Source organism: Streptomyces sp. NPDC096132 (assembly GCF_044763345.1).
Classification (GTDB): Bacteria; Actinomycetota; Actinomycetes; order Streptomycetales; family Streptomycetaceae; genus Streptomyces.
The window spans coordinates 393,540-450,938 of sequence record NZ_JBIWGA010000002.1 but is presented as its reverse complement, the minus strand read 5'-3'; the positions used below and the strand labels follow the sequence as shown (position 1 = coordinate 450,938).

General features: G+C 71.5%; 51 protein-coding genes and 1 riboswitch (2 of these 52 running past the window's edge). Of the genes, 33 read left to right on the top strand and 18 right to left on the bottom strand.

Features of this window, described 5'->3' with window-relative positions; translation table 11 throughout:
* A protein-coding gene (locus ACIRF9_RS06415; protein ID WP_403817210.1) for a sulfite oxidase-like oxidoreductase crosses the window boundary here: on the top strand, positions 1–454 show its 3' portion. It extends 179 nt beyond the left edge of the window; the window shows 454 of its 633 coding nt (coding positions 180–633); its start codon lies beyond the left edge, outside the window; the stop codon is at positions 452–454.
* A gap of 19 nt (positions 455–473) precedes the next feature.
* Here the strand turns inward: ACIRF9_RS06415 and ACIRF9_RS06410 are convergent, their stop codons facing one another.
* The 6 genes from ACIRF9_RS06410 to thiO all read right to left on the bottom strand — a co-directional run bounded on the left by ACIRF9_RS06410 (position 474) and on the right by thiO (position 6,219).
* Positions 474–965, bottom strand: coding sequence for a DUF4396 domain-containing protein (locus tag ACIRF9_RS06410; RefSeq protein WP_403817207.1), 492 nt, complete (start codon positions 963–965; stop codon positions 474–476).
* Positions 966–1,020: 55 nt separating this feature from the next.
* Positions 1,021–1,920, bottom strand: coding sequence for a deoxyribonuclease IV (locus ACIRF9_RS06405; protein WP_403817204.1), 900 nt, complete (start codon positions 1,918–1,920; stop codon positions 1,021–1,023).
* Positions 1,921–1,954: 34 nt separating this feature from the next.
* Complete coding sequence (pknB, locus tag ACIRF9_RS06400; RefSeq protein WP_403817202.1) at positions 1,955–3,889, bottom strand: Stk1 family PASTA domain-containing Ser/Thr kinase; 1,935 nt, start codon at positions 3,887–3,889, stop codon at positions 1,955–1,957.
* Positions 3,890–4,055: 166 nt separating this feature from the next.
* Positions 4,056–4,850, bottom strand: coding sequence for a thiazole synthase (locus ACIRF9_RS06395; protein ID WP_403817199.1), 795 nt, complete (start codon positions 4,848–4,850; stop codon positions 4,056–4,058).
* 5 nt (positions 4,851–4,855) lie between these two features.
* A complete protein-coding gene (gene thiS, locus ACIRF9_RS06390; protein WP_403817196.1) occupies positions 4,856–5,056 on the bottom strand; it encodes a sulfur carrier protein ThiS in 201 nt (66 codons plus the stop codon).
* The gene (gene thiO / locus ACIRF9_RS06385; RefSeq protein ID WP_403817193.1) at positions 5,053–6,219 is read right to left on the bottom strand and encodes a glycine oxidase ThiO; all 1,167 of its coding nucleotides are present in this window, start codon (positions 6,217–6,219) and stop codon (positions 5,053–5,055) included. The genes thiS and thiO overlap by 4 nt, the downstream gene beginning before the upstream one ends.
* Positions 6,217–6,329, bottom strand: a riboswitch (TPP riboswitch). (Overlaps the previous gene by 3 nt.)
* A 55-nt stretch (positions 6,330–6,384) precedes the next feature.
* Here thiO and ACIRF9_RS06380 point away from each other — a divergent pair.
* From ACIRF9_RS06380 to ACIRF9_RS06355, 6 genes are all read left to right on the top strand, one after another.
* Complete coding sequence (locus tag ACIRF9_RS06380) at positions 6,385–6,765, top strand: hypothetical protein (RefSeq protein WP_403817191.1); 381 nt, start codon at positions 6,385–6,387, stop codon at positions 6,763–6,765.
* A gap of 32 nt (positions 6,766–6,797) precedes the next feature.
* Positions 6,798–8,045, top strand: a complete 1,248-nt coding sequence (locus tag ACIRF9_RS06375; protein ID WP_403817190.1) for an NAD(P)/FAD-dependent oxidoreductase — start codon at positions 6,798–6,800, stop codon at positions 8,043–8,045.
* Positions 8,046–8,162: 117 nt separating this feature from the next.
* Positions 8,163–8,528: an Rv2175c family DNA-binding protein gene (locus ACIRF9_RS06370; RefSeq protein ID WP_403817187.1), complete on the top strand. Its 366-nt coding sequence runs from the start codon at positions 8,163–8,165 to the stop codon at positions 8,526–8,528.
* 32 nt (positions 8,529–8,560) lie between these two features.
* Positions 8,561–9,208 carry a thiamine phosphate synthase gene (gene thiE / locus ACIRF9_RS06365; RefSeq protein WP_403817184.1) on the top strand — a complete coding sequence of 216 codons (648 nt, stop codon included), beginning with the start codon at positions 8,561–8,563 and terminating at the stop codon, positions 9,206–9,208.
* A gap of 126 nt (positions 9,209–9,334) precedes the next feature.
* Positions 9,335–10,258: a methylenetetrahydrofolate reductase [NAD(P)H] gene (metF, locus tag ACIRF9_RS06360; protein WP_403817181.1), complete on the top strand. Its 924-nt coding sequence runs from the start codon at positions 9,335–9,337 to the stop codon at positions 10,256–10,258.
* Between the two features lie 56 nt (positions 10,259–10,314).
* Complete coding sequence (locus ACIRF9_RS06355; protein ID WP_403817178.1) at positions 10,315–11,325, top strand: hypothetical protein; 1,011 nt, start codon at positions 10,315–10,317, stop codon at positions 11,323–11,325.
* A 44-nt stretch (positions 11,326–11,369) separates the two neighbouring features.
* Here the strand turns inward: ACIRF9_RS06355 and ACIRF9_RS06350 are convergent, their stop codons facing one another.
* From ACIRF9_RS06350 to ACIRF9_RS06335, 4 genes are all read right to left on the bottom strand, one after another.
* Complete coding sequence (locus ACIRF9_RS06350) at positions 11,370–12,842, bottom strand: phytoene desaturase family protein (RefSeq protein WP_403817176.1); 1,473 nt, start codon at positions 12,840–12,842, stop codon at positions 11,370–11,372.
* A gap of 469 nt (positions 12,843–13,311) precedes the next feature.
* Positions 13,312–13,938 (bottom strand): TetR/AcrR family transcriptional regulator, encoded by a 627-nt coding sequence (locus ACIRF9_RS06345; protein ID WP_403817173.1) that lies wholly within the window; start codon positions 13,936–13,938, stop codon positions 13,312–13,314.
* 44 nt (positions 13,939–13,982) lie between these two features.
* A complete protein-coding gene (locus tag ACIRF9_RS06340) occupies positions 13,983–16,067 on the bottom strand; it encodes a YhgE/Pip family protein (RefSeq protein WP_403817170.1) in 2,085 nt (694 codons plus the stop codon).
* Positions 16,039–16,806 carry an ATP-binding cassette domain-containing protein gene (locus ACIRF9_RS06335; RefSeq protein WP_403817167.1) on the bottom strand — a complete coding sequence of 256 codons (768 nt, stop codon included), beginning with the start codon at positions 16,804–16,806 and terminating at the stop codon, positions 16,039–16,041. Before ACIRF9_RS06335 ends, ACIRF9_RS06340 begins: the two co-directional genes overlap by 29 nt.
* 204 nt (positions 16,807–17,010) lie before the next feature.
* On the opposite strand from ACIRF9_RS06335, the gene ACIRF9_RS06330 reads away from it, so the two are divergent.
* From ACIRF9_RS06330 to ACIRF9_RS06320, 3 genes are all read left to right on the top strand, one after another.
* Positions 17,011–17,574, top strand: coding sequence for an SAV_6107 family HEPN domain-containing protein (locus ACIRF9_RS06330; protein WP_403817164.1), 564 nt, complete (start codon positions 17,011–17,013; stop codon positions 17,572–17,574).
* Between the two features lie 269 nt (positions 17,575–17,843).
* Positions 17,844–18,614, top strand: coding sequence for a methyltransferase (locus ACIRF9_RS06325; protein ID WP_403817162.1), 771 nt, complete (start codon positions 17,844–17,846; stop codon positions 18,612–18,614).
* A gap of 276 nt (positions 18,615–18,890) precedes the next feature.
* Positions 18,891–19,286 carry a DUF3040 domain-containing protein gene (locus ACIRF9_RS06320; RefSeq protein ID WP_403817159.1) on the top strand — a complete coding sequence of 132 codons (396 nt, stop codon included), beginning with the start codon at positions 18,891–18,893 and terminating at the stop codon, positions 19,284–19,286.
* Between the two features lie 78 nt (positions 19,287–19,364).
* Here the strand turns inward: ACIRF9_RS06320 and ACIRF9_RS06315 are convergent, their stop codons facing one another.
* The 4 genes from ACIRF9_RS06315 to ACIRF9_RS06300 all read right to left on the bottom strand — a co-directional run bounded on the left by ACIRF9_RS06315 (position 19,365) and on the right by ACIRF9_RS06300 (position 25,143).
* On the bottom strand, positions 19,365–21,869 hold the full coding sequence (locus tag ACIRF9_RS06315) for a DUF3488 and DUF4129 domain-containing transglutaminase family protein (RefSeq protein ID WP_403817156.1): 2,505 nt from the start codon (positions 21,867–21,869) through the stop codon (positions 19,365–19,367).
* A complete protein-coding gene (locus ACIRF9_RS06310) occupies positions 21,866–23,248 on the bottom strand; it encodes a DUF58 domain-containing protein (protein WP_403817153.1) in 1,383 nt (460 codons plus the stop codon). Before ACIRF9_RS06310 ends, ACIRF9_RS06315 begins: the two co-directional genes overlap by 4 nt.
* On the bottom strand, positions 23,248–24,285 hold the full coding sequence (locus ACIRF9_RS06305; RefSeq protein WP_403817151.1) for an AAA family ATPase: 1,038 nt from the start codon (positions 24,283–24,285) through the stop codon (positions 23,248–23,250). Before ACIRF9_RS06305 ends, ACIRF9_RS06310 begins: the two co-directional genes overlap by 1 nt.
* A 249-nt stretch (positions 24,286–24,534) precedes the next feature.
* A complete protein-coding gene (locus tag ACIRF9_RS06300) occupies positions 24,535–25,143 on the bottom strand; it encodes a beta-class carbonic anhydrase (protein ID WP_403817148.1) in 609 nt (202 codons plus the stop codon).
* A 294-nt stretch (positions 25,144–25,437) separates the two neighbouring features.
* Here ACIRF9_RS06300 and rsmH point away from each other — a divergent pair, with 294 nt between their 5' ends.
* The 16 genes from rsmH to ACIRF9_RS06220 all read left to right on the top strand — a co-directional run bounded on the left by rsmH (position 25,438) and on the right by ACIRF9_RS06220 (position 43,329).
* On the top strand, positions 25,438–26,367 hold the full coding sequence (gene rsmH, locus ACIRF9_RS06295) for a 16S rRNA (cytosine(1402)-N(4))-methyltransferase RsmH (RefSeq protein ID WP_403817950.1): 930 nt from the start codon (positions 25,438–25,440) through the stop codon (positions 26,365–26,367).
* A gap of 49 nt (positions 26,368–26,416) precedes the next feature.
* Positions 26,417–26,953: a septum formation initiator family protein gene (locus ACIRF9_RS06290; protein ID WP_403817145.1), complete on the top strand. Its 537-nt coding sequence runs from the start codon at positions 26,417–26,419 to the stop codon at positions 26,951–26,953.
* Between the two features lie 5 nt (positions 26,954–26,958).
* Positions 26,959–28,923: a peptidoglycan D,D-transpeptidase FtsI family protein gene (locus ACIRF9_RS06285; RefSeq protein ID WP_403817142.1), complete on the top strand. Its 1,965-nt coding sequence runs from the start codon at positions 26,959–26,961 to the stop codon at positions 28,921–28,923.
* 48 nt (positions 28,924–28,971) lie between these two features.
* Positions 28,972–30,627, top strand: a complete 1,656-nt coding sequence (locus ACIRF9_RS06280; protein ID WP_403817139.1) for a UDP-N-acetylmuramoyl-L-alanyl-D-glutamate--2,6-diaminopimelate ligase — start codon at positions 28,972–28,974, stop codon at positions 30,625–30,627.
* Positions 30,628–30,631: 4 nt separating this feature from the next.
* Positions 30,632–32,047, top strand: a complete 1,416-nt coding sequence (gene murF / locus ACIRF9_RS06275; protein ID WP_403817136.1) for a UDP-N-acetylmuramoyl-tripeptide--D-alanyl-D-alanine ligase — start codon at positions 30,632–30,634, stop codon at positions 32,045–32,047.
* Positions 32,044–33,117 (top strand): phospho-N-acetylmuramoyl-pentapeptide-transferase, encoded by a 1,074-nt coding sequence (gene mraY, locus ACIRF9_RS06270; RefSeq protein ID WP_403817133.1) that lies wholly within the window; start codon positions 32,044–32,046, stop codon positions 33,115–33,117. The genes murF and mraY overlap by 4 nt, the downstream gene beginning before the upstream one ends.
* Positions 33,099–34,529: a UDP-N-acetylmuramoyl-L-alanine--D-glutamate ligase gene (gene murD, locus ACIRF9_RS06265; protein WP_403817131.1), complete on the top strand. Its 1,431-nt coding sequence runs from the start codon at positions 33,099–33,101 to the stop codon at positions 34,527–34,529. The genes mraY and murD overlap by 19 nt, the downstream gene beginning before the upstream one ends.
* 149 nt (positions 34,530–34,678) lie before the next feature.
* Positions 34,679–36,043, top strand: coding sequence for a putative lipid II flippase FtsW (ftsW, locus tag ACIRF9_RS06260; RefSeq protein ID WP_403817128.1), 1,365 nt, complete (start codon positions 34,679–34,681; stop codon positions 36,041–36,043).
* A gap of 6 nt (positions 36,044–36,049) precedes the next feature.
* Complete coding sequence (gene murG / locus ACIRF9_RS06255; protein WP_403817125.1) at positions 36,050–37,147, top strand: undecaprenyldiphospho-muramoylpentapeptide beta-N-acetylglucosaminyltransferase; 1,098 nt, start codon at positions 36,050–36,052, stop codon at positions 37,145–37,147.
* Between the two features lie 36 nt (positions 37,148–37,183).
* Entirely contained in the window at positions 37,184–37,987 is an 804-nt protein-coding gene (locus ACIRF9_RS06250) for a cell division protein FtsQ/DivIB (RefSeq protein WP_403817122.1), read from the top strand.
* Positions 37,988–38,264: 277 nt separating this feature from the next.
* A complete protein-coding gene (gene ftsZ, locus ACIRF9_RS06245) occupies positions 38,265–39,461 on the top strand; it encodes a cell division protein FtsZ (RefSeq protein ID WP_403817119.1) in 1,197 nt (398 codons plus the stop codon).
* Positions 39,458–40,186, top strand: coding sequence for a peptidoglycan editing factor PgeF (gene pgeF / locus ACIRF9_RS06240; RefSeq protein WP_403817116.1), 729 nt, complete (start codon positions 39,458–39,460; stop codon positions 40,184–40,186). Before ftsZ ends, pgeF begins: the two co-directional genes overlap by 4 nt.
* 5 nt (positions 40,187–40,191) lie before the next feature.
* Positions 40,192–40,911, top strand: a complete 720-nt coding sequence (locus tag ACIRF9_RS06235) for a YggS family pyridoxal phosphate-dependent enzyme (RefSeq protein ID WP_403817113.1) — start codon at positions 40,192–40,194, stop codon at positions 40,909–40,911.
* A gap of 128 nt (positions 40,912–41,039) precedes the next feature.
* Positions 41,040–41,681 (top strand): cell division protein SepF, encoded by a 642-nt coding sequence (locus ACIRF9_RS06230; RefSeq protein WP_403817110.1) that lies wholly within the window; start codon positions 41,040–41,042, stop codon positions 41,679–41,681.
* Positions 41,682–41,744: 63 nt separating this feature from the next.
* Positions 41,745–42,029: a YggT family protein gene (locus tag ACIRF9_RS06225; protein ID WP_020129925.1), complete on the top strand. Its 285-nt coding sequence runs from the start codon at positions 41,745–41,747 to the stop codon at positions 42,027–42,029.
* A 52-nt stretch (positions 42,030–42,081) separates the two neighbouring features.
* Entirely contained in the window at positions 42,082–43,329 is a 1,248-nt protein-coding gene (locus tag ACIRF9_RS06220) for a DivIVA domain-containing protein (RefSeq protein ID WP_403817107.1), read from the top strand.
* A 163-nt stretch (positions 43,330–43,492) separates the two neighbouring features.
* Here ACIRF9_RS06220 and ileS read toward each other — a convergent pair whose 3' ends face one another.
* Complete coding sequence (gene ileS, locus ACIRF9_RS06215; protein WP_403817104.1) at positions 43,493–46,663, bottom strand: isoleucine--tRNA ligase; 3,171 nt, start codon at positions 46,661–46,663, stop codon at positions 43,493–43,495.
* Positions 46,664–47,266: 603 nt separating this feature from the next.
* Between ileS and ACIRF9_RS06210 the strand changes: the two genes are divergently transcribed.
* From ACIRF9_RS06210 to ACIRF9_RS06185, 6 genes are all read left to right on the top strand, one after another.
* Positions 47,267–48,997 carry a histone H1-like repetitive region-containing protein gene (locus ACIRF9_RS06210; protein WP_403817101.1) on the top strand — a complete coding sequence of 577 codons (1,731 nt, stop codon included), beginning with the start codon at positions 47,267–47,269 and terminating at the stop codon, positions 48,995–48,997.
* A 67-nt stretch (positions 48,998–49,064) separates the two neighbouring features.
* Complete coding sequence (gene lspA / locus ACIRF9_RS06205; RefSeq protein ID WP_403817098.1) at positions 49,065–49,673, top strand: signal peptidase II; 609 nt, start codon at positions 49,065–49,067, stop codon at positions 49,671–49,673.
* Between the two features lie 90 nt (positions 49,674–49,763).
* Positions 49,764–50,708 carry an RluA family pseudouridine synthase gene (locus tag ACIRF9_RS06200; RefSeq protein ID WP_403817095.1) on the top strand — a complete coding sequence of 315 codons (945 nt, stop codon included), beginning with the start codon at positions 49,764–49,766 and terminating at the stop codon, positions 50,706–50,708.
* Positions 50,705–51,178, top strand: coding sequence for a GNAT family N-acetyltransferase (locus ACIRF9_RS06195; RefSeq protein ID WP_403817092.1), 474 nt, complete (start codon positions 50,705–50,707; stop codon positions 51,176–51,178). Before ACIRF9_RS06200 ends, ACIRF9_RS06195 begins: the two co-directional genes overlap by 4 nt.
* A gap of 69 nt (positions 51,179–51,247) precedes the next feature.
* A complete protein-coding gene (locus ACIRF9_RS06190) occupies positions 51,248–52,834 on the top strand; it encodes a Na+/H+ antiporter (protein ID WP_403817088.1) in 1,587 nt (528 codons plus the stop codon).
* A 101-nt stretch (positions 52,835–52,935) separates the two neighbouring features.
* Positions 52,936–53,676 carry an SDR family NAD(P)-dependent oxidoreductase gene (locus ACIRF9_RS06185; RefSeq protein ID WP_403817085.1) on the top strand — a complete coding sequence of 247 codons (741 nt, stop codon included), beginning with the start codon at positions 52,936–52,938 and terminating at the stop codon, positions 53,674–53,676.
* Positions 53,677–53,688: 12 nt separating this feature from the next.
* Here the strand turns inward: ACIRF9_RS06185 and ACIRF9_RS06180 are convergent, their stop codons facing one another.
* Complete coding sequence (locus ACIRF9_RS06180; protein WP_403817082.1) at positions 53,689–54,777, bottom strand: mechanosensitive ion channel family protein; 1,089 nt, start codon at positions 54,775–54,777, stop codon at positions 53,689–53,691.
* A 98-nt stretch (positions 54,778–54,875) separates the two neighbouring features.
* Between ACIRF9_RS06180 and ACIRF9_RS06175 the strand changes: the two genes are divergently transcribed.
* Positions 54,876–55,445 carry a dienelactone hydrolase family protein gene (locus tag ACIRF9_RS06175; protein ID WP_403817079.1) on the top strand — a complete coding sequence of 190 codons (570 nt, stop codon included), beginning with the start codon at positions 54,876–54,878 and terminating at the stop codon, positions 55,443–55,445.
* A gap of 15 nt (positions 55,446–55,460) precedes the next feature.
* On the opposite strand, the gene ACIRF9_RS06170 is transcribed toward ACIRF9_RS06175, so the two are convergent.
* Positions 55,461–57,140: an alkaline phosphatase D family protein gene (locus tag ACIRF9_RS06170; RefSeq protein ID WP_403817076.1), complete on the bottom strand. Its 1,680-nt coding sequence runs from the start codon at positions 57,138–57,140 to the stop codon at positions 55,461–55,463.
* A gap of 81 nt (positions 57,141–57,221) precedes the next feature.
* Positions 57,222–57,399: the end of a DsbA family protein gene (locus ACIRF9_RS06165; RefSeq protein WP_403817073.1), read on the bottom strand. It continues 635 nt past the right edge of the window; the window shows 178 of its 813 coding nt (coding positions 636–813); its start codon lies off the right edge, out of view; the stop codon is at positions 57,222–57,224.

The following is a 57,399-nucleotide window of genomic DNA, read 5'->3' as shown; positions in this document are numbered from 1 at the left end:
CCACGAGGAGTTCACGGCCCTGCCGTACACCACCGTCGTGGCCGACCTGCACTGCGTGACGAAGTTCAGCATGCTCGGCGCCGAGTGGGGCGGGGTCCCCGCCCGGACCATCCTGGAGATCGCCCCGCCCGCCGCCGACGTCACCCATGTGATGGTGTGGGCGGAGTACGGCTTCAGCTCCAATCTGCGCCTCGCGGACTTCGCCTCCGAGCGCACGATCTTCGCCACCCACAAGGACGGCGAGCTCCTCACCGCCGAGCACGGCTTCCCGGTCCGCCTGGTCGTCCCCCACCTCTACGCCTGGAAGGGGCCCAAGTGGGTCCGCGGCGTCGAGTACATGACCGCCGACCGCCGGGGCTTCTGGGAGGAGCGCGGCTACCACAACATCGGCGACCCCTGGCGGGAGCAGCGGTACTCCTACCAGGAGGAGCCCGGGGACGGCCCCGAGCTCTGAGTCCCGGTGCCCGCGCCGGTCAGTGGTGGTACTGGTGCACCACCGCGTGGCCCTTGCCGCGCCCGATCATCCACTTGTTGACCGGCGTGGTGAGAACGAAGGCGATGGCGAGGGAGATCACCAGCGCGCCCCAGAACAGCGCGTCGCCCAGTCCCGCGTCCATCGCGCCCGGCCAGAGCACGATCACCCCGTTGTCGACCAGTTCCATCACGGCGATCGACAGCGTGTCCGCGGCCAGTGCCACCCGGACGCCCGCCCGCAGGCCCACGCCCGCCCGCAGGACACCGCGCAGGGTGAGCGCGTAACCGAAGAAGAAGGCCAGGACGATCGCCAGCACCAGCGTCGGCGTGTTGCCCCAGCCGAACGCGGTGCCGACGACCATGCCGAGCACCTCGCCGATGGCGCAGCCGGTGAGGCAGTGCAGGGTGGCCTGGACTGCCGTGGCCCAGCTGCTGCCGGCGGCCGCCTCGTGGTGGTGGTGAGCGTGTGCCGCGTGCGCCTCGTGCTGCATGGGTGCCCCCAATGTCGGATGACGGTTCCTGCATCCACCAGGAACCGTATACCCCCTAGGGGTATTCCGGAACGGGCTGCATCTCGCGAAGTTTCTTCAGCCGCTCCACGTCGGCCGCGTGGCCCTCCTTGCCGCCGGGCGTCTCGATGATCAGCGGTACACCGTCCGTCGCCGGGTGGGTCATCAGCGCGCGGAACGGGTCCTCGCCTATGTGACCGGCGCCGATGTTGGCGTGCCGGTCCTTGTGGGCGCCGACCACGTCCTTGGAGTCGTTGGCGTGGATCAGCTTCAGCCGGCCCTCGCCGACGGTGTCCACCAGCAGATCGAGCGTCTGGTGCATGCCGGACGGGCCGGTCAGGTCGTGCCCGGCGGCGAAGACATGGCAGGTGTCGAGACAGACGCCGAGCTTCGGATGGGCGTCCAGCGCCTCGAAGTACGGCCCGAAGTCCCAGGTCCGGGAACAGAGGGAGGACCCCTGCCCGGCGGTCGACTCGAGCAGCAGGAACGGGTCGTCGTCGTGGGTCAGCTCGTCCAGCAGCGGCAACAGGTGCTCCCGCACCTGCCGCAGCGCCACCGACCGCTCCCGCCCGCCCGTCGCGCTCCCCGTGTGCACGACCACACCCAGCGCGCCGATCGCCCGTCCCCGGCGCAGCGAGTGCCGCAGGGACTCCACCGACTTCTCCACCGTCGCCTCGGTGTGCGACCCGAAGTTGATCAGGTACGGCGCATGGACGTACGCCGGGATCGACTCCGCCGCACAGGTCTCCCGGAAGGCCTCGTCCTGCGCCGGATTGCCGGCCGGGGTGGCCCAGCCGCGCGGGTTGGCGACGAACACCTGGACCGTCTCGGCGTTGAGGTCATGGGCGTACGACAAGCCCACGGAGTGCAGTCCGCCGGCCACGGGGACATGGCCGCCGACGGGGTTGCGGGAGGGGAAGGGGCGATTCTGACTCACCCGTTCAGGGTGTCATGCCCCGAGCCCCTCCCGGTCACCGGATGGTGATCGTGATCGTCGACCCCTTGGGCGCGGTCTCGCCGCCGTCCACCGACTGCTTCTTCACCGTGTCGCCGAACAGCCCGAGAATCCCTCGGTCCTCCTCGACCTCGAAGCCGGCCTGTTCGAGCGCGGCCTTGGCGTCGTCGACGCTGTCGCCGACCACGTCCGGGACCTCGACCATCTCCGGCCCCTTGGACAGGGTCAGCGTCACCGTGTCGCCGTCGGCGGCCTGGCTGTCCGCCTCCGGGGTCTGCGCCGCGACCTGGCCCTTGTCGAACTCGGAGTTGACCTGCTCGGCGGAGACCTGCACCTTCAGACCGGCCTCCTCCAGCTCGGCCTTGGCGTCCTCCAGGTCCTCGCCGGTGACGTCCGGCACGTCGATCGGGCTGCCCTTGCTGACGACGATCGAGACCGCCGCGCCCGCCCGCCGCTCGGTGCCCGCCTCGGGGGAGGTGCTGATCACGAAGCCCTTGATGACGTCGTCGCTGAACTCCTCGGTGACCAGCCCCGGCTCCAGGCTGTCCGACTTCAGCAGCTCCTTGGCCTTGTCCAGCCGGGAGCCCGTCACGTCCGGGACCTTCACGGTCTGCGGGCCGTCGGAGACGGTGAGCGTGACCGAGTCGTGCTTGCGGATCTTCGCGCCCGGCTCCGGGTCCGTACCGATGACGTTCCCGCGCTTGATCGTGTCACTGTAGGCGTGCTCGATCTTGCCCACTTCGAGGCCGGCCGCCTCCAGCCGCTGCTCCGCCTGGGCCTGGGACTGCGTCAGCACCGCCGGGACCTTGGTGAACTGCCCGGAGTTGATGTACCAGACGCCGGCGCCGACGCCGATCACCAGCAGGACGACGGTGACGAGGGCGAGCAGCCCGCGCGGGGGCCGTCCGGAGCGGCGCCGGGGCGGCGGGGGCGGGGGGCTCTGGAACCGGGAGGTGCGGTTGAGGGGGTCGTCGCCGGGCTCGTCCTCGTTGACCGGCAGCGGTCTGGGCACGGTCAGCGAGCGGGGGATGACGCTGGTGCGGTCCTCGGCGTTGTCGTGCGCCGCGGACACGGCCTGCGGCGGCAGGGCGTCCAGCTGCGCCTCGGTCAGCGCCCCGCGCGCGTCCCGTACCTGCCCGAGCAGCGCGACGGCGTCGTGCGGCCGGACGTCCCGGGTGCGGGCGGTGGCCGACGCGACGAGCTCGTCCAGCCCGAAGGCCAGCCCCGGCACAGCGGCGGAGGGCGGCGGAACGTCCTCGTGGAGATGCTTGTAGAGCACGATCGCCGGGGAGTCGCCGTCGTGCGGCTTCTCGCCGGTGAGCATCTCGTAGAGCACGACACCGCACGCGTACACGTCGACCCGGGGGTCGGCGGCGCCGGGCTGCTCGATCTGCTCCGGCGCGAGATACGCGACCGTCCCGAGGACGGCCCCGGTGGTGCTGGTCACGGTGTCCACCGACCGCACCAGCCCGAAATCCGCGACCTTGACCCGGCCGTCGTCCCCTATCAGCACGTTCTCGGGCTTCATGTCGCGGTGCACGAACCCGGCCCGGTGCGCGGCGCCGAGCGCGGCGAGCACGGGCTCCAGGATGTCGAGCGCGGCCCTCGGCTGCAGCGCCCCGCGCTCGCGCAGCACGTCCCGCAGCGTGCACCCGGCGACGTACTCCATCGCGAGATACACATACGACCCGTCCGCCCCCTGGTCGAACACCTGCACGACATTGGGGTGCGCGAGCCGCGCCACGGACTTGGCCTCACGGATGAACCGCTCGACGAACGCCCCGTCGGCCGCGAGCGCCGGATGCATCACCTTGAGCGCGAGCACACGGTCGAGGCGGGTGTCCACGGCCCGATAGACCGTGGCCATCCCGCCCACCGCGATCCGCGCCTCGACGCGATACCGACCGTCGAGCACCTGCCCGACCAGAGGGTCCTGAAGGGTCGTGTCCACGCAGCGAGTCTACGAGCCACGACTGACACCACCCCGACTTCCACCCCTTCGGAGCAGGACTGCAGCCGACCTGTGACGCGAACCACGCCCCGAGGGACGGGGGCGCGCAGGCCCGGGGCGCGCCCCTCGGGGCGTGGTTCGCGGCGGGGCGGGAGTGGGCCGGCGGTCAGAAGGCGGGGCGCTCGGGGTCGAGTGCCGCCAGGCCCTCCGCGGGAGACGACGCCTCGGCGAAGTAGCGGCGGGGGATCCGGCCTGCCAGGCGGGCCAGCCGACCCGCCTCGACACCGGCCCGCATGGCCGACGCCATCCGCTCGGGATCCGCCGCCCGCGTCACCGCCGACGCCAGCATCACCCCCGCACACCCCAGCTCCATCGCCAACGCCACGTCCGACGCCGTACCGGCCCCCGCGTCCAGAATCACCGGCACCCGCGCGTGCTCCACGATCAGCTGGAAGTTGTGGGGGTTGCGGATCCCGAGGCCGGACCCGATCGGCGACCCCAGCGGCATCACCGCCGCGCACCCCACGTCCTCCAGCTTCCGCGCCAGCACGGGGTCGTCGTTCGTGTACGGCAACACCGTGAACCCGTCGTCCACCAGCGTCTCCGCCGCCTCCAGCAACTCCACCGGATCCGGCAGCAGCGTCCGCTCGTCGGCGATGACCTCCAGCTTGACCAGATCGGTCCCGAGCGCCTCCCGCGCCAGCCGGGCGGTCAGCACCGCCTCCCCGGCCGTGAAGCACCCCGCCGTGTTCGGCAGCACCCGGATGCCCAGCCGCTCGAGCACCGACAGCACCGAACCCCGGACAGTGGGGTTCACCCGCCGCATCGCGACCGTCGTCAGCTCGGTCCCGGACGCCACCAGCGCCCGCTCCAGCACCTCCAGGCTGGGCGCACCCCCCGTACCCATGATCAGACGGGACGAGAAGGACGTACCCCCGAGGACGAAGGGATCGTCGGCCACGGCGCTCAGCCTCCCTGCACGGCGGTGAGGACTTCCACGCGGTCACCCTCGGAGAGGGCCGTGGCGGACCACTCCGCGCGCGGGACGACCGTCTCGTTCAGCGCGGCGGCCACCCCGGTGGGCGCCGGCGTCAGGGAGCGTACGACGCTGTCGAGGGCCGTACCGGGAGCGACCGCCCGCCGCTCCCCGTTCACCGAGATGTTCATGCGGGCTGCTCCAGGAGGGACGCGGCACCGAAGCGCCGGGGCGTGAAGGGACGGGCCTCGTCGGGAAGTTCACCGGTGGCCAGGGCGTGCGCCAGCGCGTCGCCGGTCACCGGTGTCAGCAGCACCCCGTTGCGGTAGTGCCCGGTGGCCAGCAGCAGCCCGTCCAGCTCCGTCGGCCCGAGCAGCGGCGCGTTGTCGGGGGAGCCCGGCCGCAGTCCCGCGTGCGTCTCCGTCAACGGCAGTTCCGTGATCCCGGGCACCAGCTCGTGGGCGTCGCGCAGCAGCTCGTACACGCCCCCCGCCGTCACCGTCGTGTCCCAGCCCAGCTCCTCGCTCGTCGCGCCCACGACCAGCTCGCCGTTCTCCCGCGGCACCAGGTACACCTGGCTGCCGCGCACGACGGCCCGCACGGTACGGCTCAGGAACGGCCCGTACCCGGGCGGCACCGTCAGCCGCAGCACCTGCCCCTTCACCGGCCGCACCGGGGGCAGCACGTCCTCCGGGACGCCCGCCAGCCGCCCGCTGAGGCTCCCCGCCGCGAGCACCACCTGCCCCGCCCCCAGGGCCGTACCGTCACCCGTCACGACCCCCGCGGCCCGCCGGCCCACGACGGACAGCCGCTCGGCCCAGGCGCGGTGGAAGACCACACCCGCCCGCTCGCAGGCGGCGACGAGCGCGTCGGCCAGCCGCCGGGGGTCGACCTGGTGATCGCCGTCCACCCGCAGCCCGCCCCGTACGCCGGGCGCGAGCATCGGCTCCAGGCGCCGGCACTCCCGTCCGGTGAGCCACTCCGACTCCAGCCCCGACCGCGCCTGCAGCGCGTGCAGGTCCCGCAGATGGGCGCGGTCGTCGGCGTCCAGCGCGACCGCGAGCGTGCCGCACCGGCGATAGCCGAGGTCCAGCCCGGTGACCTCCGTCAGCTCGGCCGCGAAGTCCGGATAACGGCGGGCGGAGGCGAGGTTCAGGCCGAGCAGGGTCTGTTCGCCGTGGTGCAGTTCGGTGACGGCGGCCAGCATCCCGGCCGCCACGCGCGCGGCCCCGCCGCCCGGCTCGGGGTCCACCACCGCCGTGGCGAACCCGCGCTGTGCGGCCCGCCACGCCGTGACGAGCCCGATGATCCCGCCCCCCACGACCAGGACGTCGGATGTACGTGTACGCGACATGGGCGTCCAGCCCCTCCCTTCGCCGGCATGACCCGGATCAGGTTCGTACGGTCGGAGGCCGGCCAGCCTCCCTCTCAGCCCGGTGCGTCCGGGCTCCCGCGAGTGCTCTACGTTGGCCACACCCTAGCCCGTGGTTCCGCGCCTCTGTAAAGGGAGCCTTTCGTCATGCCGCGCTCGCTCGACGGTCTCGTCCTCGCCCCCGTCGCCGACCAGGCCCCGGGTCAGGTCGGCACCCGCACCCGCTTCACCTACCACGAGCGGGACGGCGTGATCTGGGCGGACTACGCGGGCGGCGACGTCGTACGAGGACATCTCGTGGGTACCCGGGAGGGGGACCGGCTCGACTTCCGGTACGTCCAGCTCAAGCACGACGGCACGACGTCCTCGGGGCACTGTGTCTCGACCGTCGTCGAACTGTCTGGGGGTACCTCCCAGGCTTTCGGCTCTGGGGGAGGGCGGGTGCGGCTGGAGGAGACCTGGGCCTGGGAGTCGCAGGAGGGCAGCGGTACGAGCGTTGTGGAGCAGGTCACGGCGCACGACGGCTGACTGACAAATCGTCAGTTGTCTATGGTGATCAGGTGAGTGAGCAGAGGCGGGAACCAGACGGTCGGGCGGGGCGGCGCGTGGTCGTCGTCGGTGCGGGCATGGCCGGGGTGCAGACCGCGGTCGCCCTGCGCGAACAGGGCTTCGACGGCACCGTGACGCTGATCGGCGCCGAGCCCCACCAGCCCTACGACCGGCCCCCGCTCTCCAAGGCCGTCCTGCTCGGCAAGGCCGAGGGCTCCGCCTTCGACGTCGACTTCGAGAGCCTCGGCATCGAACTGCTGCTCGGCCGCGAGGTGCTGGGCCTGCGCCCCGCCGTCCACGAGGTGGACACCGAGGCCGGGCCCGTCCCGTACGACGTCCTCGTCCTCGCCACCGGCGCCGAACCGATCCGGCTGCCGGGCGCCGAGGGCGTGCCCGGCGTCCATCTGCTGCGCACGCTGGACGACGCCGAACGGCTGCGGCCCGTGCTCGCCCGGCAGCACGACATCGTGGTCGTCGGGGCCGGCTGGATCGGCGCCGAGTTCGCCACCGCCGCGCGCGAGGCCGGCTGCGCGGTGACCGTCGTGGAGGCCGCCGACCGGCCCCTCGCCGGCGCCCTGCCGGCCGAGGTCGCCGCCCCGATGGCCTCCTGGTACGCCGACAGCGGCACCGCTTTGCGCACCCACGCGCGCGTGGAGCGTGTCGAGTCCGGCGCGGTCGTCCTCGACGACGGCTCCCGGCTGCCCGCCGGCGCCGTCGTGGTCGGCATCGGCGCCCGCCCCGCCACCGCCTGGCTGGCCGGCTCCGGCGTCGAGCTGGGCGCGCACCGCGAGGTCGTGGCCGACAACCGGCTGCGCACCTCGGTGCCGGACGTGTACGCGGTCGGCGACTGCGCCTCCTTCCCCTCGGGCCGCTACGGCGAACGGCTCCTCGTCCACCACTGGGACAACGCCCTCCAGGGCCCGCGCACGGTCGCCGCGAACATCCTCGGCGCGGCCACGGACGAGCCCCCGGTGGTCTACGACCCGGTGCCGTACTTCTGGTCCGAGCAGTTCGGCCGCTTCGTCCAGTACGCGGGCCACCACGCGGTGGCCGACCGCATGGTGTGGCGCGGCGACCCGACGGGCCCGGCGTGGAGCGTCTGCTGGCTGCGGGAGGACCGTCTGGTGGCTCTACTGGCGGTAGGGCGCCCACGCGATCTCGCCCAGGGCAGGAAGCTGATCGAGACAGCACGCCGCATGGACCCGGAGGCTCTGTCGGACCCGGCCCGCCCCATGAAGAACGCGACCGCGGTTCCCTAGGGGCGCGGGGCTGTGACATGAGCGGCTCCGCCGCGTGGGCGCGACCAGCCCCCACGGCGCCGCACCCGAAGAACGACCCATCGCGGCCCGCCCGGACATGCGCCTACCCTTGACCCCGTGACCGAGATTGACGCAAAGACCGATGCTCTCGTCCCCGCCTGGCTCACCGTGCCCGACATCGCGGAGATGCTCGATGTCGACGTGATCCGCGTCCGGCAGCTGATCAAGGAGGGTCAGCTCATCGCCGTACGCCGGGGTGAGAACCGCGCGCTGCACGTCCCCGCCGCCTTCATCGACGGGGACAAGGTCGTCAAGGGCCTCACCGGCACCCTGACGCTCCTGCGGGACGACGGCTTCACCGACGAAGAGATGCTGGAGTGGCTCTTCACGCCCGACGAGAGCCTGCCCGGCACCCCCGCACAGGCCCTCAGCGAGAATCGCGGTACGGAGGTGAAGCGCCGCGCCCAGGCGCTCGCCGTCTGAGGCAACCAGTACCGACACAACGGGGGACACCGATGACCGACACCGCCCGCGCCCGTCTCGCGGACGCCCGGCTCTACCTGTGCACGGACGCCCGCACCCGCGAGGGTGACCTCCCGGAGTTCCTGGACGCGGTCCTCGCGGGCGGCGTCGACATCGTGCAGCTGCGGGACAAGGGCATGGAGGCCGCCGAGGAACTGGAGCACCTGAAGGTGTTCGCCGAGGCCTGCGCCCGGCACGGCGGACTCCTCGCGGTCAACGACCGGGCGGACGTCGCCCACGCCGCCGGTGCCGGCGTCCTCCACCTCGGCCAGGGCGACCTGCCGGTCCCCGCGGCCCGCGCGATCCTCGGCGACGACGTCCTCATAGGCCGCTCCACGCACGCGGAGGCGGAGGCGGAGGCCGCCGCCGTCCAGGAGGGCGTGGACTACTTCTGCACCGGCCCCTGCTGGCCCACCCCCACCAAGCCCGGCCGGCACGCCCCCGGCCTCGGCCTGGTCCGGCACACGGCCGCCCTGGGCACCGACCGCCCCTGGTTCGCGATCGGCGGCATCGACCTCGGCAACCTCGACGAGGTGTTGGAGGCGGGCGCCCGCCGGGTCGTGGTCGTCCGGGCGATCACCCGGGCGGACGATCCGGGTGCCGCGGCGGCGGAGTTCGCGAAGCGACTGCGCAACCTCTGACGCCTCCGAGGCCCCAGGGGGTTTTCGGTCGGAACACCTGTCCGAAGGGTGGACAACAAGCCGACAATTCGGGCAAATATCCGGCATTCGGTTGGGTGACCGTCGGCCCCTGGTTAACCTGCGGGTATGGCCCTCGGAACCGCATCCACCAGGACGGACCGCGCACGCACCGTGCGCGACATCCTGGCGACCGGCAAGACGACCTATTCGTTCGAGTTCTACGCGCCGAAGACGCCCAAGGGCGAGCGGAGCCTGTGGGACGCGCTGCGCAGGGTCGAGGCGGTCGCCCCGGACTTCGTCTCGGTGACGTACGGCGCCGGCGGCTCCACCCGGGCGACCACGGTCAAGGAGACCCAGCAGATCGTCGTCGACACCACGCTCACCCCGGTGGCGCACCTCACCGCCGTGGACCACTCCGTGGCCGAGCTGCGCAACATCATCGGCCAGTACGCCGACGCCGGGATCCGCAACATGCTCGCCGTGCGCGGCGACCCGCCGGGCGACCCGATGGGCGACTGGGTCCCGCATCCGAGGGGTCTCACCTACGCGGCCGAGCTCGTCCGACTCATCAAGGAGTCGGGCGACTTCTGCGTGGGTGTCGCCGCGTTCCCCGAGATGCACCCGCGGTCCGGCGACTGGGACACGGACGTCGCGCACTTCGTCGACAAGTGCCGGGCGGGCGCCGACTACGCCATCACGCAGATGTTCTTCCAGCCCGAGTCGTATCTGCGCCTGCGCGACCGGGTGGCGGCGGCCGGCTGCGACACCCCCGTCATCCCGGAGATCCTGCCGGTGACCAGCGTGAAGATGCTGGAGAGGCTGCCCAAGCTCAGCAACGCCCACTTCCCGGCGGCCCTGAAAGAGCGGATCCTCACAGCCAAGGACGATCCGGCCGCTGTACGCTCCATTGGTATCGACTTCGCCACGGAGTTCTGCGCGCGGCTGCTGGCCGAGGGAGTGCCTGGACTGCACTTCATCACGCTCAACAACTCCACGGCGACGCTGGAAATCTACGAGAACCTGGGTCTGCACCACCCGCCGCAGGCCTAGACCGGTCGCACCCACATACGACACACTGCGTAGCGGCCACTGGGAGAGGGGCGTACATGGGCTGGACGGTCCTCTACATCGCGTTCGGCATCGTCGCGCTGTGGCTGCTCGGCGAGGTGCTGCTGCAGTACAAGGCACGCCTGCGCTGGCGGCTGCTGGCGTTCGTCGGCTTCCTCGGCGTCGTGCTCGGCGTCCTGATTCCCTCGGTGATCGTCATCGGACTGGGCGCGGCCGCGTTCGCGGTCGGCCAGACCTACGTCACCCTGTCGTTCCGCCGCGGCTTCGCCGAGGGCTGGGCCGTGCGGCGCGGCGACGGCGAGGGGCCGCTCCCCAAGGGCTTCAAGGGCCGCCGCAGCAAGGCCGAGCGCCAGGACCCGACCCTGGAGGTCACCGACCTGGAGCACGGTGCGGACGCCGGTTACGGTGCCGGCGCCGACGGCTCCTTCGCCGGCGACGGCGTGGCATACGGCCAGGACAAGGACGCGTTCGCGGACAAGGGCTCCTTCGGCGACGACGACTACGACCGCGACGACGTCTTCACCCCGGCCGCCCGCTCCGCGCAGGCCTCCGCCGCCGAGACCACCACCGTGTACTCGCCGCAGCCGATGCCCGACGACACCAACGCCTACGGCATATACAGCGACTCCGCGTACGCGGCCGCCACCGGCCAGCCCCAGGACCAGTACGCGACGGCCGCCCAGGGCACCGACCAGACCTACGGTTACGACGGCTACTCCGGGTACAACCAGCAGCAGTACGGCTACGACACCACCGGCCAGCAGCAGTACGCCGCCTACTCCGACCCGTACATCGGCACCCAGACCTACGGCGGCGGCTCCTACGACGCCGGCTACGGCCAGCAGCAGTACGGGCAGCAGGGCTACGGCCAGGACCAGTACGGCACCGGCGGCTACGGGGAGACCCCGGCCGGCGGCGTCTGGGTCCCGCAACAGCGCAGCACCGACGAGGCGTTCGGCGGCGACCTCCCGCCCGAGCAGCAGTACCCGTACCAGGGCGACGGTCAGCAGGGGCAGGGCAACGGCTACGACGACCAGTACCGGTACTGACGCGCAGTATCGGTTCCGTTCTCACCGGCGGTCTGCCGTCCCGCTCACTGCGAGCCCCGGAACTCCGGTCCCTCCACGATCAGTCCGGACACCAGCGCACCCGACATGCCCGCGTGGGGGAGCCCGCCGCCCGGATGCGACCAGCCTCCGGCGGTGAACAGCCCTTGCAGGCCGGTCGAGTTCGCCGGATGCAGCAACCGCCCCCCGGCCGCCGCCAGCGCCGGCGCCGGGACGGCACCGCCCGCGGCTCCGGTCTCCTCCGCGATGTCGGCGGGGGTGCGCACCTCACGCCACAGGACCCGCTCACGCAGACCCGGCACGGCCCGCTCGGCGGCCGCGACCAGCGCCTCCACGTGCTCCTCGCCCGCCTTTGACCCGGCAGGGACCACGGCATGGAGCGTGACCGCCTCGTGGCCGCCGTCCGGCACGAGCGCGGGGTCACCGGGCCGCAGCACCGTGACCGTCGGACGCGCGGGCACCCTCGGTGCCGTACCGAACAGGGTCTCCAACTCGCCCTCGCGGTCCTGTGTGTGCACGACCGTCCGGTGCGCGGTCCCCTCGGGCCGGCCGCCGCGCAGCGCGAGCAGCACGGTCAGCCGACTGGGCAGACCCTGCTGAGGGGCGACCTCGCCCTCGCCCCGGACGGGAAGCCAGGCGGTACTGCCGGGCGCGACCACGAAGTCGGCGTCCACCACCTCGCCCCCGGCCAGCTCCACGCCCGTCGCCCTGCCGTCCTTCTCCAGGACCCGGGTGACCTCGGCGCCGAAGACGAACTCGACCCGGCGGGCCAGACACCGCTCGTACACCGCGCGGGCCAGCTCCCGCAGCCCCCCGCGCACGTACCACATGCCGAAGGCGTGCTCCATGTACGGCAGCACGGCCGCGCTCGCCGGGGTGACGCGGGGATCCAGGCCGTACGCGAGCGCGTGGCCCTCCAGCAGGGCGGCCAGCCGGGGGTCGCGCAGTTCCCACCCGCCGACCTCGGCGAGGGTGCCGGCCCGGCGGGTGCGCAGCAGGCGCTTGTGCGGGACCGCGGGGTAGGGCTCGCGGTCGGCCAGCACCGACCAGTTCGGCCACAGGGGCTCCTCCAGGAGCGGGCGGCGGGTGCGGTCCCAGGCCTCGCGGGCCCGGACCAGGAAGTCGCCCCAGCGCTGCCCGGCGCCCGAGCCGAGCGCGCCGTCCAGGGCGGAGACGACGCCCGCGCGCGAGGCGTTCGGCAGGGACACGTCGGTGCCGTCCGCGAACACGTGCCGCGCCGACGGGTCGACCTGGACCAGCTCGACGCAGGCCTCCAGCGGCTCCTTGCCGGTCTTGACGAACAGGTCGCGGTAGACCGCGGGGAGGGGGAGCAGCCCCGGACCGGTGTCGAAGCCGAAGCCGTCCCGCTCGAGGCGGCGCACCGCTCCGCCGTACGTCTGCGTCCGCTCGTACACCGCCACCCGGTGGCCCGCGACGGCCAGCCGGGCGGCGCTCGCCAGCGCGCCCATCCCGGCGCCGATCACCGCAATCCGTGCCATGCCTGCGACTTTATCGGCCGCCACCGACAGTCACGCCGTCAGCCCGGCGGGCGCCGGACCGGCCCCGGGGGAGTACGGACGCGGACGCGATCGTGACCAGACGACCGCGGAGCGTTCTGAGGTTGAGCACGCAGCTCTGAGTACGCGTACCTAGAGGGTGAGTTGAGTACGCGCGCGGATGGGGGCCGGCCTGCGCGAACGGGACAGTAGAGGCACGGAGAAGGGGCGCGGCTCCGGCACCGGCGACACGGGGCGCCGGAACGGAGCGGCCCTCGATCCGCTCCTTCCGCCGACCGGTTCGGCGGGAGCGAGGCACGGGGGGAACCCCGGGGGAACGACCGCACGGGGGAACAACGGGGGAGGGAAACGGGGGGAACGGGGGAAACGGGGGAGCACAAGGAGGCGCCGGTTCATGGTGGCCCGCGGGGGACGCGGCCACGACGGACCGGCGCTTCTGTGTGCCCGGTGCTCAGCGGTGCCCGCTCACCCGCCCCTGCAGCAGCCGGGACAGCGCCGAGTGGACGTCGTCCAGGGACCGCTCCGGCTGGAAGGCCTGCCAGTCCAGGGCGGCCACCAGGACCATGCCGACCAGCGCGGACGCGGTCAGCTGGACATCGATCTCCTCGCTGAACTCGCCGTTCTCGACGCCCTCGCGCAGCACGCCCTCGACGACGGCCACCGCCTCCTGGCGCACCACCATCAGCGTGGACTGCCAGGTCCGGTTGGTGCGCCACAGCTCGGCCACGTACAGCTGGGTGAAGGACGGGTAGCGCTCGATGAAGACGAGGCCCGCGCGGACCATCGCGTCCAGGGCGTCGACCCTGCTGCCGCCCTCGCGCGCGGTGCGTTCGGCGGCCTCCCGCAGGGAGGCCGTGAGGAGGCCCACGCCGTGCCTCAGCAGCTCCTCGAAGAGGACCGACTTGCTCGCGAAGTTGTAGTAGACGGTGCCCTTCGCGACGCCGGCCCGCTCGGCGATCTCGTCCACCGTGGTGGCGGAGAAGCCCTGTTCGGCGATGAGCGTGACGGCCGCCTCGTAGAGCTTCTGCCGGGTGGCCTCGCGGCGGGTGCGGCCGCCCGAGGTGGTGCTGCTTTCCATGGTCCCGATTGTCACAGGAACCCGACCTCCCGTACGCCCGATCTTCACAGGCTCAGTTCCGGGTGCAGCCGGTCCAGGGTCCACACCTGGCGGCGGCGCGCCGACAGCGCGGTCAGCGCGAGGGCGCCCGCGGTGAAGGCGACGAGCACCACGCACGCGTGCCACACCGGTTCCGTCCCGCCGCCCGTGATGAGCCGGCGCAGCGCCTCGACGACGTAACTCATCGGCAGATAGGGGTGGATGGCGTTGAAGAAGCCGGGACTGGTCTGCACGGGGTAGGTGCCGCCCGCCGATGTCAGCTGGAGCATCAGCAGGGCCAGGACGAGGATCCGGCCCGCCGCGCCGAACCGTGCGTTGAGCCACTGCACGAGGGCCGCGAAGCACGCCGTCACCAGGAACAGGAAGCCCACCGTTCCGGCCGCGCGGGCCATCTCCAAGCCGATCGCCCAGTGCAGGACCGCCATCAGCGCCGTCGTCTGCAGCACCCCCACCGCGACCACCGGCAGCCAGCCGGCCAGCGCGATCCGCCAGGCCGAGGCGCCCGCGGCGAGCGCCCGCCGGTTCATCGGCGGGATCAGCATGTACGCCACCATGGCGCCCACCCAGAGCGACAGCGGGATGAAGTACGGGGCGAAACCGGTGCCGTAGTTCGCCGCCTCGTGCAGGTCCTTGGAGGCCAGTTGCACGGGGTCGGCCATGACGGCGGTGCGCGCGTCGCGCTCCCGTTCGTCGTAGTCGGGGATCTGCTCGGCGCCGTCGTGCAGTCCGTCGGCGAGCTTTCCGGAGCCGTCGGAGAGCTTGAACATGCCGCCGCTGAGGTCCTCGGCACCCGTCTTGAGCCTGCCGACGCCCTGGTTGAGGTCGCCGGCGCCGGTGTTGGCGGTGCCGAGGCCGGTGTGCAGCTCCTTGGCTCCCGCGGCGACCTTCCTGGCGCCCGTGTTCAGGGCGTTGATCCGGGTGACGGCGTCGTCGAGGTCCTCGGAGAGGTGCGGGGCGCGGTCGGCGAGGGCCTGAGCCTGCTGCTGGAGCGTGCCGAGGTGGGTGCGGATCGTCTTCAGGTTGCCGTCCTGGTCGGCGATCAGCGTGTTGAGGTCGTCCGCGATCGTGGCGACGTCGGCGGCCGAGTCCCTGGCCTTCTTCAGGTCCGCGCAGGCGGGGTCGGGCAGCACCGGGTTCTCGCAACGCGCCGTGTAGGCGGCGGCGAGGGCGTCCGAGGCCGCGTGCGCGCCCTTGGCGGCGGTCGGCGCGGCCCGTACCAGCGTGTCGAGGTGGGCGCGGACCACCTTCGCGGAGTCGGCGACCAGCTGCGCGGTGTCGCCGATGGCCTTCTCGTTGTCCTCCAGGAACGGCCCCACCTTGCCCGCGACGGCGTCGACCCGGTCGGCGAGCGCCTGCGTGCCGTCCGCGACCTGCTGCGAGCCGTCCTGGAGGTCGCCGGCGCCCGAGGTGAGCTTCTGCAGGCCCGTGGCGAGCGTGCCGCTGCCCTCCTTGGCCTGCGTGAGCCCGTCGGCGAGGTCCTGGGAGCCCTTCTCGGCCTTGCCGATCCCGCCCTTGAGGTCGTCGGCGCCGTCGGCGGCCTTCGCGGTCGCGCCGTGGATGTCGGAGAACGACACGAAGATCTTGTCCAGGAAGGACCGCGAGGCCTTCGTCGAAGCGGCCGTGCGCACCTCGCTGAACACCGTCCGCGAGATCTGCCCGACGATGTAGTTGTTCGCGTCGTTCGTGCGCACCTGGAGGGCGCCGGTCTCCGGCGAGTCGCCCGCGCTGGAGGCGATCCGCTCACTGAAGTCGGCCGGCATGGTCAGCGACAGGTAGTACGTGCCGTCCTCCACACCCGCGCGTGCCTGCTCGGCGCTCACCTCGTGCCAGTCGAAGACCTCGCTGTCCCGCAGCCCCTTCGTGATGTCGTCGCCGGCGGCGATCCGCTTCCCGTCGGCGGTCGCCCCCTTGTCGGCGTTCACCAGCGCCACGGGGATGCGGTCGAGCCGGCCGTACGGATCCCAGAACGACCACAGGTACAGCGCGCCGTACAGCAGGGGCAGCAGCAGAAGCGCGACGAGCGCGGCCCGCGGCAGCTTTCCCCTGCCGAAGCGGCGCAACTCAAGCGCGGCCAGTTTCGGCGAGCGCATCGGCCTCCTCCTCCGTTTCGTCCTGGGTGGGGGCGGACGCCGGAGCTTCCTCCTGCGCGCGCGTGGACACCGTGGCGGTGCCTTCGGGGGCCTGGGCGCACACCGCCAGGACGGTGGTCCCGGCCTCGGCGATCGACCTCAACAGGCCCCAGACCTCGGCGCGTTCGGCCGCGGACAGCTTCAAGTCGGTGTCGTCGACGCCGAGCAGCCGCGGCCGCCCGACGAGTGCGAGGGCCACGGACAGCCGCAGCGCCTCGATCCGCTCCAGATCGCGTACGGCGGTGCGCGCGCCCTTGGGCAGGACCTCGCGGTCGAGGCCGGCCGCGGTCAGCGCGGTGTCGATCCTGCGCTCCGCCTCCGTCGCCCGTTCCGCACGCGGGCGCAGCAGGTCCAGTACGGAGCCGCCGAACCGCCGTTGCAGCAGCGCGCGTTCGCGCAGGTGCTCGCCGACGGTCAGCGCCGGGTCGAGGTCGGTGACACCGGTGACGTGCGCGAGCGCGCTGATCCGGCGCACGGCCGCCATCTGCTTCGGCAGCCGGGCCGTGCCCACGGTCGCCGTCCCCTCGGTGGCCTTCATCCGCCCGGTGAGCGCGAGCAGCAGACTCGTCCGGCCGGAGCCGGACGGTCCCTCGATCGCGAGCAGCGAGCCGGGTTCCGCGTCGATGCCGACGCCCCGGAAGGCCGGGCCGCGGGGCCCCTTGAGGCCGAAGCCCTGGGCTGTGATGCGGACGCCGCTCACAGTCCCCCCTGTTTTCTCGGTTCTTCTCGGTCTGATTGCCTGGTGAACTTTTTGAACTGACTGGTCAGTGCAAAAACTAACCCGAACCTTCGATCGAAGCAAAAGCCCAGGTCAGAACGGATTGTCAGTGGCATACCTCACGATGGGCACATACGGCACCACCTGACAGGGGCGTGCCGTCACCCAGACGACAGGAGGTTCGTCATGGCCAGCTATCACGCAGCCGCCGCCCACCGGCGCCGCGCCACCGGCCCTGCCCCCTCACTGACCGGCCCGGCGAGCGACGTCCACCCCGTCCTGCGCCGGACGACGGCCCCGCCCGCCGCCCTCGACCTGCTCGCCCAGGCCCGCGCCGGGCTGGAGGAGGCGGCCGTCCTCGAAACCCCCAACGAGCGCTACGCCACGGCTCATCTCGCCGCCCTGCGCACCGCCGCCGCCGTGCTCGCCGCGCGCGCCCGGCCCGAGCCCTCGCCCCGGAAGCGGGCCCGTATCCGGAGCGCCTGGGAAGTGCTCCCCGAGATCGCTCCCGAACTCACCGAGTGGAGCGCGCTGTTCGCCTCCGGGGCCCGGCGCCGCGCCCGGGCCGAGGCGGGCATCCAGGGCGCGGCCGGCCGCCGGGACGCCGACGACCTGATACGCGACGTGGCGATGTTCATCCGCCTCGTCGAGCGCATGCTGGTCCTCCAACCGGTCCTGCCCCAGCCCCGGCAGGACGGGGACGACCCGGACGGCAGGGGAGCGGGCCGCGCCATGCCGGACGCGGGCTGAGCCGCCTCCGGGGCGGCCGCCTGCGGTGACCGGGGCGGCCGGTCTCGGTGGCCGAGGCGGTCGGTCGTGGTGACCGGCGCGGCGCCGGGCGCGGTGGCCGAGGCGGTCGTGGTGACCGGGCCGGGCGTCGGAGGCAATAGGGTGGAAGGCGCCTGAAGCCTTCCCTCCGCCTGCCCGCCCGACTTCGGGCCGGGCCCGGCGGACGCCGGGGAGGCAGCCCGATCGCTCCGCCGTGCAAGAGGCGGTGCCGCGCCGAGGAGTCAACTGCCGTGTCGGACCCGCTGCGACCCCGCGCCTCCCTCCGTACCGCCGTGGTCTGGGAGGTCCTCCAGGACGCCCTCGAACGCCGGGTCAAGGCCACCGGTCGCGAGGCACTGGACGTCCTCGACACCGGCGGCGGCAGCGGCAAGTTCGCGGTGCCCGTCGCCCGCCTCGGCCACCGGGTCACCGTCGTCGACCCCAGCCCCAACGCGCTGTTCGCCCTCGAGCGCCGCGCCGCCGAGGCCGGCGTCGCCGACCGCGTGCAGGGCGTCCAGGGCGACGCCCACGGTCTCTTCGACGTCGTCGAGCGCGGCCGCTACGACGCCGTCCTGTGCCACGGCGTCCTCGAGTACGTCGACGACCCCGCCGAAGGCGTCCGCAACGCCGTCGCCGCCCTGCGCCCCGAGGGCGTCCTCAGCCTCCTCGCCGCGGGCCTGGGCGGGGCCGTCCTCGCGCGCGCCCTCGCCGGCCACTTCAAGGAGGCCCGGCAGGCCCTCACCGACCCCGACGGCCGCTGGGGCACCGGCGACCCCGTGCCCCGGCGCTTCACCGCCGAGCAGCTCACCGAACTCGTCGAGGGCGCGGGCCTCCGCGTCGGCGCCGTGCACGGCGTGCGGGTCTTCGCCGACCTCGTCCCGGGCGTCCTCGTGGACACCGAGCCCGGGGCCCTGGACGCCCTGCTGAAGCTCGAGGAGGCGGCCGCCGAACTTCCCGCCTTCCACTCCGTGGCCACCCAGCTGCATGTGCTCGGTGAGACGCGGGGCACCGACGAGGCCTGAGTCGCTCCGGGGGCGCGCCCGCTGATCAGGGACTTGATGGCACATGGAGTACGCCACAGGCCCCCCGTTCGGGCGCTGTGCGCCGTATGATCGAGGGAGACCGCCCGGCATGACGGGTCGGCCGTTGGGGAATGGAAGCCTCAGCGGACCGGGACGCCCATGGCGGGCTCCGGTTGGCCAATTGGCGTAGAGGGGCGGGTTTCACGGGGGCGATTCCCTGCCTATCCTGAAGGGACCCCCGAGTCGCCCCGGCGACTGCACGATGAGGAGGACTCCGTGCCGCTCTCGGAGCACGAGCAGCGCATGCTCGAGCAGATGGAGCGAGCGCTGTACGCCGAAGATCCCAAGTTCGCGTCGGCGCTTGAGGGAAGCGGGCTGCGTACGTACACCCGGCGGCGGGTCTACCAGGCGGTCGCGGGCTTCCTCGTGGGTATCGCGCTCCTCATGGCCGGAATGGTCGCCAAGCAGGTGTGGCTCAGCGTGGTGGGCTTCCTCGTCATGCTGGGGTGCGCGGTACTCGCCGTCACCGGCTGGCGCAAGGCCCCCAAGCCGGGCGAACAGCCCGCAGGAGGCGCCCAGCACCCACGCGGTCAGGGACGGCAGAAGCGCTCGATGATGGACCGGATCGAGCAGCGCTGGCAGCGCCGCCGAGACGAGCAGGGCGGCCACTGACCCGGCCCCCGACCCCGAGACAACGCTGAGGGGGTGACCACCCACCGGGTGGTCACCCCCTCACGTATGCCCTCGGCACTAGCTGCTCTGTTGGCTCGGCGGGCGGCGCAGCAGGGTTGTCAGGTGGGTCGCCCGGGACGTCCAGGACGCCTTGACGGCCGTCCAGCGGTCGGAGAGGTCCCAGACGGCGCGGATGGCCGACCGGGGCGCGACGACCGCCCGCACGCGGGTGGTCCAGCTGACCCTCGCCCGCAGGGCCGCCCGCACCTGGCGGACGTCCTCGGACAGGCCGGCCTCGGCCCGCGGCTGCGGGGCGAACAGCACCTGTTCCACGGCGCTCGCCACCCGGTGCACCGACCGGCCCACCGACTCGTCCAGCTCGCCGATCCGGACGATCCGTGCCGCAGCCCGCCGTGGGGTCAGCGCCTCGTCCGGCTCGATGCCGTAGTCCCAGGCCGTGTCGATCAGCTCGCGCCAGACCGCCAGGACATGCGCCACGGTGGCCTCGGACGCCTCCTGGGACGGTGTGTCCAGCAGGATCGCCGAACCGGCGCCCGCCGCCTCCAGACCGTCCGCGCCACCGCCGGGGCGCCCGCCGGTGGCCGTCCCGGCGGCGGAGTGCTGGGCCGACGCCAGCCGCACCGACCGCCGCCTCAGCCGCCACAGCATCGGCAGCAGCGGCAGCGCCAGCGCCGCCGCCCCCAGCAGCACCCAGCCGGCGAACTCGTACCACGGGGTGCCCCGGTCGCTCTGCTCCGCCTGGTCCAGCGGCAGCGCGGCCCCGCAGTTCTCGAGCTTCTTGTCCTTCGCCGAGCAGCTGGTGCTCGCCGAGGGCGCGGCCGACGGCGCCGCGTCCGCCGACTCGGAGGACTGCGGCAGGTCGGGAGTGGTCTGGCCCGGCGTGTCCGGCACCGTGTACGAGGGCGTCGTACCGCGGGTCGGGGTCGGCTCGAAGCGGGTCCAGCCCACGCCCTCGAAGTACAGCTCCGGCCAGGCGTGCGCGTCCTTCAGGCTCACCGCCACCGAACCGTCCGCCTGCGGGGAACCGGGCGCGAAGCCCACCGCGACCCGGGCCGGTATGCCCAGGGTGCGGGCCATCGCCGCCATCGCGAACGAGAAGTGGACGCAGAAGCCCTGCTTGTCCTGGAGGAAGCGGGCGATCGCGTCACGGCCGCTGCCGACCTCCACGTCGGTGTCGTACTCGAAGCCGCCCGTCACCGCGAAGTAGTCCTGGAGGGCGACCGCCTTCTCGTAGTCGCTCGTCGCGCCCTTGGTGATCTCGCGGGCCTGCCGGGCCACCACCTTCGGCAGCGAGTCCGGGACCTGGGTGTAGTCCTTCCTGATCGAGAGCGGCGCCTCGGGAGCCGCGGCCAGCTGCTCCGCCGTCGGCTGCACGTCGAGGCTCTTCACCTCGTACGTCTTGCCGCTGGTGTCCTGCCCGTGGTCGCCGACGAGGGTCATGCCGACCGGTTCGTACCGCCAGTTGCCCGTGATCTTCACGCTGCTCGGCGGGTACGGCATCGGCAGCCAGTCCTGGGCGTAGCCCGCGGCGGCCGAGATCCGGGTGGTGATCGAGGCGCGCTTGATGTCGCCGCCCAGGCCCGTGGGCGTGGGGAACTCGTCCGGCACGGTCACGATGTGGCGTTTCGACGGCTTCCACGTGGTGCCGTCGAAGTCGTCCAGGGACACGATCCGCAGGTACATGTCCGAGAGGTCGGTGGCGTTGGTGTTCAGCGTCAGGACCGTGCGGTCCTCGTCCACGTTCAGGCTGTCGCGCAGCGAGACCAGCGGGTTGACCGCGGAGATCGTGCCCCCGCTGCCGTTGCCCGCGCCCACGCCCGTCCCGGCACCCGCCAGCAGGCCGCCCTGGATGGCCGGCAGGGGCAGCAGCGGCACCACGAGGGCCACGCCCAAGGCGGCCATGCCGATGCGCCGGCCGGTGCGCACCGGAGCCACGGGTCCCAGCTGTCCGCCGGGATTGCGGGGGGCGCCCGCGAAGACCCGGCCCCACTGGGAGAGCCGCTCACGGCCCTCGGCCAGCAGCAGCATGAGATAGCCGGCGGCGGCGACCAGGAACCACACCCAGTCGCTCGACCCGTTCGACAGCCCGGCGGCCACCGAGTACAGCGCGAGCAGCGGCAGACCGGCAGGAGCGGCGTTGCGGAAGGTCACCGCGAGGGTGTCCACCGCCAGCCCGATCACCAGCACACCGCCGACCATCATCAGCCGGATGCCGTCGGACAGCGGGGCCGGGATGGCGTACCGCCCGACGTCGTCGGTGCCCGCCTGGAAGAGGTCGCCGAAGTGCTGGAAGGTCTCCGGGACGGGGATCAGCCCGAGCAGGGCGTGGTCCCGGGCGAAGACAAGGGTCAGCAGCACCAGCGTGATCAGCGCCTGGGCGGCCACCGTCAGGGGCCGGGCCAGGGGCACCCGGCGCGCGGCCGCGCCCACCGCGGACTGGATCGCCAGCAGGAAGGCCGCCTGGAGGATCCACGTCCCCGCGTCGACCAGGGGCAGCAGGGCGCAGGACGCCATCAGTGTGGCCGCCGCCGAGCACAGCGTCAGCCGAGCCCGTCCGCTCATGATCCCGCCTCCCTCGCACTCGTCCCGGTCGCCGTCACGACACCCGCCCGCTCCCGGTCGGCCTGGCGCCACAGCTCGCTCAGCGAGGCGCCCCGCGGCACGCTCACGACGGTCCAGCCCGCCTCGCGCAGCATCCGCAGCCGCTCCTCCTGCCTGTTCATCGGATCGGCCATGCCGTTCGGTTCACGCCCCCACGTGTCGCTGTCCAGCAGGAAGGCGACCGCGCCCCCGCTGCGCTGGCGCATCTTCGCGGCGATCGCCGCCTGCTCCTCGTCGATGTCGCCGAGGAAGGCCACGAGCAGTCCCTCGCCGCCGCCGCGCAGCACGTCGTACGCCCGTGAGAGGCTCGCGCCGTCGGAGTGGTCGACGACCGCGAGGGTGTCCATCATCAGTCCGGCCGCGTCCGCCGACTCCTGGCTGGCCCCGGCGAACCCGTCGGCGCCCTCGCCGGGCACCGAGTTGCCGGTGTCCGTCAGCAGCCGGACCGAGAAGCCCCGTTCCAGCATGTGCACCAGCACGGACGCGGCTCCGGAGACCGCCCACTCGAAGGCCGAGTCGGGGCCGGCGCCCGCGTAGGCCACCCCCCGGGTGTCCAGGAGCACCGTGCAGCGCGCCCGCTGGGGCTGTTCCTCGCGGCGGACCATCAGCTCGCCGTAACGGGCGGTCGAACGCCAGTGCACCCGGCGCAGGTCGTCGCCGTAGCGGTAGCCGCGCGGGATCACGTCGTCCTCGCCGGCCAGCGCCAGCGAGCGCTGCCGTCCGTCGCCGTACCCCTTGGCCTCGCCGCTCAGCCGTACCGGCGGCAGCGCCTCGACGCGCGGGATCACCGTCAGCGTGTCGTACGTCGAGAAGGAGCGGGTCAGTTCGCACATGCCGAACGGGTCGCTCAGCCGCAGCTGCAGCGGGCCCAGCGGATAGCGGCCGCGCAGGTCGGAGCGGACCCGGTAGGACACCTCGCGGCGGCCGCCGGCCTCCACCCGGTCCAGGACGAAGCGGGGGCGCGGGCCGAGGACGTAGGGCACCTTGTCCTGGAGCATCAGCAGGCCGGTGGGCAGCCGCGAGACGTTGTCCATCCGCAGATGGACGCGGGCCTCGCTGCCGGCCGGCACGCGCGCGGGGGCCAGCCGGCGGCTGCCGGCGACCCGGTAGCGGGTGCGGTAGACGACGGCCGCGCAGATCAATGGCAGCGCGGCCAGCAGCAGCCCGACCCGCAGCAGGTCGGGCTGCCCGAGCACGTACGCGCAGACGGCGGCGGCTATGCCGGCGGCCAGGAAGGAGCGTCCGCGGGTGGTCAGACCCGCCAGGGCGGTCCGGGCACCGCCCTTCTCGGCGCGGCCTCCCGGCGGCTGCGCGGCCTGCCCGGCCCCCCCGGTGGTCATCAGAGCCTCCGCGGCGGCTGCTGGGGGTACGCGGGCGCGCTCTGGCCCAGTCCGCCGTAGGCGTGCTGCTGGGGACCGGAGGGCACCGGGGTGCGCTGCAGGATCTCCTCGACGACCTGCTCCGCCGTGCGCCGGTTGAGCTGCGCCTGGGCGGTGGGCAGGAGCCGGTGGGCCAGGACGGCCACGGCGAGGTTCTGCACGTCGTCCGGCAGCGCGTAGTCCCGGCCGCTGAGGGCGGCGGACGCCTTCGCCGCGCGCAGCAGGTGCAGCGTCGCGCGCGGGGAGGCGCCGAGTCTGAGGTCGGGGTGGGTGCGCGTGGCGGAGACCAGGTCGACCGCGTACCGGCGAACCGATTCAGCGACGTGGACTCCGCGGACGGCGTCGATCAGCTTCACGATCTCGTGCGCGTGGGCGACCGGCTGGAGGTCGTCCAGCGGGCTGACCTCGCCGTGCACGTCGAGCATCTGCAGCTCGGCCTCGGGGCTCGGGTAACCGATGGAGACCCGGGCCATGAAACGGTCGCGCTGGGCCTCGGGCAGCGGGTAGGTGCCCTCCATCTCGACCGGGTTCTGCGTGGCCACCACCATGAACGGGCTGGGCAGCTCGTACGTCTGCCCATCGATGGTGACCTGGCGCTCCTCCAGGGACTCCAGGAGCGCGGACTGTGTCTTGGGCGAGGCCCGGTTGATCTCGTCGCCGATCACGATCTGCGAGAAGATCGCGCCCGGCTTGAACTCGAAGTCACGGCGCTGCTGGTCCCAGATGGACACACCGGTGATGTCCGAGGGCAGCAGGTCGGGCGTGAACTGGATCCGGCGCACCGAGCAGTCGATGGACTTCGCCAGTGCCTTGGCCAGCATGGTCTTGCCCACGCCGGGGACGTCCTCGATCAGAAGATGTCCCTCGGCGAGCAGCACGGTCAGCGAAAGCCGTACGACCTCGGGCTTGCCCTCGATCACTCCCTCCACCGAACTGCGGACACGCTCCACAGTGGCGGTCAGATCTGTGAGGCTCGCTCGCTCGTCATAGGTCGTCACCCGGCCCTCCTCGGCCCTTACATTCCTCCGGGCCGACGCTCTTTGCCGCGGACCGGCCCACCCCGAATCACGTGCGCCACTCGCGAAATGTTCGGCGTGGCGTCACAACCGCATTCTTGCTGCCGTTACCGATTCGTGTCACTCGCCTGTGGACAACTGCCCGCGATATGTCGGTTCTATGGCCTTTTGGGCACCCACGAGCCGGAAATCAACAGCGAAACGACAGCGAACGGCAGGGGCTGCGGAGGGTTATGCGGGGTCGATCTCGCGCAGCAGACCCGTCTTCACGTCGAACACGAAGCCGCGCACGTCGTCGGTGTGCACCAGGAACGGCGAGGTGCGCACCCGCTGCATGGACTGCCGGACGTCCTGGTCGACGTCCCGGAAGGCCTCCACGGCCCAGGCCGGACGCTGACCGACCTCCATCTCCAGCTCGGTACGGAACTCCTCGGTGATCGCCTCCAGACCGCAGCCCGTGTGATGGATCAGCACGATGCTGCGCGTGCCCAGCTTGCGCTGGCTGATGGTGAGCGAGCGGATCACGTCGTCGGTGACCACACCGCCCGCGTTGCGGATCGTGTGGCAGTCGCCGAGCTCCAGACCCAGCGCCGCGTGCAGGTCGAGACGGGCGTCCATGCAGGCCACGATCGCCACGTGCAGGACGGGGCGGGCGTCCATGCCCGGATCGGTGAAGGCGGCGGCGTACCGCTCGTTCGCGTCGACGAGGCGGTCGGTCACCGTGCCGCCGCGTATGGCGCCTTCGGACTCTGTGGTTACGGATGCGGAAGTCGTCATAACCATGACGGTACTGGTCACGGGTGTCGCGGTCCTGTTGTGAGAAGGGAAAAAGAGCGTCATCACGTCGCGTTTGTGAGGTAAGCCACAGGGGTGAGGAGAGATCACCCGGCCGGGTGGTTTCCGCGGGCCCACCGCTTCGACACGGCGTCCGCCCGCCACGCGCAGGCCGGTTGATTGACCGCGAGACACCGTGGACTAAAGTGACGCGAAGCGGGAGGCGGTGATCTCCCTGCTGGACTGAATTCCCCGCGTGCCGCGGCAGGCCTTCCCCATACGAGAGGGCGGGGACCCGGCGGTGCGTGTTCCCGCCGGATCTGAGAGGGCCCCTTGAGCCAGAGTCGACACGTCCCGGTGATGCTCCAGCGGTGCCTTGACCTGTTGGCCCCCGCGCTGCAGCGCCCCGGAGCGGTCGTCGTCGACTGCACGCTCGGCCTCGGCGGCCACAGCGAGGCCCTGCTGACGCGGTTCCCCGAGGCACGGCTCGTCGCCCTCGACCGCGACAAGGAGGCGCTCCGGCTCTCCGGCGAGCGCCTCGCCCCCTTCGGCGAGCGGGCCACCCTCGTGCACGCCGTCTACGACGAGCTCCCGGACGTACTCGACCGGCTCGGCATCGCGCGCGTGCAGGGCGTCCTGTTCGACCTCGGCGTGTCGTCCATGCAGCTCGACGAGGCCGACCGCGGCTTCGCCTACGCCCAGGACGCGCCGCTCGACATGCGCATGGACCAGACGACCGGCATCAGCGCCGCGGAGGTCCTCAACACCTACCCGCCCGGCGAGCTGGTGCGGATCCTGCGGGCGTACGGCGAGGAGAAGCAGGCCAAGCGGATCGTCTCGGCGATCGTGCGCGAACGCGACAAGGAGCCCTTCACCAACAGCGCGCGGCTCGTGGACCTGATCCGCAACGCTCTGCCGCAGGCCGCCAAGCGCACCGGCGGCAACCCGGCCAAGCGCACCTTCCAGGCGCTGCGCATCGAGGTCAACGGCGAGCTGTCCGTCCTGGAGCGGGCGATCCCGGCCGCCGTCGAGGCGATCGACGTGGGCGGGCGGATCGCCGTCCTGTCGTACCACTCGCTGGAGGACCGGCTGGTCAAGCAGGTGTTCGCGGCCGGTGCCGCCACCACCGCGCCGCCCGGCCTGCCCGTCGTCCCCGAGCGCTACCAGCCCCGGCTCAAGCTGCTGACCCGCGGTGCCGAACTTCCCACCGAGGAAGAGGTCGCCGAGAACCGGCGCGCCGCCCCGGCACGGCTGCGCGGGGCCGAGCGGATCAGGGAGTCCATCGAATGAGGGGCGTTCGGCGGGAGCAGGTGGGACATCCGGACCCGGGGGAGGGCGAGTGAGCAGGAAACCCGAGCTCAAGGGCAGGGCCGCCCGGCTCGCCCGGCTGTTCCCCGCGGGACCGCGCCAGGCGGCCCGCACCCCCTTCGTCCTCCTCGTCGTCCTGCTGCTCGGCGGCGGCCTCATCGGGCTGCTCGTGCTGAACTCCGCGCTCAGCGAGGGCTCGTTCCGGATGGACGACCTCCAGAAGGACACCAAGAACCTCACCGACGAGGAACAGGCGCTCCAGCGGGACATCGACTCCTACTCCGCCCCGGACGCCCTCCAGCGCCGCGCCCGTGAGCTCGGCATGGTCCCCGGCGGCGACCCCGCCTTCCTGGACCCCGACGGCACCGTGAAGGGCGTCCCCTCGGCCGCGGCCCAGCAGTCGGCCCAGGACGCCGCCGCGGTCGTACGCCCGCCCGAGGCGATCACGCTCTCCCAGACGATCGCGTCACCGACCCCCTCGCAGTCGCCCGTCCTCCCCGGCGGCTCTCCCGTGCAGAGCGCGGCCCCCGCTCCGACCGCAGCCCTTCCCACGACCCCCGGCAGGTGACGGAAGTGTCCGACAGGGAACCGCCCCGCCGGCGCGTGCCCGGCCCCGCCCGGCCCTCCCGCCCCGCCTCCGCCCAGCGACGGCCGGGCCCCGGCGCCCGCCCGGCCCGCCGTCCGCCCGCGCCGCGCCCCCCGGCCCCGCGTGTCATCCGGCTCGGCAGCCCCCGCCCCCGGCTGCGCATGGTGGGCCTCGCCCTGACCCTGGTCATGATCGCCTTCGTCGTCCGCCTCCTCCAGGTCCAGGCGGTCGACGCCAGTACGTACGCCGCCAAGGCGGACAAGAACCGCTACGTCGGCCAGGTGCTGGCCGCCGAGCGCGGCGAGATCACCGACCGCAGCGGGATCGCCCTCGCGAGCAGCGAGGACGCGTACGACATCACCGCCGACCCCACGATGTTCAACCGCGAGAACCTGAAGATCGACGACGGCCCGGAGCAGGCCGCGGCCCTCCTCGCGCCGATCCTCGGCCAGGAGCAGTCCACGATCGTCAAGAAGCTGCGACCCAAGGACACCAAGTCCCAGTACGCGCTGCTGGCCGTCCGGCAGACCCCGCAGGTCTGGAAGCAGATCAAGGACCTGAAGTCGGCGCTCGCCGCGAAGGCGGGCTCGGACGGCACCACGGTCAACGTCCTCGCCGGTGTCTTCTCCGTTCCCAGCAGCAAGCGCGTGTACCCCAACGGCGACCTCGCCGCCTCCGTCCTGGGCTGGGTCAACGCCGAGGGCAAGGGCGGCGGCGGCATCGAGCAGGAACTGAACGGGACCCTGGCCGGCAAGGACGGCAAGATCCGCTACGCCCAGTCCGGCGGCCGCCTGGTGCCCACCGCGGGCGGCGCCACCGAGACCCCCGCGGTGCCCGGCTCCGACATCGAGCTGACGATCGACCGGGACATCCAGTGGGCGGCCCAGAACGCCATCACCGAGCAGGTGGAGGCGTCCAAGGCGGACCGCGGTTACGTCATCGTCCAGGACACCCGCACCGGCGAGATCCTCGCCATGGCCAACTCGCCCGGCTTCGACCCGAACGACCTCACGAAGGCGAACCCGAACGCCCTGGGCAACGCCGCCCTTCAGGACGCCTATGAGCCCGGCTCCACCGCCAAGATCATGTCGATGGCCGCCGTGCTGGAGGAGAACGTCGCCACCCCGCTCACCCACGTCGTCGTGCCGAACCGCCTGCACCGCGGCGACCGGCTGTTCAAGGACGACATCGACCACGCGACCTGGAACCTGACGCTCAACGGCGTGCTCGCCAAGTCCAGCAACATCGGCACGATCCTGGCCACCGGCCAGCTCGGCAAGACGCAGAAGGAGGCCAACAAGGTCCTCTACTCGTATCTGCGCAAGTTCGGCCTCGGCAGCTACACCGGGCTCGACTTCCCCGGCGAGACGAAGGGCATCCTCGCCGCGCCGGACAAGTGGTCGACCTCGCAGCAGTACACGATTCCTTTCGGCCAGGGTGTGTCGCTCAACGCGCTCCAGGCGGCCTCCGTCTACTCGACGATCGCCAACGGCGGCGTACGCGTCGAGCCGACCCTGGTGCGCGGCACCCAGGGCCCGGACGGCCGCTTCACCCCCGCCACCGCCCCGAAGAAGACCAGGGTCGTCAGCGAGAAGACGGCGAAGACCCTCGCCCAGATGCTGGAGTCGGTCGTGGACGACCAGGAGGGCACCGGCACCAAGGCGCGCATCCCCGGCTACCGCGTCGCGGGCAAGACCGGTACCGCCAACCGCGTGGATCCGGCCACCGGCAAGTACAAGGGCTACACCTCGTCCTTCGCCGGTTTCGCCCCCGCCGACAAGCCCCGAGTGACCGTCTACTGCGCCATCCAGAACGCCACCCAGGGCAGCTACTTCGGCGGCCAGATCTGCGGCCCCGTCTTCAAGCAGGTCATGGAGTTCGCCCTGAAGACCCTGCAGATCCCGCCGACCGGGGCGAAGGCCGCGAACCTCCCGGTGACCTTCACCCCCTGAGCCCCCAGTCCATCGCTGTTCAGCGCCGAACCAGCCAGGAACCAGCCCGTGACCATGATCACTCCCGACCCCGGGAACCAGGCCCCGCCCGCCTCCTCGCTTCGCCCGCAGGCGGGTACGCCCGGTACGCTCACCGCCGTGCCACACGCTGATCAGTCCCAAACCACCCAGAAGGGCGCTTCCGTGACATATCCGGGACCGCCCAGGCCGGCCCAGGTCTCCGCCACACCCCTCGCGGAGCTCGCCGACCAGCTGGGTGCCGCCGTCGCGGAGAACGCCGCGGCCGTCACGGGCATCACCCACGACTCGCGCGCCGTCCGCCCCGGCGATCTGTACGCCGCGCTCCCGGGCGCCCGGCTGCACGGCGCCGACTTCGCCGCCCAGGCCACCGGCCTCGGCGCGGTCGCCGTCCTGACCGACCCGACCGGCGCCGAGCGCGCCGCCGCGACCGGCCTGCCGGTCCTGGTCGTCGACGACCCGCGCGGACGGATGGGCGAGCTGGCGGCCACGATCTACGGCCGCCCGGGCCGTGACCTGCTCCAGATCGGCATCACCGGCACCTCCGGCAAGACCACCACCGCCTACCTGGTCGAGGGCGGTCTGAAGACCACCCGCGCCACCGGGCTCATCGGCACCGTCGAGATGCGCATCGGCGAGGAGCGCATCAAGTCCGAGCGCACCACTCCGGAGGCCACCGACCTGCAGGCCCTCTTCGCCGTCATGCGCGAGCGCGGCGTCGAGGCGGTCGCCATGGAGGTCTCCAGCCACGCGCTGGTCCTCGGCCGGGTCGACGGCTGCGTCTTCGACATCGCCGTCTTCAACAACCTCAGCCCGGAGCACATGGAGTTCCACTCCGACATGGAGGACTACTTCCGGGCCAAGGCACAGCTGTTCACCCTTAAACGCAGCAAACTCGGGGTGATCAACCTCGACGACGAGTACGGCCGCAGGCTGGCCCGGGAGGCAGAGGTCCCGGTCGTCACCTTCTCCGCCGAGGGCCACCCCGACGCCGACTGGCGCGCGACCGACGTCCACGTCGGCCCGATGGACTCGACGTTCACCGTCCTCGGCCCGGACGGCGTCCGGGCCGCCGCCAAGTCCCCGCTGCCCGGCCCGTTCAACGTGGCCAACACCCTCGCCGCGATCGTCGCCCTCGCCGCCGCCGGCCTCGACCCGCAGACCGCCGCCGACGGCGTCGCGGCCGTGCCGGGCGTGCCGGGCCGCCTGGAGCGGGTGGACGCCGGTCAGCCCTACCTCGCGGTCGTCGACTACGCCCACAAGACCGACGCCGTCGAGTCGGTCCTGCGGGCGCTGCGCAAGGTCACCAAGGGCCGGCTGCACGTCGTCCTCGGCTGCGGCGGCGACCGGGACCGCACCAAGCGCGCGCCGATGGGCGCCGCCGCCGCCCGGCTCGCCGACACAGCCGTACTGACCTCCGACAACCCCCGCTCCGAGGATCCCCTCGCGATCCTCGCGACCATGCTCGAGGGCGCCGCGTCCGTGCCCGCGCACGAGCGCGGCGAGGTGCTCCTGTTCGAGGACCGGGCCGCCGCTATCGCCGCCGCCGTCGCCCGCGCTCACGCGGGGGACACCGTGCTGGTCGCGGGCAAGGGCCATGAGCAGGGCCAGGACATCGCCGGAGTGGTCCGTCCGTTCGACGACCGCCAAGTGCTTCGCGAAGCTATCCAGCAGACCCAGGGATGAACTTGTGATCGCCCTCTCCCTCGCCGAGATCGCAGCAGTCGTCGGCGGGCAGACGTACGACATACCGGATCCGTCCGCGCAGGTCACCGGACCGGTCGTCCGGGACTCCCGCGAGGTGGAGCCCGGCAGCCTCTTCGTCGCCTTCGTCGGCGAACGCGTGGACGGCCACGACTACGCGGCCGCGGTCGTCGAGGCGGGCGCGGCGGCCGTACTGGCCTCCCGCCCCGTCGGTGTGCCCGCGATCGTCGTGGACGACGTCCAGGCCGCCCTCGGCGCCCTCGCCCGGCACGTCGTGAAGAAGCTCGGCACGACCCTCGTCGCGCTCACCGGCTCGGCCGGCAAGACCAGCACCAAGGACCTCATCGCCCAGGTGCTCCAGCGCAAGGCGCCGACCGTCTTCACACCCGGCTCCCTCAACAACGAGATCGGGCTGCCGCTGACCGCGCTGTCCGCCACCGCGGAAACCCGGTTCCTGGTCCTGGAGATGGGCGCCCGCGGCATCGGACACATCCGCTACCTCACCGATCTGACGCCCCCGCGGATCGGCCTCGTCCTGAACGTCGGCACCGCCCACATCGGCGAGTTCGGCGGCCGCGAACAGATCGCACAGGCAAAGGGCGAGTTGGTGGAGAGCCTGCCCTCCGCGAGCGAGGGCGGCGTCGCGATCCTCAACGCCGACGACCCGTTGGTCCGGGCCATGGCCTCCCGTACGAAGGCGAAGGTGGTCCTTTTCGGAGAGTCCGGCGAAGCGGACGTACGCGCCGAGAACGTGCGACTCACGGACAGCGGACAGCCCTCCTTCAGCCTTCACACACCCTCCGGGTGCAGCGATGTGACCATGCGCCTGTACGGTGAGCACCACGTGTCGAACGCGCTCGCCGCGGCCGCCGTCGCCCATGAGCTGGGCATGTCCGTCACTGAGATCGCCACCGCGCTCTCCGAGGCGGGCTCCCTCTCCCGCTGGCGGATGGAGGTCACCGAGCGCCCGGACGGCGTGACGATCGTCAACGACGCCTACAACGCGAACCCCGAGTCCATGCGAGCCGCTCTGCGCGCGCTGGCGGCCATGGGCAAGGGGCGGCGGACCTGGGCGGTGCTCGGCAAGATGGCCGAGCTCGGGGACGAGGCGCTCGCCGAGCACGACGCGGTCGGACGGCTCGCCGTCCGGCTCAACGTCAGCAAGCTCGTCGCGGTCGGGGGCAGGGAAGCCGCCTGGCTGCAACTGGGCGCATATAACGAGGGTTCGTGGGGTGAGGAGTCGGTGCACGTGTCCGACGCACAGGCGGCGGTCGACCTGTTGCGCAGCGAGCTGCGCCCGGGGGACGTCGTACTCGTGAAGGCGTCCCGTTCGGTCGGCCTCGAGAGCGTCGCGCAGGCGCTGCTCGAGACCGGTGCCGAGGGTGAGGTTTCCGCCCGATGATGAAGCAGATCCTGTTCGCGGGTGTCATTGGCCTGTTCCTGACGCTGATCGGCACACCGCTGCTGATCAAGCTGCTGGCCCGCAAGGGCTACGGCCAGTACATCCGCGACGACGGCCCGCGCGAGCACGCCAGCAAGCGCGGTACGCCGACCATGGGCGGTATCGCCTTCATCCTCGCGACGGTCGCGGCGTACTTCCTGTCCAAGGTGATCACCGGCAAGCCGCCGACCTTCTCCGGTCTGCTGGTGCTGGGCCTGATGTGCGGCATGGGCCTCGTCGGCTTCCTCGACGACTACATCAAGATCGTCAAGAGGCGTTCGCTGGGTCTGCGGGCCAAGGCGAAGATGGCCGGCCAGCTGATCGTCGGCATCGCCTTCGCGGTGCTCTCGCTGCAGTTCGCGGACGCCCGCGGCAACACCCCCGCGTCCACCAAGCTGTCGTTCATCACGGACTTCGGCTGGACGATCGGCCCGGTGCTGTTCGTCGTCTGGGCGCTGTTCATGATCCTCGCGATGTCCAACGGCGTGAACCTGACCGACGGCCTGGACGGCCTCGCCACCGGCGCCTCGGTCCTCGTCTTCGGCGCGTACACGTTCATCGGCGTCTGGCAGTACCAGGAGTCCTGCGCCAACGGCGAGACCCTGACCAACCCCGGTGCCTGCTACGAGGTGCGCGACCCGCTGGACCTCGCGGTCGTCTCCGCCGCGCTGATGGGTTCCTGCCTCGGCTTCCTGTGGTGGAACACCTCTCCGGCCAAGATCTTCATGGGCGACACCGGTTCGCTCGCGCTCGGCGGTGTCCTCACCGGCCTCGCCATCTGCTCCCGCACGGAGCTGCTGGTGGCCATCATGGGCGGTCTGTTCGTCCTCATCACCATGTCGGTGGTCATCCAGGTCGGCTCGTTCCGACTGACCGGGAAGCGCGTCTTCCGGATGGCGCCACTCCAGCACCACTTCGAACTCAAGGGCTGGTCAGAAGTCCTTGTCGTGGTCCGATTCTGGATCATTCAGGGCATCTGTGTGATCGTCGGACTGGGTCTCTTCTACGCGGGATGGGCAGCAGACAAGTGACCGATGGGCAGGGGCTCTCCTGGGAGGGCAAGCACGTCACCGTCGCCGGGCTCGGCGTCTCCGGCGTCCCGGCGGCCAAGGTGCTGCACGGGCTCGGCGCTCAGGTCACCGTCGTCAACGACGGCGACGACGCACGCGCGCGTGAGCAGGCGGCGGAACTGGAGGCGCTCGGCATCACCGTGCGCCTCGGCGACGGGGCGACCCTGCCCGAAGGCACCGAACTCATCGTCACCGCACCGGGCTGGAAGCCCGACAAGCCGCTCTTCGCGGCGGCCGCCGCGGCCGGCGTGGACGTCTGGGGCGACGTCGAACTGGCCTGGCGCCTGCGGGGCCCCGATGCGGCCCCCTGGCTCTGCGTCACCGGCACCAACGGCAAGACGACCACCACCCAGATGCTGGCGTCCATCCTGAAGGCGGCCGGCCTGCGCACCGCGGCCGTCGGCAACATCGGCGTCTCCCTGCTCGACGCCGTCCTCGGCGACGAGGAGTACGACGTCCTGGCCGTGGAGTTGTCGAGCTACCAGCTGCACTGGGCACCCTCCCTGCGCGCCCACTCGGCCGTCGTCCTCAACCTCGCCCCCGACCATCTCGACTGGCACGGCTCCATGGAGGCGTACGCCAAGGACAAGGGCCGTGTCTACGAGGGCAATCGGGTCGCGTGCGTCTACAACGTCGCCGACAAGGCCACCGAGGACCTGGTGCGCGAGGCGGACGTCGAGGAGGGCTGCCGGGCCGTCGGCTTCACCCTCGGCACCCCGGGACCGTCCCAACTGGGCGTCGTGGAAGGCATCCTGGTCGACCGCGCCTTCGTCGAGAACCGGCAGAAGAACGCCCAGGAGCTCGCCGAGGTCTCCGACGTCAACCCGCCCGCCCCGCACAACATCGCCAACGCCCTTGCCGCGGCGGCCCTCGCCCGCGCCTTCGGGGTGCCTCCCCGGGCCGTACGGGACGGCCTGCGGGCCTTCACCCCGGACGCCCACCGCATCGCCCACGTGGCCGACGTGGACGGCGTCGCGTACATCGACGACTCCAAGGCCACCAACACCCACGCCGCGGAAGCCTCGTTGGCGGCGTACGAGTCGATCGTGTGGATCGCGGGCGGGCTCGCCAAGGGCGCGACCTTCGACGAACTGGTCGCCAAGTCGGCAAAGCGACTGCGCGGAGTCGTCCTCATCGGTGCCGACCGCGCCCTGATCCGAGAAGCCCTCGCGCGACACGCCCCGGAAGTACCCGTCGTCGACCTCGACCGGACCGACACTGGGGCGATGCTCGCGGCTGTCCAGGAGGCCCGGCGCCTCGCGCGCGCAGGCGACACGGTGCTGCTCGCGCCGGCCTGTGCCTCCATGGACATGTTCGTCAACTACAACCAGCGCGGGGACGCGTTCGCCCAGGCGGTGCGTGAACTCGCCTGACGGCTGCTCCAGGAACATTGGAGGACGCGTGACTGTGTCGTTCGGCTGCGGGCCGCGGGGGGCTGGTCGCGCCCGCGCGGCGGAGCCGCACATGTCCTCGCCCCGCGCCCCTAAGGAGTTGCGGTCACGTTTGTCGTACGGGAGCCGTCGTGCCCAGTAGCCGTACTGGCCGCCCGCCGGTTCAGCGGGCGGTCCGCAGACCCCCCGCCACGCGACCTCCCCGCGACAACCCCGTCCTGCGGCTCTACACGCGTGCGCGTAAAGCCTGGGACCGGCCGCTGACCGCCTACTACGTGATCCTCGGCGGCAGTCTGCTGATCACCGTGCTCGGGCTGGTGATGGTGTACTCCGCCTCGCAGATCACCGCGCTGCAGATGTCGTTGCCCGGATCGTTCTTCTTCCGCAAGCAGTTCCTGGCCGCCTCCATCGGCGCCGTGCTGCTGCTGGTCGCCTCCCGGATGCCGGTGAAGCTGCACCGGGCCCTGGCCTACCCGATCCTCGCCGGAGCCGTCTTCATGATGGCGCTGGTGCAGGTGCCCGGGATAGGGATGGCCGTCAACGGCAACCAGAACTGGATCTCGCTCGGCGGCTCCTTCCAGATCCAGCCCAGCGAGTTCGGCAAGCTCGCGCTGGTGCTGTGGGGCGCCGACCTGCTCGCCCGCAAGCAGGACAAGAAGCTGCTCACGCAGTGGAAGCACATGCTGGTGCCGCTGGTACCGGTGGCCTTCATGCTGCTCGGGCTGATCATGCTCGGCGGCGACATGGGGACGGCGATCATCCTCACGGCGATCCTGTTCGGGCTGCTGTGGCTCGCGGGGGCGCCCACCCGGCTGTTCGTCGGGGTGCTGTCGATCGCCGCCGCGATCGGGATCCTCCTGATCAAGACCAGCCCCAACCGGATGGCCCGGCTGGCCTGCATCGGCGCCACCGAGCCGAAGTCCGGAGCCGCCGACTGCTGGCAGGCCGTGCACGGGATCTACGCCCTCGCCTCCGGCGGGATCTTCGGATCCGGACTCGGGGCGAGTGTGGAGAAATGGGGCCAACTCCCGGAAGCCCACACCGACTTCATCTTCGCCGTCACCGGTGAGGAACTGGGCCTCGCGGGGACGCTGTCGGTGCTCGCCCTGTTCGCGGCTCTAGGCTATGCGGGTATCCGCGTGGCCGGACGCACGGAGGACCCCTTCGTGAGGTACGCCGCGGGAGGTGTGACCACCTGGATCACCGCGCAAGCCGTGATCAACATCGGTGCGGTGCTCGGCCTGCTGCCGATCGCCGGCGTCCCCCTCCCGCTGTTCTCGTACGGGGGGTCCGCCCTGCTGCCGACCATGTTCGCGATCGGGCTGCTGATCGCCTTCGCACGCGACGATCCCGCTGCGCGGGCGGCGCTTGCGATGCGGCACCCCCGCTTTGGTAGAAAGCGGGGGGCTGGGGGTTCCGCGCGAAATCGGGAACCCCGGAGATGGAACACGATGCGACGGCGTGCCTCGGCGGCGCGTCCGTCCGGAGAGCGGTGAATTTCGGTGCATGTCGTACTCGCTGGTGGGGGGACCGCCGGCCACATCGAGCCAGCGCTCGCCCTCGCGGACGCCCTGCGCAGGCAGGACCCCACCGTGGGGATCACGGCGCTGGGCACGGAGCGCGGTCTGGAGACCACGCTCGTTCCGCAGCGGGGCTACGAGCTCGCGCTGATCCCGGCCGTACCGCTGCCGCGCAAGCCCACCCCCGAGCTGATCACCGTCCCGGGCCGGCTGCGCGGCACGATCAAGGCCGCCGAGCAGATCCTGGAGCGCACCAAGGCCGACGCCGTCGTCGGTTTCGGCGGTTACGTGGCCCTGCCCGGCTACCTCGCCGCCAAGCGCCTCGGTGTGCCGATCGTGGTCCACGAGGCCAACGCGCGCCCCGGCCTGGCCAACAAGATCGGCTCCCGGTACGCCGCCCGCGTCGCCGTCTCCACGCCCGACAGCAAGCTGCGCGACGCCCGCTACATCGGTATCCCGCTGCGCCGCTCCATCGCCACCCTGGACCGCGCCGCCGCCCGCCCCGAGGCCCGGCACATGTTCGGCCTCGACCCCAACCTGCCGACGCTGCTCGTCTCCGGCGGCTCGCAGGGTGCCCGCCGGCTGAACGAGGTGGTCCAGCAGGTCGCGCCGTGGCTCCAGCAGGCCGGCATCCAGATCCTGCACGCGGTCGGCCCGAAGAACGAACTGCCGCACGTCCAGCAGATGCCGGGAATGCCCCCCTACATCCCGGTACCGTACCTGGACCGGATGGACCTCGCGTACGCCGCCGCCGACATGATGCTCTGCCGCGCGGGCGCGATGACCGTCGCCGAACTCTCCGCCGTCGGACTCCCGGCCGCCTACGTCCCGCTGCCCATCGGCAACGGCGAACAGCGGCTGAACGCCCAGCCGGTGGTCAAGGCGGGCGGCGGACTCCTCGTCGACGACGCGGAACTCACCGCCGAGTGGGTCCGGGAGAGCGTCCTTCCGGTGCTCGCCGACCCGCACCGGCTGTACGAGATGTCCCGCGCCGCCAGCGAGTTCGGCCGCCGGGACGCCGACGACCTGCTCGTCGGCATGGTGTACGAGGCGATCGCGGCAAGCCGCGCGCAGCGATAGGAACGGTAGTTCCGTGTGAGCGAAAGGGCAGGGAGCGTGGCCGGATCAGCCACCGCCGAGCGCGGTGCACGCCAGGAGGAGTCGTCCGGCCCGCCCCTCGTCCGCAGGCTGGGCCCCCGCCGGCTCCGTATGATCATCATCCTCGCGCTCGCCGTGCTCCTCCTCGGCGGCGGCACCGCCTGGGTGTTGTACGGCTCCTCGTGGACCCGCGTCGAGCGCGTCACGGTGTCCGGCACGGACGTGCTGACGCCCGCCGAGGTGCGCGAGGCTGCCGCCGTGCCGGTCGGAACTCCGCTCGTCTCCGTCGACACCGGCGAGATCGGGGCGCGCCTGCGCGCGAAACTGCCCCGGATCGACGAGGTCGAGGTGACGCGTTCCTGGCCCCACGGAATCGGCCTGAAAGTGACGGAGCGGAAGCCTGTTCTGCTCATCCAAAAAGGGTCGAACTTCGTGGAAGTGGACGATGAAGGCGTCCGTTTCGACACGATTTCCGAAGCGCTGAAGAACGTGCCGCTTCTCGAAATGGCCCTCTCCTCGACGGGCTCGGGAGGGTCGGGTGCCGCGAGCCTGCGCCGCTTCGGCGAGGACCGGTTGGTGCGCGAGGCGGTGAAGGTCGCCGGTGACATTCCGGACGCCGTCGCGAAGCGGACCCGCGCCCTCAAGGTCCGTTCCTACGACGACATCTCGCTGGAGTTGGCCGACGGCCGGACGGTCGCCTGGGGGAGTGCCGAGAAGGGCGCCTTGAAGGCCCGTACCCTGAGTGCTCTCATGAAAGCCTCCCCGGCCGCGCGGCACTTCGATGTCAGCGCTCCCACGGCCCCCTCGTCATCGGGGAGTTGACGCACATCCGCGCAGGCCAGCACCCTGGTTGGGCAGCGACACGGCTGATCACATAGGGTGAAAAGAAAAACGGGAGGTTCGGCGTGTTCGTTGAACGGGCGCCACTTGTCGACTTAGTGTCCTGTTCAGAAGACTCCAAGGAACAGACACACTGGTAACCCTAAACTTCAGCGTTAGGGTTCGGGTCGGCGAAACGGACCGTCCCATTCGGCATCAGTCGTCGGATCGCGTCACCCGCGAGGCGGCGACACGTAACTCGAGGCGAGAGGCCTTCGACGTGGCAGCACCGCAGAACTACCTCGCAGTCATCAAAGTCATCGGTGTCGGCGGCGGTGGTGTCAATGCCATCAACCGGATGATCGAGGTCGGTCTCAAGGGCGTCGAGTTCATCGCCATCAACACCGACGCGCAGGCGCTGTTGATGAGCGACGCCGACGTCAAGCTCGACGTCGGCCGCGAACTCACCCGCGGACTCGGCGCCGGCGCCAACCCGGCCGTCGGCCGCAAGGCCGCCGAGGACCACCGCGAGGAGATCGAGGAGGTCCTCAAGGGGGCCGACATGGTCTTCGTGACGGCCGGTGAAGGCGGCGGCACCGGCACCGGCGGCGCACCCGTCGTGGCCAACATCGCACGCTCCCTGGGCGCCCTCACCATCGGCGTGGTCACCCGCCCGTTCACCTTCGAGGGACGGCGCCGGGCCAACCAGGCCGAGGACGGCATCGCCGAACTCCGCGAAGAGGTCGACACCCTCATCGTCATCCCCAACGACCGGCTGCTGTCCATCTCGGACCGCCAGGTCTCGGTCCTGGACGCCTTCAAGTCGGCCGACCAGGTCCTGCTCTCCGGTGTCCAGGGCATCACCGACCTCATCACCACCCCCGGCCTCATCAACCTCGACTTCGCCGACGTCAAGTCGGTCATGTCCGAGGCCGGTTCGGCCCTCATGGGCATCGGCTCGGCCCGCGGCGACGACCGCGCGGTGGCCGCCGCCGAGATGGCGATCTCCTCGCCGCTCCTGGAGGCCTCCATCGACGGCGCCCGCGGCGTCCTGCTCTCCATCTCCGGCGGCTCCGACCTCGGCCTGTTCGAGATCAACGAGGCCGCCCAGCTGGTCAGCGAGGCCGCCCACCCCGAGGCCAACATCATCTTCGGCGCGGTCATCGACGACGCGCTCGGCGACGAGGTCCGGGTCACGGTCATCGCGGCCGGCTTCGACGGCGGCCAGCCCCCGGCCCGCCGGGACAACGTCCTCGGCTCGTCCACGGCCTCCGCCCGCCGCGAGGAGCCCACCCCGGTACGGCAGCCGGAGAGCCGCCCGTCCTTCGGCTCGCTCGGCAGCGTCACGCCGAAGGAGGAGCCGGAGCCGGCCCCCGAGCCGGTGGCCGAGATCCCCGTCGCCCCGCCGGTCCCGCCGTCGCGGGCCTACTCGGACAGCGCGGCCGAGGAGCTGGACGTGCCGGACTTCCTGAAGTGATAGGCCAGCGCGGACACGCGAGCGGCGCGCACTTCGCCTTCACCGACCGGTGGGGCGGGGTGAGCGCCGCTCCGTATGAGGAGCTCAACCTCGGCGGCGCGGTCGGCGACGACTCCGGGGCCGTACGCACCAACCGGGAGCTGGCCGCGAAGGCCCTGGGGCTGGACCCTGGAAGCGTGGTCTGGATGAACCAGGTGCACGGCGCCGACGTGACGGTCGTCGACGGGCCCTGGGGGGACGAGCCGGTGCCTCAGGTCGACGCGATCGTCACCGTGCGGCGCGGGCTCGCCCTGGCCGTCCTCACCGCCGACTGCACCCCCGTTCTGCTCGCCGACCCGGTCGCCGGGGTCGCCGCCGCGGCCCACGCGGGCCGGCCCGGCATGGTCGCCGGGGTCGTCCCCGCCGCCGTACGGGCCATGGTGGAACTCGGCGCCGAACCGTCCCGGATCGTCGCCCGCACCGGACCCGCCGTCTGCGGCCGGTGCTACGAGGTGCCGGAGGCGATGCGCGCCGAGGTCGCCGCCGTCGAGCCCGCGGCGCACGCCGAGACGAGCTGGGGCACGCCCGCGGTCGACGTGACCGCCGGCGTGCACGCGCAGCTCGACCGGCTCGGGGTGCGCGACCGGGAGCAGTCGCCGGTGTGCACGCGGGAGTCGGAGGACCACTTCTCGTACCGCCGCGACCGCGCCACGGGGCGACTCGCGGGATATGTCTGGCTGGACTGATGGACATGACGGACCGTAAGGACGAACTCGCCGGAAACCTGGCGAAGGTGGAGGAGCGCATCGCCCGCGCGTGCGAGGCCGCGGGGCGCGGGCGGGAGGAAGTGACCCTGATCGTGGTCACCAAGACCTACCCGGCGAGCGATGTGCGGATGCTGTCGGAACTCGGTGTGCGGCATGTCGCCGAGAACAAGGACCAGGACGCCGCGCCCAAGGCCGCGACTTGCTCGGATCTGTCTCTTTCCTGGCACTTCGTTGGGCAGTTGCAGACCAACAAGGTGCGATCCGTGGTGGGGTACGCGGACTTCGTGCAGTCCGTCGACCGTTCCCGGCTGGTGACCGCGCTGTCGAAGGAGGCGGTGCGGGCCGGGCGGGAGGTCGGGTGTCTGATCCAGGTCGCGCTCGACGCGGGCGAGAGCGGGCGCGGCGACCGGGGCGGCGTGGCGCCCGGCGGAGTCGCGGAGTTGGCGGACCTGGTGGCCGGCTCGCCGGGGCTGCGGCTTGACGGACTGATGACCGTCGCACCTCTGACCGGGGAGTACGCGGGGCGCCAACGGGCCGCCTTCCAGCGGTTGATGGATTTGTCGACTGACCTGCGCCGAGCCCATCCGGCTGCGAACATGGTCTCTGCAGGGATGAGTGCGGACCTCGAGGAGGCCGTGGCGGCCGGGGCGACACATGTGCGCGTCGGCACTGCGGTACTCGGAGTCCGCCCCAGGCTCGGGTAACGTCGCCAGGAAGTCGGACCACAGCAGAAAATATGGTCATTACCGCCGATAGGCGGGCACAAGGGCCACGTGGATCGCGGGACTTGGCAGTCGAAAGCCGATCCACCACAGAGCGGAGGACTCAGAGCATGGCCGGCGCGATGCGCAAGATGGCGGTCTACCTCGGCCTCGTGGAGGACGATGGGTACGACGGCCGGGGATTCGACCCCGATGACGACTTCGAACCCGAGCTCGACCCGGAACCCGAGCGGGATCACCGGCGACACGAGCCGTCCCACCAGTCGCACGGCTCACACCAGTCCCAAAGGGACGAAGAGGTGCGAATCGTGCAGCCGCCCGCTCCGCGCGAGCCGGTGGCCCGATCCGCTTCGCTCGCTGCGGAATCCGGGCGCCCGGCGCGCATCGCGCCCGTGGCATCCATCACACAAGAACGTCAGTCCCTGGAGAAGAACGCACCGGTGATCATGCCCAAGGTCGTGTCGGAACGAGAGCCGTACCGGATCACCACGCTTCACCCCCGGACCTACAACGAGGCCCGTACCATCGGGGAACACTTCCGTGAGGGCACCCCGGTGATCATGAATCTGACTGAGATGGATGACACAGACGCGAAGCGACTTGTCGACTTTGCGGCCGGTTTGGTGTTTGGTCTTCACGGCAGCATCGAGCGGGTGACGCAGAAGGTGTTCCTGTTGTCGCCTGCTAACGTCGATGTCACGGCGGAGGACAAGGCCCGCATCGCAGAGGGCGGGTTCTTCAACCAGAGCTGAGACGCAAGACCGGAAAAAGCAGTACAGAGCAGCACGGAAACAGGGGAGAGGGAAGCACCGAACATGAGCGTGGTCCTGGATGTCGTCTACATCGCGCTGATGGTCTTCCTCATCGTGCTCATCTTCCGGTTGGTCATGGACTACGTCTTCCAGTTCGCCCGCTCATGGCAACCCGGCAAGGCGATGGTGGTCGTTCTGGAGGCCACCTACACTGTCACCGATCCACCGCTCAAGCTTCTGCGGCGGGTAATCCCGCCGTTGCGTCTCGGGGGCGTGGCGCTCGACCTGTCCTTCTTCGTACTGATGATCATCGTCTACATCCTGATCTCGATCGTGAGCCGGCTGTGAGCGATGTGAACTACCGTCTTGCCGATGCCGACGACTACGTTGAGGTGAAGAGATGCCGTTGACCCCCGAGGACGTGCGGAACAAGCAGTTCACGACCGTCCGCCTCCGAGAAGGCTATGACGAGGACGAGGTCGATGCCTTCCTCGACGAGGTCGAAGCCGAACTGACGCGCCTGCTCCGCGAGAACGAGGACCTGCGCGCCAAACTGGCCGCGGCCACGCGTGCTGCTGCCCAGAACCAGCAGAACATGCGCAAGCCTCCGGAGCCGCAGGACCAGGGGCCGGGCGGCATGCAGCAGGGCGGCATGCAGCAGGGCGGCATGCCTCAGCAGGGTGGTATGCAGCAGGGCGGGATGCCCCAGCAGGGCATGCCCCCGCAGGGGATGCCGCAGCAGGGCATGCGAGGTCCCGGCGCTCCGGTGCCCGCCGGCATATCGGGCCCGCCGCAGCAGCAGATGGGTGGCCCCATGGGTGGCCCGCCCCAGCTGCCGAGCGGTGCCCCGCAGCTGCCCGCCGGCCCCGGCGGTCAGGGTGGTCCGCAGGGTCCCGGCCCGATGGGCCAGGGTCCGATGGGCCAGGGCCCCATGGGTGGCCCGATGGGCGGTCAGCCCCCGATGCAGCAGCAGATGGGTGGCCCGATGGGCGGCCCCATGGGTGGTCCCATGGGCGGTCCGATGGGTGGCCCCGGTCAGGGCCCCGGTGGCGACAGCGCCGCCCGTGTCCTCTCGCTGGCCCAGCAGACCGCCGACCAGGCGATCGCCGAGGCCCGCTCCGAGGCCAACAAGATCGTCGGTGAGGCGCGTTCGCGTGCCGAGGGTCTCGAGCGTGACGCCCGTGCCAAGGCCGACGCCCTGGAGCGGGACGCGCAGGAGAAGCACCGCGTCGCCATGGGCTCCCTGGAGTCCGCCCGGGCCACGCTGGAGCGCAAGGTCGAGGACCTGCGCGGCTTCGAGCGCGAGTACCGTACGCGCCTGAAGTCGTACCTCGAGTCCCAGCTGCGTCAGCTGGAGACCCAGGCCGACGACTCCCTCGCCCCGCCGCGCACCCCGGCTGCGGCCTCCCTGCCGCCGTCCCCGGCGCCCTCCATGGCTCCGGCCGGCGCGAGTGCCCCGTCCTTCGGCGGCGGTGTGCCCGGTGGCATGGGTGCGCCCAGCCCGGCCGCGCCGTCCTACGGCGGGCAGCAGCAGATGTCCCCGGCCATGACCCAGCCGATGGCGCCGGTTCGTCCGCAGGGTCCCTCCCCGATGGGCCAGGCTCCCTCGCCGATGCGTGGCTTCCTCATCGACGAGGACGACAACTGACGGCCAGTAGTACGCCTTAGGCGTCGGCAGCGTTCAAAAGGGCGGGCCCCGGATTCCGATCCGGGGTCCCGCCCTTTTTACGCGTGTTGACGATGTTGACGCAGTCGCCGGATGTGTCGAAGGGCCCGGTTCCCTTTGGAACCGGGCCCTTCGGCGTACGTCCCTACGCCTTGCGCAGGCGGAACGTCAGGGTCAGGCCCTCGTCGGTGAACGGGGTGCCGTACGTGTCGTCCGCCTCGCCCTGGGCGAAGTCCGTGGCGAGGACCTCGTCGGAGATCAGGTCGGCGTGGCCGGTCAGGGCGTCGACGGTGGCCGGGTCGGTCGCGGTCCAGCGGAGCGCGATGCGGTCGGCGACGTCGAGGCCGCTGTTCTTGCGGGCCTCCTGGATCAGACGGATCGCGTCACGTGCCAGGCCCGCGCGGCGCAGCGCCTCGGTGATCTCCAGGTCGAGGGCGACCGTGGCGCCGGAGTCGGAGGCGACCGACCAGCCCTCGCGGGGGGTCTCCGTGATGATCACCTCGTCCGGGGCGAGGGTGATCGTCTCGCCGTCGACCTCCACCGACGCCGTGCCCTCGCGCAGGGCGAGCGAGAGCGCGGCCGCGTCGGCGTTCGCGACGGCCTTCGCCACGTCCTGGACGCGCTTGCCGAACCGCTTGCCCAGGGCGCGGAAGTTGGCCTTGGCGGTCGTGTCGACCAGCGAGCCGCCCACCTCGGACAGGGACGCCAGGGACTCGACGTTCAGCTCCTCCGTGATCTGCGTGTGCAACTCGGGGGAGAGAGTGTCGAAGCCGGTCGCGGCGACCAGGGCGCGGCTCAGCGGCTGGCGGGTCTTGACGCCCGACTCCGCGCGCGTGGCGCGGCCCAGCTCCACCAGGCGGCGGACCAGGACCATCTGCTTCGACAGCTCCGGGTCGATCGCCGCGAGGTCCGCCTCCGGCCAGGACGCCAGGTGCACGGACTCCGGGGCGCCCGGGGTGACCGGGACGATCAGGTCCTGCCAGACCCGCTCGGTGATGAACGGGGTCAGCGGGGCCATCAGCCTGGTGACCGTCTCCACGACCTCGTGCAGCGTGCGCAGCGCGGCCTTGTCGCCCTGCCAGAAGCGGCGGCGGGAGCGGCGGACGTACCAGTTGGACAGGTCGTCGACGAACGCCGAGAGCAGCTTGCCGGCGCGCTGGGTGTCGTACGCCTCCAGCGCCTGGGTCACCTGGTCGGTGAGCGCGTGGAGCTCGGAGAGCAGCCAGCGGTCCAGGACCGGGCGGTCGGCCGGGGCCGGGTCGGCCTCGCTGGGCGCCCACTCGGACGTACGGGCGTACAGCGCCTGGAAGGCGACCGTGTTCCAGTACGTGAGGAGCGTCTTGCGGACGACCTCCTGGATCGTGCCGTGGCCCACCCGGCGGGCCGCCCACGGGGAGCCGCCGGCCGCCATGAACCAGCGGACCGCGTCGGCGCCGTGCTGGTCCATGAGCGGGATCGGCTGCAGGATGTTGCCCAGGTGCTTGGACATCTTGCGGCCGTCCTCGGCGAGGATGTGGCCCAGGCAGACGACGTTCTCGTACGACGACTTGTCGAAGACCAGCGTGCCGACCGCCATCAGCGTGTAGAACCAGCCGCGGGTCTGGTCGATCGCCTCGGAGATGAACTGCGCCGGGTAGCGGGACTCGAACAGGTCCTTGTTCTTGTACGGGTAGCCCCACTGCGCGAACGGCATCGAACCCGAGTCGTACCAGGCGTCGATGACCTCCGGCACGCGCGTGGCCGTCCCACCGCAGCCCTCCTGGGGGCAGGCGAAGGTGACCGCGTCGATGTACGGGCGGTGCGGGTCCAGCTCGGACTGGTCGGTGCCGGTCAGCTCGCTGAGCTCCGCGCGCGAGCCGACGACCGTGAGGTGGTCGTCCTCGCAGCGCCAGATCGGCAGCGGGGTGCCCCAGTAGCGGTTGCGGGAGAGCGCCCAGTCGATGTTGTTCTGCAGCCAGTCGCCGTACCGGCCGTGCTTGACCGTGTCCGGGAACCAGTTGGTCTTCTCGTTCTCCTGCAGCAGGCGGTCCTTGACGGCCGTGGTGCGGATGTACCAGGACGGCTGCGCGTAGTAGAGGAGCGCGGTGTGGCAGCGCCAGCAGTGCGGGTAGCTGTGCTCGTACGGGATGTGCCGGAAGAGGAGGCCGCGCTGCTGGAGGTCCTCGGTGAGCTGTTCGTCCGCCTTCTTGAAGAAGACGCCGCCGACCAGCGGGACCGACTCCTCGAAGGTGCCGTCCGGGCGGACCGGGTTGACCACGGGCAGGCCGTAGGAGCGGCAGACCTTGAGGTCGTCCTCACCGAAGGCGGGGGACTGGTGGACCAGACCCGTACCGTCCTCGGTCGTCACGTAGTCGGCGTTGACCACGTAGTGGGCTTCCGCCGGGCTGTGCCCATTGGTTCCCTCGCTGACGCTCGGGAACTCCACGAGCTCGAACGGACGTTGATAGGTCCAGCGCTCCATTTCGGCGCCGGTGAAGGTCTGGCCGGTGGTCTCCCAGCCCTCGCCGAGCGCCTTGGCCACGAGCGGCTCGGCGACGACGAGCTTCTCCTCGCCGTTGGTCGCGACGACGTAGGTGACCTCGGGATGCGCGGCCACGGCCGTGTTGGAGACCAGGGTCCACGGGGTCGTCGTCCACACCAGGAGGGCGGCCTGGCCGGCGAGCGGACCGGAGGTGAGCGGGAAACGGACGTACACGGACGGGTCGACGACCGTCTCGTAGCCCTGGGCCAGCTCGTGGTCGGACAGGCCCGTGCCGCAGCGGGGACACCAGGGGGCGACGCGGTGGTCCTGGACCAGCAGACCCTTGTTGAAGATCTCCTTCAGCGACCACCAGACCGACTCGATGTACTCGGGGTCCATCGTGACGTAGGCGTCGTCGAGGTCGACCCAGTAGCCCATGCGGGTCGTGAGGTCGGAGAAGGCGTCGGTGTGGCGCAGCACGGACTCGCGGCACTTGGCGTTGAACTCGGCGATGCCGTACGCCTCGATGTCCTTCTTGCCGCTGAAGCCGAGCTCCTTCTCCACGGCCAGCTCCACCGGCAGGCCGTGGCAGTCCCAGCCGGCCTTGCGGGCCACGTGATAGCCGCGCATGGTGCGGAAGCGGGGGAAGACGTCCTTGAAGACGCGGGCCTCGATGTGGTGGGCGCCCGGCATGCCGTTGGCGGTGGGCGGGCCCTCGTAGAAGACCCACTCGGGGCGGCCCTCGGACTGCTCCAGGCTCTTGGCAAAGATCTTCTGCTCGCGCCAGAAGTCGAGCACGGCGTGCTCGAGGGCGGGCAGGTCGACCTGGGCGGGCACCTGGCGGTACTGCGTCATCGATCTTCCTCCGGCGGACGTACTGCCTTCCGTCGGAGGGACGAGAGCCTTCTTGCCTGTCTACGCCGTGTGCGGCGCGCTCCCGCGGTACCACCCTCCTTGGCCCTCCGGTGCGCCGTACGCGCCGGTGAGCCCCCTCGTTGGGGTCGCGATGCCGGTTCTACTCGCCCTGTGCGGGCTTTCTTCCGGCGGCTCCGGGGTGATCTTCACGTCGCGCTCGCCCCCGGGCTTCCACCGTCCCCGGGTCGCTCTGGGCTGCGTACGCCGCTACTCGTCCCCATCCACGCTTTTCGCTCCGCCCAGTGTACGGCGCCGCACCGACAGCGGCCGACCGGTTTACGCCCTCCCCGGGCGGGCGGGGGGACCCGGGGCGGGATGACCCGAATGGAGGCCCTCCGACGGGGTACGCGTGTTCGGATTCCGGGGCCGTCGACTGGGCGGATTACCCGGCGGGGAGCTGGGCACAACGCAGGCAGGCCGACCGCGTGGCGTGCGCGAGGCGGGCGATTCGGGCGGTGTGCCCCGTTGCCGCGGCCCTCAAGTCGATTTATCGTCCCAGCACGATTCGCGCGCAAGATCACAATATGTGAAGGGGCCGCGGCCATGGTGGCGAAGAAGACCGCCGTACAGCAGTCGGCGTCCGGCAGGTCCACGAAGGCCTCCGGCGGTGCGGCCAAGGACGTCGGCGGGAAGAACAGCACCTTGGGGAAGGGCACCGCGGGTGCCGCCAAGGCGGTGAAGACCGTGCGGGGCGGGGTGGAGGCACCGGGGGCTCGGAAGGGTGCCGTCGAGGCGGCGGCCGGGAAGGCGGTGGCCGAGCAAGCACCGGTCAAGAAGGCAGAGGCCGGGAAAGGCGCGGCCAGGAAAGCGGCTGAGAGGACGACGGGTGAGAGGAAGACGGGTGCCGGGAAGAGCGCCGCCCGGGAAACCGCCGCCAAGAACGCGGCGGTGAAGGAGAGGCCTGCAGCGGGCGCGGGCGTCGCCACGACGGCGGCTGCTGAGCGCGCGGGTGCCAGGAAGGCCGCTGGTGAGAGGACTGCCGGCAAGAAGGCTGCTGGGGGGAGGGCTGCTCCGAGGGAGACCGTCGGGGGGAGGGCTGCTCGGCAGGGGGCCGCCGGGGAGGAATCCGTCGGGAAGAAGACCGTCGGAGGATCCGTCGGGAAGGAGACCGTCCGGGGGAAGTCTGCCGGGAAGAGGTCCGTCGGGGAGAGGTCTGCCGGGAAGAGGACCGCTGGGCGGGAGGCCGTCGGGAAGAAGACCGCCGGGAAGAAGACGGCGGCTGTGAAGGGGGCCGTGGAGGAGGTGGTCGTTGAGGAGGTGGTCGGTTCGACGGTGGCGGCGAAGAAGGCGGCCGGAAGGAAGACGGCTGCCCCCAGGGCGGCCGCCGGGAAGGCGGCGGCGAGGAAGGTGCCCAGCAGGAGGAAGGCTGCCTCTAAGCCGGCCGCTGAGATGGGCGTCGAGAAGCCGACGGCCGAGAAGCCGACCGCTGAGATGACGGAGGAGGAGAAAGCCGCCGCTGAGGAGGCGGCGGTAAAGACAGCTGTCGCTGAAGAGACGGCGGGGAAGACAGCTGTTGCTGGGAAGGGCGTGGCCAAGAAGGCGGTCGCTGTGAAGGCGGCGGCGAAGAGAGCTGCCGTTGAGGAGACGGCGGGGAAGACAGCTGTTGCTGAGAAGAGCGTTGCCAAGAAGGCTGCCGCCGTGAAGGCGGTGGGCAAGAAGACGGTCGGTGGGAAGGCGGCTGTCGTGGGGAAGGTCGCGGACGCCGGGGGCGTGGGCGCGGCGGGTGTGGGAAAGAAGAGCACGGCCAAGAAGGTGGGCGCGGCCTCGGCCGCGGAGCAGACGGGAGCCACGACAGTGGTTGCGAAGAAGACTCCTGGCACGGCCACGGCGGCTGCGAAGACCGCCGTTCCCAAGGCACGCCTCGCCGCGGTGGAACCGGGCGAGCTCGCGGTGCGCCCCGGAGAGGAGCCCTGGGCCCCGGAGGAGGTCGAGGAGGCCCGCAACGAGCTGCAGTCCGAGCTGGAGCGGCTGAAGGCGGAGCTCGCCTCGTCCGAGGCGGCCCTGGTGGGGCTGATGCGGGACTCGGGGGACGGCGCCGGCGACGACCAGGCGGACACCGGGACCAAGAACATCACGCGCGAGCACGAACTGGCGCTGGCCGCCAACGCGCGCGAGACGCTGATCCAGACCGAGCACGCCCTGGAACGGCTCGACGCCGGTACGTACGGCCTGTGCGAGAACTGCGGCAAGCCCATCGGCAAGGCCCGGATGCAGGCCTTCCCCAGGGCCACGCTGTGCGTCGAATGCAAGCAGAAACAGGAGCGCCGGTACTGATCGCGTACGTGTGCGGAAGCGTGTCGTACCCTCGTCCTCAGTCAGGTACCTAGGTTGAGGGACTCACGTGGCAGAGGCGGAGCGCATCATCGGTACGCCGGATACCCCAGAGGCGGCGGGAGCCGAGCCGGAGCAGTCGTCCGGTACGGCCCTTCCGGACGGGCAGGAGAGCACCGAGGCGCGGCCCAGGGGCAAGCGCCGTATCGCCGTGCTCTTCACCGTCGCCGCGATCGCGTACGCCATCGACCTGGTCAGCAAGATGATCGTGGTCGCCAAGCTGGAGCACCATCCGCCGATCGAGATCATCGGTGACTGGCTGCGGTTCGAGGCCATCCGCAACGCGGGCGCGGCCTTCGGCTTCGGCGAGGCCTTCACGGTCATCTTCACGGTGATCGCGGCAGCGGTGATCGTGGTGATCGCGCGGCTCGCCCGCAAGCTCTACAGCCTGCCCTGGGCGATCGCGCTGGGCCTGCTGCTGGGCGGTGCGCTGGGCAACCTCACCGACCGGATCTTCCGCTCGCCCGGTGTCTTCGAGGGCGCGGTCGTGGACTTCATCGCGCCGAAGCACTTCGCGGTCTTCAATCTCGCCGACTCGGCGATCGTGTGCGGCGGCATCCTGATCGTGCTGCTGTCCTTCAAGGGGCTGGACCCGGACGGCACCGTCCACAAGGACTGAGCCCCCGGGGACGGGCGGGCCGCGGGGCCGCTGTCGCGGTTGTCCACAGGCCCGTACGGGCGTGTCGGAGCCGTCCGGCATACTCGTCTGGTGAGCACGATTCCCGAGATCCGTACCCTGCCCGTGCCGGACGGCCTGGAGGGCGAGCGCGTCGACGCCGCCATCTCCCGCATGTTCGGCTTCTCCCGCACCAAGGCCGCGGAGCTCGCCGCGGCGGGGAAGGTCTCGGTCGACGGCTCGGTGGTCGGCAAGTCCGAGCGGGTGCACGGCGGTGCCTGGCTCGAGGTCGAGATGCCACAGGCGCCCGCGCCGGTGCAGATCGTCGCCGAGCCGGTCGAGGGCATGGAGATCGTGCACGACGACGATGACGTGGTCGTGATCGTCAAGCCGGTGGGCGTGGCCGCGCACCCGTCGCCCGGCTGGAGCGGCCCGACCGTCATCGGCGGGCTGGCCGCCGCCGGCTACCGGATCTCCACCTCCGGTGCCGCGGAGCGCCAGGGCATCGTGCACCGCCTCGACGTGGGTACATCGGGCCTGATGGTGGTCGCCAAGTCGGAGCGGGCGTACACCTCGCTCAAGCGCCAGTTCAAGGAGCGCACGGTCGACAAGCGCTACCACACGCTCGTCCAGGGCCACCCGGACCCGACCAGCGGCACCATCGACGCGCCCATCGGCCGGCATCCGAACCACGACTACAAGTGGGCGGTCACGGCCGACGGCAAGCCGTCCGTCACGCACTACGACCTGATCGAGGCCTTCCGCGCGGCCTCCCTGCTGGACGTGAAGCTGGAGACCGGCCGTACGCACCAGATCCGCGTCCACATGTCCGCCCACCGCCACCCCTGCGTCGGCGACCTGACCTACGGCGCCGACCCCACCCTCGCCAAGCGGCTGCGGCTGACCCGGCAGTGGCTGCACGCGGTGCGGCTGGGCTTCGAGCACCCCGGCGACGGGCAGTGGGCGGAGTTCGCCAGCGACTACCCGGCCGACCTGCAGAAGGCCCTGGACCAGGTCCGCGAGGAGACGTACGGATGACCGGCCCGCGCGCGTACACGGTGCGCGTGGCCGAGGACCCCGCCGACCGGGAGGCGTGCTTTGCGGTCCGCAAGGAGGTCTTCGTCCGCGAGCAGGGCGTCCCGGAGGACCTGGAGTACGACGAGCACGACGCCGGCGCGGTGCATGTGCTGGCGGTCCGGGCGGACGGCGTACCGCTCGGGACCGGGCGACTGCTCTTCGGCGAGGCGGCCGAGGCGCGGACCGGCGGTGATCCGGCGGTCGGCTCGCTGGGGCGGCTGGCCGTCGCGCGTGAGGCCCGTGGGCTCGGCGTCGGGATCGCGCTCGTGCGGGCCATCGAGGAGGCGGCCCGCGCACGCGGGCTCACGGCCGTCGACCTGCACGCGCAGACCCAGGCGCTGGGGTTCTACGAGCGGCTGGGCTACGAGTCCTACGGGCCGGAGGACATGGAGGCAGGGATTCCGCACCGGTCGATGCGGCGTTCTCTCTAGCCGGTGGCCGTACGTGCGACGCTGGGGGTCTGGATGTTCTTGATCGGCTAGACCTCCGGAGCGCTCGCCGTGGACCAGTTGGCCCTGCTGTTCGTGCTGTTGCTGGGGGCTGTGGTGAGCGTCCCGGTCGGGGACCGATTCGGGCTGCCGTCGCCGGTGCTGATGACCCTGCTCGGGATCGTGCTGGCGGTGCTCGACTTCGTGCCCAACGTGGACGTGCCGCCCGACCTGATCCTGCCCCTGCTGCTGCCGCCGCTGCTCTACGCCGCCGTACGGCGCACCTCCTGGCGGCAGTTCACCGCCAACAAACGGCCCATCTTCCTGCTGGCCGTGGCGCTCGTCTTCGTCACGACCGTCTGTGTGGCCGCCGTCGCCCACGCCGTGGTGCCCGGGCTGCCGCTCGCCGCGGCCGTCGCGCTGGGCGCCCTGGTCGCGCCGCCCGACCCCGTGGCCGCGACCGCCGTCGCCGGACAGCTCGGGCTGCCCCGTCGGCTCGTCTCCATCCTGGAGGGCGAGGGGCTGTTCAACGACGTCACCGCCATCGTGCTGTACCACGTGGCGATCACCGCCGCCGTGAGCGGCACGTTCTCGCCGTGGCAGGCCGGTCTCGACCTCGTGCTGTCCGCCGTGGTGGCCCTGGCGGTGGGCGTCGCACTCGGATGGGGCACGAACAAGCTGCTGGACGTCCTCGGGGACACGACGTTGCAGATCGGGCTGACGCTCCTGGTGCCGTACGCCTCGTACGTCCTGGCGGAGGAGTTCCACGGGTCCGGGGTGCTTGCCGTCCTGACCACCGCGCTGTTCCTCGCCGAGTACGCCACCGACCCCGACGACGTCCTGACCCGGCTGGCCGGTCACACCTTCTGGGACATCATCGACACACTCGTCACGGGCGTCGCGTTCGGGCTGATCGGCCTGGAGCTGCACAACGCGATCCGGACGGCGTCCGGGCGCTGGGGGGAGATGCTCGAGTGGGCGGCGGTGATCGTGGCCGTGGTGGTCGGCGTACGGCTGCTGTGGCTGATGCCGGCGACCTGGCTGACGAAGCGGCTGCATGCCCGGCGGGACCGCGACGAGGACATTCCGATGAGCTGGCGGGAGACCGTCGTCATGTGGTGGGCGGGGATGCGAGGGGTGGCGTCGGTCGCGTTGGCGTTGGCCGTCCCGCTGAAGACCGACGAGGGGGCGCCCTTCCCCGACCGGGACGAGATCATTTTCATCGCGTTCGGTGTGATCATGGCGACGCTGATCCTGCAGGGGCTGACGCTGCCGTGGCTGGTGAGGCGGCTCGACGTGCAGTCCGACTCCGACCGCGAGAAGGAGTTCGAGAAGGAGTTGGCGGTGCGGGCGGCGAAGGCGGCGAAGCGGCGGCTGCGGGAGATCGAGGCGGAGGAGGATCTGCCGGAGGAACTGTCCGAGCAGATGCTGCGGCGGGCCCATGACATCGGGATTCGGATCAGCCCGGACGTGGGGGAGGACGAGCGGCGGGAGGCGCACGAGCAGCGGGTGCGGCGGCTGAAGAGGGTACGGCGGATCCAGGGGGAGATGCTGAGCGCGGCGCGGCACGAGGTGGTGGCGGCGCGCAGTGAGCCGGGGGCGGATCCGGAGATCGTGGACCGGGTGTTGCGGCATCTGGACGTCCGTAGCCTGCGGTGATCTCCCGTCCGCGCACCGCCCGTCTCCGGTCGGTTGAAGGGTGGGCCGACCTTCTGTGGTTTCCCGCGCCTTCGGCGGCTGTTCCTCGTTACGCTCGGTGTATGGCTCGTAATGTTGTAATCAGCGGTGGTGGTACGGGGATTGGTCTCGCTGCGGCGCGGGTGTTCGCCGCGGACGGGGATCGGGTGCTGTTGCTCGGGCGGCGGGCGGAGGTGCTGGAGAAGGCCGGGGTCGACGGGGCGTTGACGTATGCGGCCGATCTCAGCGAGACCGCGGAGGTCCGGGGTGTCACCCGGTTCGTCGCGGAGGAGTTCGGGACCGTCGATGTGCTCGTCCACAGTGCCGGCGGGGCCGGGCATCTCGAGCCCGCCGCCGAGAGCGACGATCCGCTCGACCGGGTCGCGCACAACTGGACCGTGAACTTCAGGATCAACACCCTCTCCGCCGCCCTCCTCACCGAGGCACTGAAGGACCGGCTCGCCTCTCCGGGCGGGCGGGTGCTGTTCGTCAGCTCGATCGCCGCCTACCGGGGGTCCGGCAGCGGGGCGTACGGCGGTGCCAAGGCCGCGCTGCACCCGTACGCCCGTGATCTCGCACGGGAGTTGGGCCCGCGCGGGATCACCGCGAACGTGGTCGCGCCCGGCTATGTCGAGGACACCGGGTTCTTCGGGGAGGCCATCGACCCCGCCCGGCGTGAGCGGCTCGTCGGCGAGACCTTCACCGGGCGGGCCGGAACGCCCGGGGACATCGCCGCCACCCTGCACTGGCTCGCCTCACCCGGCGCCGGACACGTCACCTCGCAGGTGATCCAGGTCAACGGCGGCGCCGAGCGCGGCAACTGAGCCGACCGGACGTCACATGGGGCGCAACGCCCCGTCCGGCGAGGAGGACTGGCCGGGCAGCCGGTTCGGGGGCGGTGTCGCGTCCGCGGTGTTGACGCGCGGAAGCGCGTACGGGTGCTCCTTGGCCAGCCAGCGGACCATCTGCTCGCGGACCGTGACCCGGACCGTCCAGATGTCGTCGGCGTCCTTCGCCGTGACCAGGGCCCGCACCTGCATGGTGTTCGGGGTGGTGTCCGTGACGTCCAGACCGCAGGCGCGGCCGTCCCAGGCCGGGCACTCGCGGAGGATGTCCCGCAGCTTCTCGCGCATCGCGTCCACCGGTGCCGTGTGGTCGACGTGCCAGTAGACGATGCCGGTCATCTGCGGGGTGCCGCGCGACCAGTTCTCGAACGGCTTCGAGGTGAAGTACGAGACCGGCATGGTGATCCGGCGCTCGTCCCAGGTCCGCACCGTCAGGAACGTCAGCGTGATCTCCTCGACGGTGCCCCACTCGCCGTCCACCACGACCGTGTCGCCGATGCGCACCATGTCGCCGAAGGCGATCTGAAGCCCCGCGAACATGTTGCTGAGCGTCGACTGGGCGGCCACACCGGCGACGATGCCGAGGATGCCCGCCGAGGCCAGCAGCGAGGCACCCGCCGCCCGCATCGCCGGGAAGGTCAGCAGCATCGCCGCCACCGCCACCACCCCGACGACGGCCGACACCACCCGCATGATCAGCGAGACCTGGGTGCGCACCCGTCGCACCCTGGCCGGGTCGCGGTGCACGCGCGCGTAGCGGGAGTACGAGGTCTCCACGACCGCCGCCGCGATCCGGATCACCAGCCAGGCGGCCGAGCCGATCAGCACCAGGGTGAGCACCTGGCCGATGCCGGTCCGGTGGTCCTGCAGCAGCTTGGCCTCGTCGTACGACCCTCTCAGCATCGCCGCGCACAGCACGAGCTGGTACGGAATGCGGCCACGGCGCAGCAGACCCCACAGCGGGGTCTCCGGGTGCCGTCCGTCGGCCTTGGACAGCAGACGGTCGGTGGCCCAGCCGATGAGCACTGTCAGTACGACCGAACCGCCGACCACGATCACGGGGCGGAGCAGGTTCTCCATGTCTTCGAACGTAACCGCGTCCGCGGGACCTTGAACATGTTGTTTCCGTGAGGGGGCGCACGCTCAGCGTTGTCAGTGCAGGCTGGCACCATGGGCGCATGAACATCATGCTCTTTCACTCGACCTACGGACTGCGTCCCGCCGTGCGCGCGGCGGCGGACCGGCTGCGCGCGGCCGGCCACGAGGTGTGGACGCCGGACCTCTTCGAGGGGCGCACGTTCGAGACGGCCGAGGAGGGCATGGCCCACAAGGAGGAGATCGGCAAGGACGAGCTGCTGAAGAGAGCCGTCCTGGCGGCCGCGCCCTACTCGGAGAGAGGGCTGGTGTACGCCGGCTTCTCGCTGGGCGCGTCGATCGCGCAGACCCTGGCCCTCGGCGACGAGAAGACGCGCGGTCTGCTCCTGCTGCACGGCACCTCGGACCTCGCGCCGAACGTCTCGGTGGACGAGCTCCCGGTCCAGCTGCACGTGGCCGAGCCGGACCCGTTCGAGACCGACGACTGGCTGAGCGCCTGGTATCTGCAGATGGGCAGAGCGGGCGCCGACGTGGAGATCTACCGGTACGCGGGGGCCGGGCACCTCTACACCGACCCCGACCTCCCGGACTACGACGCGGAGGCCGCCGAGGCCACCTGGCGGGTGGCGCTCGGCTTCCTCGACACGCTGTAGGAGACGGGCAGCCGCCTACACCGGGTCGTACGTCCGTTCCACCTTCTGCGTGCCGCTGCGCGTGCGGTACGAGCGGGACCAGGAGGAGGTCGCGGTGGGGCTGGTGCGGTCGGACAGGACGTAGTAGTCCATCTGCGCGCGGGCCGGGGTGATGTCCAGCACGCCGTAGCCGTGGCGGTCGGTGTCGACGAAGTGGACGTGCCGGTTGGCCGCCCGGATGATCGGCGACGCGAGGGCGGTGAGGGTGCCCTCGGGGACCTTCACGATGTCGTCGAGGTTGTCGGAGGTCACCGAGGTGACCACGAACTCCGTGGCGGCCGACGCCGACAGCGGATACGTCCCGGCGTCCACGGGCACGTCGTTGGCCCACGCCATGTGGATGTCACCGGTCAGGAAGACGGTGTTGCCGATGGCGTTGGAGCGCAGATGGGCCAGGAGTTCACGGCGGTCGTCGGTGTAGCCGTCCCACTGGTCGGTGTTGAGGGCCAGGCCCTCCTGGGGCAGGCCGAGCAGCTTGGCGAGCGGCTTGAGCAGGTCCGCCGAGAGAGAGCCGATGGCGAACGGCGAGATCATCACCGAGTTGCCGACCAGCCGCCAGGTGGTGTCGGACGCCTTCAGCCCGGCCTTCAGCCAGTCGAGCTGGGCGCGGCCGGTGATCGTGCGGTCCGGGTCGTCGACCTCGCCGTTGCCGACCGACACCTGCTGGGAGCGGAAGGTGCGCAGGTCGAGCAGGGACAGATCGGCGAGCTTGCCGAAGCGCAGCCGGCGGTAGGTGGTGCCCGCGATCGCCGGGCGGACCGGCATCCACTCGAAGTAGGCCTGCTTCGCCGCCGCCTGACGGGCCGACCAGGTGCCCTCGGTGCCCTCGGTGTGGTTCTCCGCGCCGCCCGACCAGGTGTCGTTGGCGAACTCGTGGTCGTCCCAGATCGCGACGACCGGCGCCTTGGCGTGCAGGGCCTGCAGATCGGGGTCCGTCTTGTACTTGCCGTGCCGGGTGCGGTAGTCGGCGAGCGTGAGGATCTCGTGCGTGGGCGAGGTCTGCCGTACGACGGTGCCGCGCGCCCCGTACTCGCCGGTGCCGTACTCGTAGATGTAGTCGCCGAGGTGCAGCCAGGCGTCCAGGTCGCCGCGGGCGGCGAGATGGCGGTACGAGGAGAAGTAGCCGGCCTCCCAGTTGGCGCAGGAGACCACGCCGAACCTGAGGCCCGTGACGGCCGCGTCCGCCGCCGGCGCGGTGCGGGTGCGCGCCACCGGGGAGTCGGTGCCGCCGGCCGAGAAGCGGAACCAGTAGTCGGTGGCCGGTGCCAGGCCGCGGATGTCGGCCTTGACGGTGTGGTCGGAGGCGGCGGTGGCGGTGGTGGAGCCCTTGGTGACGACGTTCGTGAACGCTTTGTCCGTGGCGACGGTCCAGCTGACCTCGGTATCCGGACCGAGCCCGGAGCCGGGTGTCGCCTCGGCGGTGGGCGTCACCCGGGTCCACAGCAGGACGCCGTCGGGCAGCGGGTCGCCGGAGGCGAGGCCGTGCAGGAACGCGGGGGCCTCGGCGGCGCGGGCGGGCAGCGCGGCGACGAGCGGGCCGGCCAGCACAGCAGTCGCCGCCGCGGCCTTGACGACCGTACGGCGGCGTGGGGACAGCGAGTCGGGGCGCTCTGACGGGGTGTCGGCGCTCTCGGGTGATCTGTATCGACTGGTCACGGGCGATGAGATTACTGACCAGTACGACAAAAGAGCGGGCGAACGTGTAAATGTTCGCCCGCTCTTTGACTGTGTGTCGGACTACGCCTTGAGCGCGGCCTCGATCGCCGTGTTGAAGTCGGCGACCGTCATCGGGGCGTTCTGCCCGTCCGAGCCGGTCAGCGTCTTGCCGTCCATCTTCAGGGTCGGCGTGCCCGTGACGCCGCTGTCGTCGAAGGTCTTGGACATCTCCAGGGCCCAGCGGTCGTAGGTGCCGTTC

Coding starts and splice junctions, on each gene's coding strand:
- murD (WP_403817131.1), top strand. CDS start 33,099: ATGGGCAGCAGACAAGTGACCGATGGGCAGGGGCTCTCCTGGGAGGGC.
- thiE (WP_403817184.1), top strand. CDS start 8,561: ATGACCGACACCGCCCGCGCCCGTCTCGCGGACGCCCGGCTCTACCTG.
- ACIRF9_RS06230 (WP_403817110.1), top strand. CDS start 41,040: ATGGCCGGCGCGATGCGCAAGATGGCGGTCTACCTCGGCCTCGTGGAG.
- ACIRF9_RS06210 (WP_403817101.1), top strand. CDS start 47,267: ATGGTGGCGAAGAAGACCGCCGTACAGCAGTCGGCGTCCGGCAGGTCC.
- ACIRF9_RS06185 (WP_403817085.1), top strand. CDS start 52,936: ATGGCTCGTAATGTTGTAATCAGCGGTGGTGGTACGGGGATTGGTCTC.
- rsmH (WP_403817950.1), top strand. CDS start 25,438: ATGCTCCAGCGGTGCCTTGACCTGTTGGCCCCCGCGCTGCAGCGCCCC.
- ACIRF9_RS06345 (WP_403817173.1), bottom strand. CDS start 13,938: ATGGAAAGCAGCACCACCTCGGGCGGCCGCACCCGCCGCGAGGCCACC.
- ACIRF9_RS06380 (WP_403817191.1), top strand. CDS start 6,385: ATGCCGCGCTCGCTCGACGGTCTCGTCCTCGCCCCCGTCGCCGACCAG.
- ACIRF9_RS06350 (WP_403817176.1), bottom strand. CDS start 12,842: ATGGCACGGATTGCGGTGATCGGCGCCGGGATGGGCGCGCTGGCGAGC.
- ACIRF9_RS06330 (WP_403817164.1), top strand. CDS start 17,011: ATGGCCAGCTATCACGCAGCCGCCGCCCACCGGCGCCGCGCCACCGGC.
- ACIRF9_RS06410 (WP_403817207.1), bottom strand. CDS start 965: ATGCAGCACGAGGCGCACGCGGCACACGCTCACCACCACCACGAGGCG.
- ACIRF9_RS06355 (WP_403817178.1), top strand. CDS start 10,315: ATGGGCTGGACGGTCCTCTACATCGCGTTCGGCATCGTCGCGCTGTGG.
- ACIRF9_RS06175 (WP_403817079.1), top strand. CDS start 54,876: ATGAACATCATGCTCTTTCACTCGACCTACGGACTGCGTCCCGCCGTG.
- ACIRF9_RS06195 (WP_403817092.1), top strand. CDS start 50,705: ATGACCGGCCCGCGCGCGTACACGGTGCGCGTGGCCGAGGACCCCGCC.
- ACIRF9_RS06315 (WP_403817156.1), bottom strand. CDS start 21,869: ATGAGCGGACGGGCTCGGCTGACGCTGTGCTCGGCGGCGGCCACACTG.
- ACIRF9_RS06220 (WP_403817107.1), top strand. CDS start 42,082: ATGCCGTTGACCCCCGAGGACGTGCGGAACAAGCAGTTCACGACCGTC.
- ACIRF9_RS06235 (WP_403817113.1), top strand. CDS start 40,192: ATGACGGACCGTAAGGACGAACTCGCCGGAAACCTGGCGAAGGTGGAG.
- mraY (WP_403817133.1), top strand. CDS start 32,044: ATGATGAAGCAGATCCTGTTCGCGGGTGTCATTGGCCTGTTCCTGACG.
- ileS (WP_403817104.1), bottom strand. CDS start 46,663: ATGACGCAGTACCGCCAGGTGCCCGCCCAGGTCGACCTGCCCGCCCTC.
- ACIRF9_RS06300 (WP_403817148.1), bottom strand. CDS start 25,143: ATGACGCTCTTTTTCCCTTCTCACAACAGGACCGCGACACCCGTGACC.
- thiO (WP_403817193.1), bottom strand. CDS start 6,219: ATGTCGCGTACACGTACATCCGACGTCCTGGTCGTGGGGGGCGGGATC.
- ACIRF9_RS06340 (WP_403817170.1), bottom strand. CDS start 16,067: ATGCGCTCGCCGAAACTGGCCGCGCTTGAGTTGCGCCGCTTCGGCAGG.
- ACIRF9_RS06225 (WP_020129925.1), top strand. CDS start 41,745: ATGAGCGTGGTCCTGGATGTCGTCTACATCGCGCTGATGGTCTTCCTC.
- ACIRF9_RS06180 (WP_403817082.1), bottom strand. CDS start 54,777: ATGGAGAACCTGCTCCGCCCCGTGATCGTGGTCGGCGGTTCGGTCGTA.
- thiS (WP_403817196.1), bottom strand. CDS start 5,056: ATGAACATCTCGGTGAACGGGGAGCGGCGGGCGGTCGCTCCCGGTACG.
- metF (WP_403817181.1), top strand. CDS start 9,335: ATGGCCCTCGGAACCGCATCCACCAGGACGGACCGCGCACGCACCGTG.
- ACIRF9_RS06310 (WP_403817153.1), bottom strand. CDS start 23,248: ATGACCACCGGGGGGGCCGGGCAGGCCGCGCAGCCGCCGGGAGGCCGC.